Annotated in this window: 59 protein-coding genes (2 of these 59 only partly in view); 31 read left to right on the top strand and 28 right to left on the bottom strand. The window is 59.1% G+C overall.

Features of this window, described 5'->3' with window-relative positions:
- From GS620_RS18215 to GS620_RS18205, 3 genes are all read right to left on the bottom strand, one after another.
- A protein-coding gene (locus GS620_RS18215) for a U32 family peptidase (protein WP_171617339.1) crosses the window boundary here: on the bottom strand, positions 1-1,423 show its 5' portion. Its footprint begins 239 nt before the window's first position; only the first 1,423 of its 1,662 coding nucleotides appear in the window; its start codon is at positions 1,421-1,423; its stop codon lies off the left edge, out of view.
- A 63-nt stretch (positions 1,424-1,486) separates the two neighbouring features.
- Positions 1,487-1,825 (bottom strand): hypothetical protein, encoded by a 339-nt coding sequence (locus tag GS620_RS18210; RefSeq protein ID WP_171617338.1) that lies wholly within the window; start codon positions 1,823-1,825, stop codon positions 1,487-1,489.
- The gene (locus GS620_RS18205) at positions 1,822-2,742 is read right to left on the bottom strand and encodes a DnaJ C-terminal domain-containing protein (RefSeq protein WP_171119959.1); all 921 of its coding nucleotides are present in this window, start codon (positions 2,740-2,742) and stop codon (positions 1,822-1,824) included. Before GS620_RS18205 ends, GS620_RS18210 begins: the two co-directional genes overlap by 4 nt.
- 160 nt (positions 2,743-2,902) lie before the next feature.
- On the opposite strand from GS620_RS18205, the gene GS620_RS18200 reads away from it, so the two are divergent.
- Positions 2,903-3,286: a hypothetical protein gene (locus GS620_RS18200; RefSeq protein ID WP_171617337.1), complete on the top strand. Its 384-nt coding sequence runs from the start codon at positions 2,903-2,905 to the stop codon at positions 3,284-3,286.
- On the opposite strand, the gene GS620_RS18195 is transcribed toward GS620_RS18200, so the two are convergent.
- The gene (locus tag GS620_RS18195; protein WP_171617336.1) at positions 3,287-4,384 is read right to left on the bottom strand and encodes a cystathionine gamma-lyase; all 1,098 of its coding nucleotides are present in this window, start codon (positions 4,382-4,384) and stop codon (positions 3,287-3,289) included.
- A gap of 3 nt (positions 4,385-4,387) precedes the next feature.
- Positions 4,388-5,230: a TIGR00730 family Rossman fold protein gene (locus tag GS620_RS18190; protein ID WP_152459318.1), complete on the bottom strand. Its 843-nt coding sequence runs from the start codon at positions 5,228-5,230 to the stop codon at positions 4,388-4,390.
- A 79-nt stretch (positions 5,231-5,309) separates the two neighbouring features.
- On the opposite strand from GS620_RS18190, the gene GS620_RS18185 reads away from it, so the two are divergent.
- From GS620_RS18185 to dapD, 3 genes are all read left to right on the top strand, one after another.
- On the top strand, positions 5,310-6,221 hold the full coding sequence (locus tag GS620_RS18185) for a threonine/serine dehydratase (protein ID WP_171617335.1): 912 nt from the start codon (positions 5,310-5,312) through the stop codon (positions 6,219-6,221).
- A 44-nt stretch (positions 6,222-6,265) separates the two neighbouring features.
- Entirely contained in the window at positions 6,266-6,865 is a 600-nt protein-coding gene (locus GS620_RS18180) for a GntR family transcriptional regulator (protein WP_171617334.1), read from the top strand.
- 107 nt (positions 6,866-6,972) lie between these two features.
- Positions 6,973-7,800, top strand: a complete 828-nt coding sequence (dapD, locus tag GS620_RS18175) for a 2,3,4,5-tetrahydropyridine-2,6-dicarboxylate N-succinyltransferase (protein ID WP_171617333.1) — start codon at positions 6,973-6,975, stop codon at positions 7,798-7,800.
- Between the two features lie 139 nt (positions 7,801-7,939).
- On the opposite strand, the gene GS620_RS18170 is transcribed toward dapD, so the two are convergent.
- On the bottom strand, positions 7,940-8,497 hold the full coding sequence (locus tag GS620_RS18170; protein ID WP_216597944.1) for an MSCRAMM family adhesin SdrC: 558 nt from the start codon (positions 8,495-8,497) through the stop codon (positions 7,940-7,942).
- A gap of 336 nt (positions 8,498-8,833) precedes the next feature.
- Between GS620_RS18170 and GS620_RS18165 the strand changes: the two genes are divergently transcribed.
- Positions 8,834-9,178, top strand: a complete 345-nt coding sequence (locus GS620_RS18165) for a hypothetical protein (protein ID WP_171119954.1) — start codon at positions 8,834-8,836, stop codon at positions 9,176-9,178.
- Here GS620_RS18165 and GS620_RS18160 read toward each other — a convergent pair.
- Positions 9,175-10,233: a transporter substrate-binding domain-containing protein gene (locus tag GS620_RS18160; protein ID WP_171617332.1), complete on the bottom strand. Its 1,059-nt coding sequence runs from the start codon at positions 10,231-10,233 to the stop codon at positions 9,175-9,177. The genes GS620_RS18165 and GS620_RS18160 overlap by 4 nt on opposite strands.
- A 210-nt stretch (positions 10,234-10,443) precedes the next feature.
- On the opposite strand from GS620_RS18160, the gene dapE reads away from it, so the two are divergent.
- From dapE to rnr, 3 genes are read left to right on the top strand one after another with little or no spacing between them, the layout of a single operon-like run.
- Positions 10,444-11,583 (top strand): succinyl-diaminopimelate desuccinylase, encoded by a 1,140-nt coding sequence (gene dapE / locus GS620_RS18155; protein WP_171617331.1) that lies wholly within the window; start codon positions 10,444-10,446, stop codon positions 11,581-11,583.
- Positions 11,584-11,586: 3 nt separating this feature from the next.
- Positions 11,587-12,162 carry a TIGR04282 family arsenosugar biosynthesis glycosyltransferase gene (locus GS620_RS18150; protein ID WP_171172324.1) on the top strand — a complete coding sequence of 192 codons (576 nt, stop codon included), beginning with the start codon at positions 11,587-11,589 and terminating at the stop codon, positions 12,160-12,162.
- A 47-nt stretch (positions 12,163-12,209) separates the two neighbouring features.
- Positions 12,210-14,468, top strand: a complete 2,259-nt coding sequence (gene rnr / locus GS620_RS18145; protein ID WP_171617330.1) for a ribonuclease R — start codon at positions 12,210-12,212, stop codon at positions 14,466-14,468.
- On the opposite strand, the gene GS620_RS18140 is transcribed toward rnr, so the two are convergent.
- Both GS620_RS18140 and GS620_RS18135 read right to left on the bottom strand, forming a co-directional pair.
- Positions 14,459-14,845 carry a DUF1801 domain-containing protein gene (locus tag GS620_RS18140; RefSeq protein ID WP_152459309.1) on the bottom strand — a complete coding sequence of 129 codons (387 nt, stop codon included), beginning with the start codon at positions 14,843-14,845 and terminating at the stop codon, positions 14,459-14,461. The genes rnr and GS620_RS18140 overlap by 10 nt on opposite strands.
- Complete coding sequence (locus GS620_RS18135; RefSeq protein WP_171617329.1) at positions 14,842-15,540, bottom strand: glutathione S-transferase family protein; 699 nt, start codon at positions 15,538-15,540, stop codon at positions 14,842-14,844. The genes GS620_RS18140 and GS620_RS18135 overlap by 4 nt, the downstream gene beginning before the upstream one ends.
- A gap of 85 nt (positions 15,541-15,625) precedes the next feature.
- Here GS620_RS18135 and GS620_RS18130 point away from each other — a divergent pair, with 85 nt between their 5' ends.
- A complete protein-coding gene (locus GS620_RS18130) occupies positions 15,626-16,339 on the top strand; it encodes a YafY family protein (protein ID WP_171617328.1) in 714 nt (237 codons plus the stop codon).
- 62 nt (positions 16,340-16,401) lie between these two features.
- Positions 16,402-17,718: a lytic murein transglycosylase gene (locus tag GS620_RS18125; protein ID WP_171617325.1), complete on the top strand. Its 1,317-nt coding sequence runs from the start codon at positions 16,402-16,404 to the stop codon at positions 17,716-17,718.
- 54 nt (positions 17,719-17,772) lie between these two features.
- Here GS620_RS18125 and GS620_RS18120 read toward each other — a convergent pair whose 3' ends face one another.
- Entirely contained in the window at positions 17,773-19,170 is a 1,398-nt protein-coding gene (locus GS620_RS18120; protein ID WP_171617323.1) for an aspartate aminotransferase family protein, read from the bottom strand.
- Positions 19,171-19,247: 77 nt separating this feature from the next.
- Entirely contained in the window at positions 19,248-19,931 is a 684-nt protein-coding gene (locus GS620_RS18115) for a GntR family transcriptional regulator (protein WP_171119944.1), read from the bottom strand.
- A gap of 140 nt (positions 19,932-20,071) precedes the next feature.
- On the opposite strand from GS620_RS18115, the gene GS620_RS18110 reads away from it, so the two are divergent.
- From GS620_RS18110 to GS620_RS18090, 5 genes are all read left to right on the top strand, one after another.
- Positions 20,072-21,157 (top strand): polyamine ABC transporter substrate-binding protein, encoded by a 1,086-nt coding sequence (locus GS620_RS18110; protein WP_171617321.1) that lies wholly within the window; start codon positions 20,072-20,074, stop codon positions 21,155-21,157.
- Between the two features lie 75 nt (positions 21,158-21,232).
- Complete coding sequence (locus tag GS620_RS18105) at positions 21,233-22,360, top strand: ABC transporter ATP-binding protein (RefSeq protein ID WP_171172308.1); 1,128 nt, start codon at positions 21,233-21,235, stop codon at positions 22,358-22,360.
- A complete protein-coding gene (locus GS620_RS18100; RefSeq protein ID WP_171617319.1) occupies positions 22,360-23,250 on the top strand; it encodes an ABC transporter permease subunit in 891 nt (296 codons plus the stop codon). Before GS620_RS18105 ends, GS620_RS18100 begins: the two co-directional genes overlap by 1 nt.
- Positions 23,247-24,065 carry an ABC transporter permease gene (locus GS620_RS18095; protein WP_152459300.1) on the top strand — a complete coding sequence of 273 codons (819 nt, stop codon included), beginning with the start codon at positions 23,247-23,249 and terminating at the stop codon, positions 24,063-24,065. Before GS620_RS18100 ends, GS620_RS18095 begins: the two co-directional genes overlap by 4 nt.
- Entirely contained in the window at positions 24,062-25,363 is a 1,302-nt protein-coding gene (locus GS620_RS18090) for an FAD-binding oxidoreductase (RefSeq protein WP_171617317.1), read from the top strand. The genes GS620_RS18095 and GS620_RS18090 overlap by 4 nt, the downstream gene beginning before the upstream one ends.
- Positions 25,364-25,372: 9 nt before the next feature.
- On the opposite strand, the gene GS620_RS18085 is transcribed toward GS620_RS18090, so the two are convergent.
- From GS620_RS18085 to GS620_RS18075, 3 genes are read right to left on the bottom strand one after another with little or no spacing between them, the layout of a single operon-like run.
- Complete coding sequence (locus tag GS620_RS18085; RefSeq protein WP_171617315.1) at positions 25,373-26,239, bottom strand: phosphotransferase; 867 nt, start codon at positions 26,237-26,239, stop codon at positions 25,373-25,375.
- Positions 26,240-26,292: 53 nt separating this feature from the next.
- The gene (locus GS620_RS18080) at positions 26,293-26,955 is read right to left on the bottom strand and encodes a flagellar hook capping FlgD N-terminal domain-containing protein (RefSeq protein WP_171617313.1); all 663 of its coding nucleotides are present in this window, start codon (positions 26,953-26,955) and stop codon (positions 26,293-26,295) included.
- A 3-nt stretch (positions 26,956-26,958) separates the two neighbouring features.
- Positions 26,959-28,182 carry a flagellar hook-length control protein FliK gene (locus tag GS620_RS18075; protein WP_171617312.1) on the bottom strand — a complete coding sequence of 408 codons (1,224 nt, stop codon included), beginning with the start codon at positions 28,180-28,182 and terminating at the stop codon, positions 26,959-26,961.
- Positions 28,183-28,292: 110 nt separating this feature from the next.
- On the opposite strand from GS620_RS18075, the gene GS620_RS18070 reads away from it, so the two are divergent.
- The 6 genes from GS620_RS18070 (at position 28,293) to GS620_RS18045 (ending at position 31,982) form a co-directional block, all read left to right on the top strand.
- Positions 28,293-28,568: a rod-binding protein gene (locus GS620_RS18070; protein WP_171617310.1), complete on the top strand. Its 276-nt coding sequence runs from the start codon at positions 28,293-28,295 to the stop codon at positions 28,566-28,568.
- Positions 28,558-28,917, top strand: coding sequence for a flagellar biosynthesis protein FlgN (locus GS620_RS18065; RefSeq protein WP_171617308.1), 360 nt, complete (start codon positions 28,558-28,560; stop codon positions 28,915-28,917). Before GS620_RS18070 ends, GS620_RS18065 begins: the two co-directional genes overlap by 11 nt.
- Positions 28,918-29,126: 209 nt before the next feature.
- Complete coding sequence (locus tag GS620_RS18060; RefSeq protein WP_171119936.1) at positions 29,127-30,338, top strand: flagellin; 1,212 nt, start codon at positions 29,127-29,129, stop codon at positions 30,336-30,338.
- A gap of 77 nt (positions 30,339-30,415) precedes the next feature.
- A complete protein-coding gene (gene flaF, locus GS620_RS18055; RefSeq protein WP_170345565.1) occupies positions 30,416-30,790 on the top strand; it encodes a flagellar biosynthesis regulator FlaF in 375 nt (124 codons plus the stop codon).
- On the top strand, positions 30,790-31,191 hold the full coding sequence (flbT, locus tag GS620_RS18050; protein WP_152459291.1) for a flagellar biosynthesis repressor FlbT: 402 nt from the start codon (positions 30,790-30,792) through the stop codon (positions 31,189-31,191). Before flaF ends, flbT begins: the two co-directional genes overlap by 1 nt.
- Positions 31,188-31,982, top strand: coding sequence for a DUF1217 domain-containing protein (locus GS620_RS18045; protein WP_171617305.1), 795 nt, complete (start codon positions 31,188-31,190; stop codon positions 31,980-31,982). The genes flbT and GS620_RS18045 overlap by 4 nt, the downstream gene beginning before the upstream one ends.
- Before the next feature lie 102 nt (positions 31,983-32,084).
- On the opposite strand, the gene GS620_RS18040 is transcribed toward GS620_RS18045, so the two are convergent.
- The 3 genes from GS620_RS18040 to GS620_RS18030 form a co-directional block, all read right to left on the bottom strand.
- Positions 32,085-33,659 carry a DUF427 domain-containing protein gene (locus tag GS620_RS18040; RefSeq protein ID WP_171205259.1) on the bottom strand — a complete coding sequence of 525 codons (1,575 nt, stop codon included), beginning with the start codon at positions 33,657-33,659 and terminating at the stop codon, positions 32,085-32,087.
- Positions 33,660-33,765: 106 nt separating this feature from the next.
- A complete protein-coding gene (locus tag GS620_RS18035) occupies positions 33,766-34,467 on the bottom strand; it encodes a helix-turn-helix domain-containing protein (protein WP_152459288.1) in 702 nt (233 codons plus the stop codon).
- A complete protein-coding gene (locus tag GS620_RS18030; protein WP_152459287.1) occupies positions 34,439-34,726 on the bottom strand; it encodes a hypothetical protein in 288 nt (95 codons plus the stop codon). Before GS620_RS18030 ends, GS620_RS18035 begins: the two co-directional genes overlap by 29 nt.
- A 176-nt stretch (positions 34,727-34,902) precedes the next feature.
- On the opposite strand from GS620_RS18030, the gene GS620_RS18025 reads away from it, so the two are divergent.
- From GS620_RS18025 to GS620_RS18010, 4 genes are all read left to right on the top strand, one after another.
- Positions 34,903-35,361: a hypothetical protein gene (locus GS620_RS18025; protein ID WP_152459286.1), complete on the top strand. Its 459-nt coding sequence runs from the start codon at positions 34,903-34,905 to the stop codon at positions 35,359-35,361.
- A 110-nt stretch (positions 35,362-35,471) separates the two neighbouring features.
- The gene (locus tag GS620_RS18020; protein ID WP_171617303.1) at positions 35,472-36,089 is read left to right on the top strand and encodes a ribonuclease HII; all 618 of its coding nucleotides are present in this window, start codon (positions 35,472-35,474) and stop codon (positions 36,087-36,089) included.
- 107 nt (positions 36,090-36,196) lie between these two features.
- The gene (locus tag GS620_RS18015; protein WP_171617301.1) at positions 36,197-37,297 is read left to right on the top strand and encodes a site-specific DNA-methyltransferase; all 1,101 of its coding nucleotides are present in this window, start codon (positions 36,197-36,199) and stop codon (positions 37,295-37,297) included.
- A gap of 140 nt (positions 37,298-37,437) precedes the next feature.
- Positions 37,438-38,820 (top strand): adenylate/guanylate cyclase domain-containing protein, encoded by a 1,383-nt coding sequence (locus GS620_RS18010; RefSeq protein WP_171617299.1) that lies wholly within the window; start codon positions 37,438-37,440, stop codon positions 38,818-38,820.
- Positions 38,821-38,899: 79 nt separating this feature from the next.
- Here the strand turns inward: GS620_RS18010 and GS620_RS18005 are convergent, their stop codons facing one another.
- Both GS620_RS18005 and mutY read right to left on the bottom strand, forming a co-directional pair.
- On the bottom strand, positions 38,900-40,036 hold the full coding sequence (locus GS620_RS18005) for an alkane 1-monooxygenase (protein WP_171617297.1): 1,137 nt from the start codon (positions 40,034-40,036) through the stop codon (positions 38,900-38,902).
- Between the two features lie 61 nt (positions 40,037-40,097).
- Positions 40,098-41,153 carry an A/G-specific adenine glycosylase gene (gene mutY, locus GS620_RS18000; RefSeq protein ID WP_171119928.1) on the bottom strand — a complete coding sequence of 352 codons (1,056 nt, stop codon included), beginning with the start codon at positions 41,151-41,153 and terminating at the stop codon, positions 40,098-40,100.
- A gap of 81 nt (positions 41,154-41,234) precedes the next feature.
- Here mutY and GS620_RS17995 point away from each other — a divergent pair, with 81 nt between their 5' ends.
- Positions 41,235-41,741 (top strand): DUF721 domain-containing protein, encoded by a 507-nt coding sequence (locus tag GS620_RS17995; RefSeq protein WP_152459280.1) that lies wholly within the window; start codon positions 41,235-41,237, stop codon positions 41,739-41,741.
- Between the two features lie 13 nt (positions 41,742-41,754).
- Positions 41,755-42,417 (top strand): DsbA family protein, encoded by a 663-nt coding sequence (locus GS620_RS17990; protein ID WP_171119927.1) that lies wholly within the window; start codon positions 41,755-41,757, stop codon positions 42,415-42,417.
- A gap of 39 nt (positions 42,418-42,456) precedes the next feature.
- Here GS620_RS17990 and lpxK read toward each other — a convergent pair whose 3' ends face one another.
- From lpxK to GS620_RS17965, 5 genes are all read right to left on the bottom strand, one after another.
- Positions 42,457-43,458: a tetraacyldisaccharide 4'-kinase gene (lpxK, locus tag GS620_RS17985; protein WP_171617295.1), complete on the bottom strand. Its 1,002-nt coding sequence runs from the start codon at positions 43,456-43,458 to the stop codon at positions 42,457-42,459.
- Positions 43,445-44,683, bottom strand: coding sequence for a 3-deoxy-D-manno-octulosonic acid transferase (locus GS620_RS17980; protein WP_171617293.1), 1,239 nt, complete (start codon positions 44,681-44,683; stop codon positions 43,445-43,447). Before GS620_RS17980 ends, lpxK begins: the two co-directional genes overlap by 14 nt.
- Positions 44,680-45,480 (bottom strand): 3'(2'),5'-bisphosphate nucleotidase CysQ, encoded by an 801-nt coding sequence (locus GS620_RS17975; RefSeq protein ID WP_171617291.1) that lies wholly within the window; start codon positions 45,478-45,480, stop codon positions 44,680-44,682. The genes GS620_RS17980 and GS620_RS17975 overlap by 4 nt, the downstream gene beginning before the upstream one ends.
- A complete protein-coding gene (locus GS620_RS17970) occupies positions 45,467-46,813 on the bottom strand; it encodes a TldD/PmbA family protein (RefSeq protein ID WP_171617288.1) in 1,347 nt (448 codons plus the stop codon). The genes GS620_RS17975 and GS620_RS17970 overlap by 14 nt, the downstream gene beginning before the upstream one ends.
- A 172-nt stretch (positions 46,814-46,985) precedes the next feature.
- A complete protein-coding gene (locus GS620_RS17965; RefSeq protein ID WP_171617286.1) occupies positions 46,986-48,500 on the bottom strand; it encodes a DUF2125 domain-containing protein in 1,515 nt (504 codons plus the stop codon).
- Positions 48,501-48,640: 140 nt separating this feature from the next.
- On the opposite strand from GS620_RS17965, the gene GS620_RS17960 reads away from it, so the two are divergent.
- The 3 genes from GS620_RS17960 to GS620_RS17950 are packed head-to-tail and all read left to right on the top strand — an operon-like array spanning position 48,641 to position 50,723.
- A complete protein-coding gene (locus tag GS620_RS17960; RefSeq protein WP_171617284.1) occupies positions 48,641-49,384 on the top strand; it encodes an SDR family oxidoreductase in 744 nt (247 codons plus the stop codon).
- A complete protein-coding gene (locus GS620_RS17955; protein WP_171617282.1) occupies positions 49,381-49,989 on the top strand; it encodes an enoyl-CoA hydratase/isomerase family protein in 609 nt (202 codons plus the stop codon). The genes GS620_RS17960 and GS620_RS17955 overlap by 4 nt, the downstream gene beginning before the upstream one ends.
- Positions 49,986-50,723: a VOC family protein gene (locus GS620_RS17950; RefSeq protein ID WP_171617280.1), complete on the top strand. Its 738-nt coding sequence runs from the start codon at positions 49,986-49,988 to the stop codon at positions 50,721-50,723. Before GS620_RS17955 ends, GS620_RS17950 begins: the two co-directional genes overlap by 4 nt.
- On the opposite strand, the gene GS620_RS17945 is transcribed toward GS620_RS17950, so the two are convergent.
- The gene (locus GS620_RS17945; protein ID WP_171617278.1) at positions 50,724-51,020 is read right to left on the bottom strand and encodes an HNH endonuclease; all 297 of its coding nucleotides are present in this window, start codon (positions 51,018-51,020) and stop codon (positions 50,724-50,726) included.
- A 48-nt stretch (positions 51,021-51,068) separates the two neighbouring features.
- On the opposite strand from GS620_RS17945, the gene GS620_RS17940 reads away from it, so the two are divergent.
- The gene (locus GS620_RS17940; RefSeq protein WP_171331747.1) at positions 51,069-52,253 is read left to right on the top strand and encodes a TIGR03862 family flavoprotein; all 1,185 of its coding nucleotides are present in this window, start codon (positions 51,069-51,071) and stop codon (positions 52,251-52,253) included.
- 1 nt (position 52,254) lies between these two features.
- On the opposite strand, the gene holA is transcribed toward GS620_RS17940, so the two are convergent.
- The 3 genes in view from holA to leuS are tightly spaced (each overlapping or abutting the next) and all read right to left on the bottom strand, a layout consistent with a single transcriptional unit that may run on beyond the window.
- On the bottom strand, positions 52,255-53,283 hold the full coding sequence (gene holA / locus GS620_RS17935; RefSeq protein WP_171617276.1) for a DNA polymerase III subunit delta: 1,029 nt from the start codon (positions 53,281-53,283) through the stop codon (positions 52,255-52,257).
- Complete coding sequence (gene lptE / locus GS620_RS17930; protein WP_171331745.1) at positions 53,280-53,771, bottom strand: LPS assembly lipoprotein LptE; 492 nt, start codon at positions 53,769-53,771, stop codon at positions 53,280-53,282. The genes holA and lptE overlap by 4 nt, the downstream gene beginning before the upstream one ends.
- A protein-coding gene (gene leuS / locus GS620_RS17925) for a leucine--tRNA ligase (protein ID WP_171617274.1) crosses the window boundary here: on the bottom strand, positions 53,758-54,409 show its end. Its footprint extends 1,886 nt past the window's final position; only the last 652 of its 2,538 coding nucleotides appear in the window; its start codon lies off the right edge, out of view — the gene reads right to left on this strand; it ends in the stop codon at positions 53,758-53,760. Before leuS ends, lptE begins: the two co-directional genes overlap by 14 nt.

Raw genomic sequence — 54,409 nt, 5'->3', positions numbered from 1 at the left:
CATAGGCGCCAGGGTTGTCACGGCCCGAGGTTTCCAACCCCTGCACCAGCTTGTCAAAGCGGATGCGGCTCCAGTGTTCGTCGGTCAGGGCGCGTTCCTTGCGCAGAACGGAATAGGCGGGGAACCGGGCGCGCAGATCGTCGATATCCTCGTGGTCGAACAGGGTGAAGGGCAGGCGGATCACTGTTTTGGTGCTGCCATGCACCACGTCCATCCGCGCGCCATCGGATGCACGTTCGAAATCATAGACCCGCAGCAGAACCGTCTCGCGCGAGATGGGCGAGACGAAATCCAGCACATCGCCCGGTTCCAGCTTGTTCTTTACCTCGACCAGAAAGGCATCCTCGGTCACTTCGGTGACGATCCCGGCATATTCCCACTGCGCGATGGACGCCGTGTGCTCGTAATCATGGGCGTAGTTGGTCAGCCGCCCCTCGTGGAAGGCCAGCGTATAACCGCGGTTTCCCACGGTCTCCAACTCGCGCATATAGGGTTTCGGGTCCCAGTTCTGGGGGTCGGCATAGTAATCGTCGATGGCCATGCGATAGGCCCGCGCGACGATGGCGGCGTAGTATTCCGACTTGCCGCGCCCCTCGACCTTGAGGCTGTCGACACCGATCTTCAGGTATTCGTCCAGCTTGGGCAAGATGCACAGATCGCGCGAATTGAGGATGTAGGAACCGCGGTCGTCTTCCTCGATCGGCATCAGATCACCGGGGCGGCAGCCTTCTTCCAGCAGGAATTCGAACAGGTCGGCGTTTTCCTTGGTAATGCGCAACTCCTGATGGGTGCCATCCTTCAGGCGCAGTTTCAGCGCATAGTTCCAGCGGCAGGAATTGGCGCAGTTGCCCTGGTTCGCGCCGCGTTCCGCCATGAAGTTCGACAGCAGGCAACGGCCCGAATAGGTCATGCACATGGCACCATGGACGAAGGCCTCGAGCTTGATGTCGGGGCATTTTTCACGGATCTCCACCAGTTCGGGGTAGGAAACCTCGCGCGCCAGAACCACCAGTTCCGCGCCCTGATCCTGCCAGAACTTCACCGACAGCCACGAACAGATATTGGCCTGGGTCGAGATATGCAGCGGCAGTTCCGGCGCGCGGTCCCGCACGTACTGAAACACGCCGGGGTCGGCGATGATCAACCCGTCCGGCTGCACTTTGCGGACCGTGTCGATATATTCGTCCAGCTTCGGGATGTCCTTGTTGTGCGAGAACAGGTTCAGCGTCAGATAGGCGCGCCGGCCATGGCTGTGGCAGAACTCGACCCCTTCGATCACCTCTTCCAGCGAGAACTCGGATTTTGTGCGCAGCGACATATCGGGCGTGCCCAGATACACCGCATCCGCCCCGTAAAGGACAGCGAGTTTCAGCTTGCGCAGATTGCCCGCAGGCATCAGCAATTCGGATCTGGACTGGGTCATGGCGCCACCTGTCAAAGGATCAAGCCGGCCTTCTAATCCAAATGTTTCGAGTCCAAAACCCCGTTATCTGCGACGGAATCGCGCTTTACCGATGACCTTGACCAGTTGCTGCCGCACAGGTTCGGGTTGCGCCTCGATCGCGTTCAGAACTTCGCGCAGTTCGGCCCGCAGCCCATGCAACTGGTCGATCAGTGAGATCATCATCGACAGTGCATCGGCCTCCATGTCGTACTGTTCGTGCAACTCACAGGCCAGTTCCAGACGGGCGACGTCGATATTTTGATAAACCAGCCCTTGATCCGACTGTTCTGGAATCACGATTTCCGCCGCCAGGTATTCGGTCAGGCGGTCCGAGGTCAGGCGGGTGACCGTTTCGATCAGTTCCTTTTCGGTCAGGGTCATGACGGCATTCCTTTCCGCGGATCGTAGCTGTGTGTTTTGCGCCAGGTCTCCATGAACTGTTTCAGATCGTCATCGATTTTGTTGGGCATCGAGACGGTCAGTTCGATCAACTGATCCCCACGCTCGGACGAGCCGCGTTTTTTGACACCCTTGCCCCGCAATCGCAGGGTTTTACCACTGCTGGTGCCCGCCGGTACGCTGACATTCACGCCGCCATCAATCGTAGGGGCGGGGACTTTGCCGCCCAGAATCGCCTCATCAATGCTGATGGGCAGCGTGATGTGGATGTCGTCGCCCTGACGATCAAACACCGGATGACTGGCGACCGAAACAGTTACCAGAGCGTCGCCAGGAGGGCCTTCGCCATATCCCGGGGCCCCTTTGCCCCGCAGGCGGATGGTTTGGCCGTCGGTAATACCTGCAGGGATTTTGACTTCGATCCGGTCGCCGTCTGGCAAGGTCAGTTTCTGGCTGGCACCGAACACGGCATCCAGAAAGCTGATCTGCAGCGAATAGTTCAGGTTGTGCCCCGGCGCGTGAAACTCATGGCCGCGCTGGCCGCCAAAACCGCCACGGCCCCTCATGAACTCGGCGAAGATGTCGGACATGTCGTCCGGGTCTGCCTGACGTCCGCGATAGGGGTTTCCAGCGGCTTCAGCATATTCACGGTAGTACTGTTGTTGCGGACGTTCCTGCCCCGAGGCGTCGATCTCACCATTGTCATACCGGGCACGGGTTTCCGGGTCTTTCAGCAGATCGTATGCGGCGGCGGCGGCTTTGAACTTTGCCTCAGCCTCGGCATCGCCGGGCTTCAGGTCCGGATGGCATTCCTTGGCGATGCGCCGATAGGCTTTCTTGATATCGGCGGCGCTGGCGTCTTTGGCCACGCCAAGAACGGAATAGGGATCGTCGCTCATCTCACACTCATGGCTCAGGGACAGGTCTGATCTTGATGAATGTGTTCTACCATGCGATTTCAACGGGTCAAAAGGAAGAGGCGATTGAATTGCCTCGTAAAATCCTGCAGGTCTGTTAACATTTGCATGTTTCTAATTGTTGATTGACGGAGATCGCCGCATGACGCGCAGAATAAAATCCGCTCTGGCTTTGCTGGCCGGGAATGCCATTGGGTTGTTGCTTGCCTCTCTGATCTTGTCTGGATTTGCGATCAAGCCGATCTCGTTCATCGTAGTGGTGATTGTCTTCACCGTCGTGCAGGTTGTGGCCGAACCCGTGATCCTGAAACTGGGCGAAAAGAAAGCGCCCGCCCTGAAGGGCGGTATCGCCTTGATCGTGACTTTCGTGGGCCTTTTCGTGACCGACCTGATTGCCGCCGGGCTGACCGTTGGCGGGGTTTCGAACCTGCTGGCTGCGACGCTGCTGGTCTGGCTGGGGGCGCTGATCGCCAGCGTGGTACTGCCGATCTACGTGTTCAAAGAACTGCGCGAAGCCAAGAAGTAATCACAGCGCGTTCAGGCTGGCCTCGATGGCTTGCCACAGTTCCTCTACAGGTTCGCATCCGACGGACAGGCGGATGAAGGCGGGATCGACATCGTCGCCCCATCGCGCGCGCCGCTCGGCCGAGCTGTGGACGCCCCCGAATGACGTGGCCGGGCGCAGAAGCGGGCAATTGTTGATGAAGGCTTCGGCCTGTTCTTCGCTGTTCAGCGTCAGGGACAGAAGAAAGCCGAAACGTGTGGTCTGTTCTTGCGCCAGTTTATGCGACGGGTCGTTGGCCAGCCCGGGATAGCGCACCTGTTTCACTGCGGGATGTGCCGCCAGGCGTTCGGCCAATACTTCGGCCGAGCTGCACATCCGGTCGAACCGAACGTCCAGCGTTTCAAGGCCGCGATGCAGCAGCCATGCTTCATGTGGCCCCGGTATCGAGCCAGAGACTTTCCGCCATTCCCCGACCCGTTCCATGATGTCGCCGTTGCGGCTGGCCACATGACCCATCAGCATGTCGGAATGCCCGCCCATCGCCTTGGTATCGGACGAGACGACCACGTCGATGCCCAGATCAAGAGGACGCTGACCCAGCGGAGTCATCGTCGTATTGTCGGCAATGGTTATGCCCCCGGCAGCGCGCACCCGATCCGCCACCTCGGTCAGATCGATCATGTCCAACCCCGGATTCGAAGGGCTTTCGGCAAAGACCACATCGAACCCGTCAAAACCGCCTTCGGCAAAGGCGATGGTGGGGCGTTCTTCAACGATCACACCCAGCCGCGACAGGAAACGATCGGCCAAAAGGCGCGTCACGTAATAGCCGTCGGAGGGGATCAGCAGGCGTGATCCGGCCTTTACGGTGGCAAACAGTGCCGCGGAAATCGCCGCCATGCCCGAGGGAAAGCTGAGGCAGGGCGCGTCTTCCAAATGCGACAGAACATGCTCCAGATGCACCCAGGTCGGGTTGTCCACCCGACCGTAACTCGCCTGCCCGTCCGGGGTGCCCGGCAGGTGGTACATGCTGCTTTGGGTCAGTGGCAGCGCTACGGGTTCGCCCTTGCTCAGGGCATTTCCACGCAGATGCAGCATCTCTCCGGTCTTGGGCGCCATGGTTCAGCGCCCCGGAATTTCGTCGCGGGGCGGGGCGGGCTCCCAGTTTTCGATGATCTCGACCGCCTCCTGCGCCGTGTCCACAAAGCGGAACAGATCAAGATCCTCGTCCGAGATGGTTCCGGCATCGGCCAGCGCTTTCCAGTTGATGACCTTTTCCCAGAATTCGCGCCCAAACAGCAGGAAGGGCACGCGGTCCATCCGGCCGGTCTGAATCAGGGTCAGGGATTCGAACAGCTCGTCCATGGTTCCGAAACCGCCGGGGAAAATCGTGATGGCGCGGGCGCGCATCAGGAAGTGCATCTTGCGGATGGCGAAATAGTGGAAGTTGAAGCTGAGATCCGGCGTCACATAAAGGTTCGGGGCCTGTTCGTGCGGCAGAACGATATTCAACCCGATAGAACATCCGCCCGCATCCTGTGCCCCACGGTTGCCTGCCTCCATCACACCGGGACCGCCGCCCGTGACAATCACGTTTTCACGGCAGCCGGTCTCGTTCGATTTCACGGTCATCAGCCGCGCAAACTCGCGCGCCTCGTCATAATAGGCCGACAGACCAGCCAGCGTTTCCGTTCGTGCGGTGTGTTTCTGCGATGGTTCAGGGATGCGCGCGCCGCCGAACATCACGATGGTCGAGGTGATCTCGCGCTCGCTCATGATCATCTCGGGTTTCAACAATTCCAGTTGCAGACGTACCGGGCGCAGCTCGTCCCGGCACAGGAATTCGTCATCGGCAAAGGCAAGGCGATAGGCGGACGATCGCGTTTGCGGCGTGTCCGGCACTTCGCTCGCGGTCGAGCGATCTGTCTGCGCATCGCGAAACGGATTGTGGCGGTCTTCTCTCATGGGTGATCGATCCCTGCTTGCGTGTTTTCCAAACAGCTATAGGGTTCGCGGGCAGAGTGCCAGTCACGGAAAGACAAGAATGAATTGGAAGAGCGAAATATCAGCGGCGCGTGATCGTATCGCCGGACATACGCAGGTGACGCCGGTCATCGAGAGCCGAATTCCGGGCCATCCCATTGAGCTGAAGCTGGAGCACATGCAGCACACGGGCAGTTTCAAGGCGCGCGGTGCGTTCAATACGTTGTTGAGCCTCGACGTGCCCGATGCAGGTGTCGTGGCTGCATCCGGTGGCAATCATGGTGCAGCGGCGGCCTTTGCGGCGCAGGCGCTTGGTTATACGGCCAAGATTTTCGTGCCCGAACTGGCAGGGCCATCCAAGATTGCATTGATCCGGCAAACCGGAGCGGATCTGAGCGTTGTGTCCGGCGAATACGCCAATGCGCTGACACAGGCGCAGGCGCATGAAGCTGAAACCGGAGCGATGCAGATACACGCCTATGATGCGCCGGCTACCGTGGCGGGGCAGGGGACCTGCTTTGCGGAATGGGATGCGCAGGGTCTACAAGCAGACACGGTGCTGGTCGCTGTGGGCGGCGGTGGGCTGATCGCCGGGGCGTTGGCGTGGTTCGACGGTGCGCGCAAGGTCGTCGCGGTGGAGCCCGAAACCTCGTGCGCGCTAAATGCGGCGTTGCAGGCCGGTGAACCGGTGGATGTCTCGGTATCCGGGATTGCAGCGAACGCCTTGGGCGCGCGCCGGATCGGGCGGATCTGTTTTGATCTCGCGCAGGGGATGACTTCGGTCCTTGTGTCGGATGACGCTATCGCGGCAGCTCAGAAGATGTTGTGGCAGGCGCATCGTATTCTGGTGGAACCGGCGGGCGCTACGGCGTTGGCAGCCTTGACCTCGGGCGTGTATCGGCCCGAACCAGGCGAACGCGTGGCCGTTCTGGTGTGTGGTGCGAATGTCGCGCCGGACCCGCTTGCGGGGTGAATTATCTGGTTGAGGATAGCTGTCGCAAATTTTATCTATAATTTATGACCGCTACGATCTCGGACACGATTTACCAGAACCTCAGCCAGCAAATCATCACCGGAGAGCTGAGCGCCGGGGAAAAGCTGCGGCAGGATCATATTGCCCGCACCTTCGACACCAGCCATGTTCCGGTGCGGGAAGCTCTGTTGCGGCTTGAGGCGCATGGATTGGCCCGGCACGAGCCGCGCCGGGGCATGCGGGTTACGGCGCTGGACCCGGCAGAGGTGCGAGAGGTCATCGAAATGCGCGTGGCGCTGGAAACACTGGCGTTGCAGCAATCGGTGCAGAACATGTCTCCGGTCGCATTGGACAAGATCGATCGCGCACGCATCGCCTGTGACGAGGCGCAGGCGATGCCCCAATGGGAAGCGTTGAACAGAGCATTCCATCGCGCCATCCTGACACCTTGCGGGCTGCCCCGTCTGTTGCACACCATCGACGATCTGCATATCGCAAGCGCACGCCACTTGTTTGCGCATTGGCGGTCGAAATGGGTGCAGCAAACTGACAAGGATCACGCCGCACTTGTTCAGGCGCTCAGGCGGAAGGACCTGAGCACGGCAAAAGGTATTCTGACCCGACATATACGCCGCGCCAGCTAAATAGCGCCTTTCAGACGCAAAACGGCCCGTGTTCGTCGCATTGCGCCATTGGCCCGGCTTGCGTATAGGCCAAACCAACATGAACAGATTCTGTAGGGAGACGCCCCATGTCCAACGCGCAACTGGAAGCCGCCATCGAAGCCGCCTGGGAGGCACGCGACACGATCACACCCGCCACGGCAGGTGAACAACGCGAAGCGATCGAAGACACGCTGGACGCGCTGGACAGTGGGTCGCTGCGTGTTGCCGAAAAGCTGGAAAACGGCGACTGGCACGTGAACCAGTGGGCCAAAAAGGCGGTTCTGCTGGGCTTTCGCATCAAGGACATGGAAATTCAGACTGGCGGTCCGCAGGACGGCGGTTGGTGGGACAAGGTGGACAGCAAGTTCGCAGGTTGGGGTGAAGATCAATGGCGCTCGGCCGGGTTCCGCGCGGTTCCCAACTGCGTTGTGCGCAAGTCGGCCTATATCGCGCCGGGCGTGGTGCTGATGCCATCCTTCGTCAACCTTGGCGCCTATGTGGATGAAGGCACCATGGTCGACACCTGGGCGACCGTCGGCTCATGCGCGCAGATCGGCAAAAACGTCCACCTGTCGGGCGGTGTAGGCATCGGCGGCGTGCTGGAGCCGATGCAGGCCGGCCCGACCATCATCGAGGACAACTGCTTTATCGGCGCGCGCTCCGAGGTGGTCGAGGGCTGCATCGTCCGCGAAGGCTCGGTTCTGGGTATGGGCGTGTTCATCGGCAAATCTACCAAGATCGTGGATCGGGAAACCGGCGAAGTGACATATGGCGAAGTCCCGCCCTATTCCGTGGTCGTTGCGGGTTCGATGCCGTCAAAGAACAACACCAGCCTGTATTGCGCGGTGATTGTGAAGCGGGTGGATGAAAAGACCCGGTCGAAAACCGGCATCAACGAATTGCTGCGGGACTGATCGCCCCGGTTGTACAGAAAGGCCGGAGCTGACCCGCTCCGGCCTTTCCAGTTTTTGGGGTGTTACGCGTATGTGACCGAACCTTGGTCAGAGCCGGTCCTGAGATTGTGTCCAGGCTCGGACGAACGCTCTGTGTGGGTCAGCGATTTTCACCCTGCATAGCGTCGACTTCTGAGTTTCCTGCGTTGGTTTCCGTGCCTTCGCTTTCGCTGTCGCCGCCGCTTTCGTTATCGCCGCCGCCTTCGTTATCACCGCCGCCTTCGTTGTCGCCGCCGCTTTCGTTATCGCCGCCGCCTTCGTTGTCGCCGCCGCTTTCGTTGTCGCCGCCGCCTTCGTTGTCGCCGCCGCTTTCGTTGTCGCCGCCGCTTTCGTTGTCGCCGCCGCTTTCGTTATCGCCGCCGCTTTCGTTATCGCCGCCGCTTTCGTTGTCGCCGCCGCTTTCGTTGTCGCCGCCGCTTTCGTTGTCGCCGCCGCTTTCGTTATCGCTGCCGCTTTCGCTGTCGCCGCCGCCTTCGTTATCGCCGCCGCTTTCGTTGTCGCCGCCGCTCTCGCTATCGCCAGCGCCTTCGCTTTCACCGCCGCCGTCTTGGGCGTAAGCTGCACTTGGCGTCACAAAAGACAGCACGGCGACAGCAGGTACTCCGGAAAGCACAATCACACTTGCAGTTGTCATCATTAACTTGGACAGAACACTCATTTTAATTCTCCTGTAAAAAATGACTTACGCAGTGGCACCATCCTAGAGTTGGCTTCTCTTCACCGTTGTGAAAGGCAGGAAACGCGTCGAACTCAGCAGGAAATGGCTAAAATTGAGGCCAAAATGTGGCAAAAATGTGCCCGTTTCAACTCAGGGATTGGAATTGAAACGCTGCTCAATTTTTGGGCGAAAACGGGAATAGGGCTTTGCTGAGTCGCATTTCTGCAAGTCCTCACTGCCTATGGGCGGGGCAAGGGGCTGTGTAAGATCCCATACTTAAGCCAGGATCGATGGAAGCAGTTGACCCTTCAAAACGCCGCGCGTAATGCAGGGCCCATGGAAAAGCGAAAGAAGCCCTCACGTCAGCAAGTCTATACCCTTCTGGTCCAGATCGGCCGTAAGGATGGCGACGGGCTGCCGGACGGTGCGACCGGGGCGGCACTGATCTGCTATGCCAGTGGCGTGGACGAAGCCGAGGCCGTGCGCGAGACGGTGGCTATTCTGAAGCAGGCCGACACCGCGCCTTTGGATGTCACCGGGTACGGGACCTTGGCCGAGCGTGAGGCACAGGGACATGAAATCGAACCTGACGAACGTGCCCTGATGCAGCGTGCTCTGGATGAAAACGCCGTGATCGTCGCGCAGATGACACCGTTCTTCGGAGACGAGGCGCAGGCCTAGTTCCGCATACCGAACCACTTGCGATAGATTTCGTCATAGGTTCCGTCTTCGCGCAATGACAGCAGGGCCTGGTTGACATCCTCGACCAGAGGCGACCCGGTCGGGAAAGCAATGCCATAGTTCTCGCGCAGGAAGACGCCGCCTGTCATCGACGCCGTTCGCCGGCCTTCATGGGCCGCATAGTAGGAAAGGATCGGCGCGTCGAATACAACGGCATCCAGTTGTTTGGACTGGAACGCATCCAGCATCTGCTCCAGCCCGGGATAGCCGGTGAATTCAATATCACGCCGGTTCAGAAAACTTGCCGCGGTCGAGTCCGTGATTGTCCCGACACTTTTGCCATACAGGTCATTCACCGAATTCACGCTGCCTGTGATCGCATCCACGGTCATGACCGAGGTGATGCGGGCCGTGAAAACGGACACGATGAACAGTGACGAAACAACCAGAACGACACCCAGAAGCCGGCCGAACGGCGTGCGCGGCATCCTCTCTTCGAACCCGCCGTTCACGACAAGGTTCAGCGCCCACCAGAACGAGGGAAACCAAGCCTCATTCAGCTTGCGATCGAAATAGGGTTGAGCACTACGCTCAAAGCTCCACATCAGCATGCCGCCGCCCAACAGAATGGCGAAGGCCAGGCCGATGGCGATAAACAGCTCTTTTGAGAGCAGCGCATGCAGCAGCGAAGGCTGGCGCGCGGCTTCCGATGGCACCATGATCTGTAGGCCCGCCTCAAAGATCGGCTGGCTGAAGTCCATTTGCGTTTCCCGCAGCGCGGTTATCGAGATATTGGCGACCGCAAGATCGGCGGACCCGTTCTGAACCGCCTCCAGCATATCTGAGAATGAATCGACCCGATTGATGGAATAGTCCCAGTTCAGCGCCTCTGCCAGCGCGGAGAGAAGATCCATTGAAAAGCCGGTTTCCGCACCGTCTTCGACATAAGAAAACGGGGGGCGGGTCACCGTCGTAACCGTTAGAGACTGTGCCATGCTCTGCTGCGCTAGGACGGCGAAAGTCAGGCAGATCAGTGCGTAGAATGCGCGCTTCATTTTCATTCACCTGTTTCGCGGCCCTGTAACGCGATTGTGCGGCGGGCGGCAAGATGGTCGCCGGGTAAACCGCCATGATTTGTTGGGGTGTCGCTTTGATATCTGAGCAGTCGGGTGAAATGATATTTTTGCGAATTGGGGTTGGAAAACCGGCCAATTCGTTGAATCTGTGCGCGAACCCGCGAAAGATACAGTTCCAGAGGCCATTGCATGACCGACCCCGTCCAATTGACAGCCGATCTGATCCGTTGCCCATCGGTCACACCTGCCGAGGGTGGCGCGCTGGTTCTGCTGGGATCGGTGCTGGCGGATGCGGGGTTTGAATGCACGCGTGTCGACCGTGGTGGCGTCAGCAACCTGTTCGCACGATGGGGTCAAAAAGGCCATCCGCGCAGTTTCGGGTTCAACGGCCATACTGATGTTGTGCCGGTCGGCGACGAGGCCGCGTGGACGATGCCGCCTTTCGGGGCCGAAATACGCGATGGTGTGATGTATGGGCGTGGGGCAACGGATATGAAATCCGGCGTTGCGGCGTTTGCGGCGGCGGCAATCGATTTCGTGCGCGACACCCCACCGGACGGAGCCATCATCCTGACGATCACCGGCGACGAGGAAGGCGACGCGCTGGATGGCACGACCGCCTTGCTGGATTACATGGACGGCGCGAATGAACATATGTCTGTCTGTCTGGTGGGTGAGCCCACCTGCCCGAACAAGATGGGCGAAATGATGAAGATCGGCCGTCGCGGGTCGATGACCGCATGGTTTACGATCACTGGTGTTCAGGGGCATTCGGCTTATCCGCATCGTGCCAAAAACCCTTTGCCAGCCATGGCGCGGCTGATGGATCGGCTGGCGGGGCACGAACTGGATCAGGGCACGGACCACTTCGATGCGTCGACATTGGCAGTGGTGACAATCGACACCGGGAATGCGGCCACCAACGTAATCCCGGCGCAGTGCAAGGGAACGGTGAATATTCGTTTCAATGATCTGCATTCCGGGGCCAGCCTGAGTAACTGGCTGAAGACGGAAGCAGATGAGGTGGCCGCTCAGTTCGGCGTTGAAATAGATGTCACAATCAAGATTTCAGGCGAAAGCTTTCTGACCCCGCCGGGGCCCTTGTCGGATCTGGTGGCCAAAGCGGTAGAGGCGGAAACAGGCGCATCGCCCGAGCTTTCGACGACCGGTGGTACGTCGGATGCGCGTTTCATCAAGAACCATTGCCCGGTTGTAGAGTTCGGTCTGGTCGGTCGCACGATGCATCAGGTCGACGAATGCGTCGAGGTGGCCCAGATCCAGCAACTCAAATCGATTTATACTCGTATCCTGACCGACTATTTCGCCTGATCCATGCAGCGCACATTGGTGATCATGGTGAAGGAACCTCAACCGGGCCGCGTCAAAACACGGCTTGGACGAGAAATCGGCATGGTCGCGGCGGCGTGGTGGTTTCGACACCAGACCCGGTCCTTGATCCGGCGGCTGCGTGATCCCCGTTGGCGAATCGTTTTGGCCGTCTCACCCGATCAGCAGGGTCTGAACAGCCGGGTTTGGCCCGCTGACCTGCCGCGCGCCGCGCAGGGGCGTGGGGACCTGGGGGATCGCATGGGGCGGATGCTGCGCGGGATGCCCAAGGGGCCGGTTTGCCTGATCGGTGCGGATATTCCGGGCATTTCGCGCCGCCATATTGCCCGTGCCTTCGACGCATTGGGGCGTTCTGAGATGGTGTTTGGGCCAGCCCCGGATGGTGGCTATTGGCTGGTCGGCGCACAACGATATGCAGCCTTGCCGGCAAGGCTGTTCCAAAACGTGCGCTGGTCGACGGAACACGCATTGGCTGACACGCTGGCCTCGATTTCTGGCGGTCGGGTGTCATTGCTTGATCAGCTGCGCGATGTGGATACGGTTGCCGATCTTGAACCCTGAGGCTTTTTGGTCATGACGCGGTCGCAAACGCGTGCTAGGCCGGACGTATGACTCGCATCCCTACCAAGCAGGAGGTCCTGGACTGGATCTCGGCGAACCCCACCCTGACCTCAAAACGCGATATCGCCAAAGCCTTTGGCATCAAGGGCGCGGATCGGATTGATCTGAAACGTATCCTCAAAGAGCTTGAGGCCGAAGGCCATCTTGAGAAGCGCAAGCGCAGTTACCGCGACCCGGATCGCCTGCCGCCGGTCAGCGTGTTGCAGGTAAAGGCGCCGAATGCCGATGGCGACCTGTTCGCGCGGCCGCTGGAATGGCATGGCGAGGGGGTCGAGCCCATCGTTCTGATCATTGCTCGCGCCAGCGACCCGGCGCTGGGCGAAGGTGATCGCATTCTGGCTCGTCTGACCGTGGTGCATGAGGAAGATCACAATTACGAAGCCCGCCTGATCCGCCGTATCGGGACGAACCCTCGGAAAATCGTGGGTATCTTCCGCAAAGGGGCTGAAGGCGGGCGGATCGTGCCGATCGACAAGGCCGGATCGACCGAATGGCTGGTGGCCGAAGGCGCTGCGCTGAGCGCCAGGGATGGCGAACTGGTCGAGGCTGAACAAGCCGGGTCGAAAAACCGCATGGGGCTGCCACGCGCGCGTATCGTAGAACGGCTGGGCGACCCGACTGCGCCCAAGGCCGTTTCGTTGATCGCGATCCATCAGCACGGCATCCCGGATGATTTCCCCGACAAGGTGATTGCCGAGGCCGACAAGGCCAAGCCTGTCGGCCTGAAAGGCCGCGAGGATCTGCGGGATATGCCTTTGCTGACGATCGATCCCTCGGACGCGCGCGATCATGACGACGCCTGTTATGCCCATGCAGACGATGATCCCAAGAACCCCGGAGGGCACGTCATCTGGGTCGCCATTGCTGATGTCGCCGCCTATGTGCGGCCCGGCACCGCGCTGGACGGCGAGGCGCGCAAGCGCGGCAATTCCAGCTATTTCCCCGACCGCGTCGTGCCGATGCTGCCCGACCGTCTGTCGGGTGATCTGTGTTCGCTGCACGAAGGCGTGCCGCGCGCCTGTATCGCGGTGCGGATGCGGATCGATGCAAACGGCAACAAGATCGACCACCGGTTCGTGCGCGGTCTGATGCGCTCGGCCGCGTCCCTGAACTATGCCGAGGTGCAAGAGGCCATTGACGGCACCCCCAATGACCGGACCGGCCCGCTGCTGGAGAGCGTTCTGAAGCCGCTTTATGCCGCCTATGGCGCGCTGAAAAAGGCCCGTGCTGATCGCCAGCCGCTGGAGTTGGACCTGCCGGAGCGCAAGATCGTTCTGAACGACAAGGGCGAGGTCGAAAGCGTGGCCTTCCGCGAGCGGCTGGACGCGCACCGGCTGATCGAGGAATTCATGATCCTGGCCAACGTGGCCGCCGCCGAGACGCTGATCGCCAAGCGCAGCCCGCTGCTGTTCCGGGTGCACGAAGAACCCGCGCCTGAAAAACTGGAAAGCCTGCGCGAGACGGCGCAGGCCGCCGGGCTGAATCTGGCCAAGGGGCAGGTGCTCCAGACCCGTCACCTGAACGCGCTGCTGAATGCCGCCGCCGGCACCGAGGATGCCGAGCTGATCAATCTCAGCACCTTGCGGTCGATGGCGCAGGCCTATTACAGCCCGGAAAACTTCGGCCATTTCGGGCTGGCGCTGCGCAACTACGCGCATTTCACCTCGCCCATCCGGCGCTATGCCGACCTGATCGTGCACCGGGCGCTGATCTCGGCCCATGGCTGGGGCAAGGACGGGCTGACCGAGGACGAAATTGCCCGGCTCGAAGAAACGGCCACGCATATTTCAGATACCGAACGCCGCTCGATGATGGCCGAGCGCGATACGACCGACCGCTATCTGGCGGCTTATCTCAGCGAACGTGTGGGCAACGAATTCACCGGTCGGATCAGTGGCATTGCCCGGTTCGGGGCCTTCGTGAAAATGGACGAAACGGGCGCGGATGGCCTGGTGCCGGTGCGGTCTTTGGGGCGCGAATTCTTTCATTTTGATCGAGAGGCCGGAACGCTGATGGGCTCGGATTCCGGGCTGATCATCGCCATCGGCCAGCGGGTCACGGTGCGGCTGACCGAGGCGACACCTGTGACCGGCGGGTTGGAGCTGGAGCTGCTGTCCATCGACGATCAGGCGCTGCCGCGCGGGCGCGGGCCCGCCAAGCGGTCGACGCGACGCAAGGCCGCCAGCACCAAGCGCAAGAAGGACAAGATCAAGCGCAAGGTCGAACGCAAGCGCCGTCAAAGGTGATAGGTCAGCGCCCGGGCAATCAGCCAGCCATGGCGGGTTTCATCGATCTGGCGCGGGTCATCGAACAGGATGGCCCGGTTTCCGTCAATCCGGTCCTCGCCCGGAAAGGCCGTGGTGAAATCACCGATCAATCGGCTTTGGCAGTGCACGAACAGTGCGAAATCCGCAGATTTGTGAGCCCCCAGCCGGATCGTTGATCCTTTGGGGGCAAGATAGGCGGGCTGGCCCCAGCGCAGCTCTTCTCGCAATGGATTGGCGGCGGGCAGAGACTCTGCTGTGTTCAGTATCAGGTCGCGAAGCGCCAGAGCCCCCGCGCGTGCTTGCGGGGGCATGGCTTCAAAGGCCGAGGCGACCGAAGGGTCATCAAAAGGTTTCATGCAATCGGTATCGCCTGTTCCATCCGGTCTACGTAACTGTTCAACAGATTATCCAGTTTGATCCTGCGGGTCAGTGGGGTATCGGCAGGCGTTGCGCGCATGGCGGCGAGCATCGGGCCGACGCTCATATCTGCTGAAGTCGGTTGATCCGCCAGCAGGAAGCGGGATTGCCACAGATGGGCCGAGATCGCCTCGAGATCGCGTTCGACCCGGTCCATGCGCTCGGGCAACGAGAACCGGCCGATCCCTTGTGACGTGATCCCTTTCAGAACGGATTTTCGGATCGCATTGGACGCCGGCTTTCGGATCAGAGCCGGAATTCCAGTGAAAAAGGTTTCGCGAAGGATCGGCCAGACCTCGTCATTGCCCCAGCGGTCCAGAACGATGTGGAAATACAGATGCTCTTCGGCCATTCGTACCAGCGCGCGGGATTGCGCTTTTTCCACATCCGAAAGCCCCTGATCGAACTCCGCCCCCTTCTGTTCCAGCCAATCGCGGATCAGATCGCTGTCTGGTATCAACCGCTCTGGCGTGCGCAGCACTGGCAGTTTTTGATGCGGCATCCTGCGCGGGTCAAGCATGTCCGAACGCTGCCAGACCTGACCGGAGTGCTGAAGCATCAAGGCTGTCTTGACGCAGAACGGGCTGGCGCTGAACAGTCCGAAGGCGGAAGGATAGGTGAGAAGGGTCAGCATCGCATGGCTCCGTGTTTTTGATGTGCCGGATGAGTAAACCGGCCTGATGACAGTTTTTGTCATTAGGGATAGGCTAGGGTTCATCATGTCCCGCACCGCCCGATTGTTCCAACTGATGCAAGCTCTGCGTTCTGGCCCATCGCCCAGAACGTCTGAACAACTGGCGCAGGATCTGGGTGTTTCTGCCAGGACGATACACAGGGATATTGATGCGCTGCGTGGTCTGGGGGCCGTTATTGACGGTGAGGCAGGGTTTGGGTTCACCCTGATCGAAGATGCCACATTGCCGCCATTGGGTTTCACCGATGACGAGCTTGAGGCCCTGGTTCTTGGCCTGCGCGAAGTTCAGGTGATTGGTGACCCGGCCTTGTCAGATGCAGCCAGCGCCGCCCTGCGGAAATTGCAGGGGCGATTGCCACAGCGACAGTCCCATCGGCTGAGCCACGCGGTTCTGGCGGCAACGCGGTTCAATCGCCCGCCCGCGCCGACCATCGACGTGGCCATTTTGCGGCAGGCGACGTGGGACGAACGCGCGGTCGAGTTCTCGTACACGGACGCAAAAGGCGATGCCACACAAAGACGGGTCAACCCGCTTAGCATCGTCTATATGGATCGATCAAATGTGTTGCTCGGCTGGTGCCACCTGAGACAGGATTTTCGCGTTTTCCGGTTGGATCGCATGCAGGACATGTCCGTGACAGATCAAAGCTTTAGACCGAACCGGGTGCCCATGCTGCGCGAAGTTTTGGCGCAAATCCGCGCAGCGCACTACGCGCAAGAACGCGATGAGTGTGCCTGAGACTTTGTGATTCGCCGATTTTGCGCTACTCTGAGGTCGAGCAGTAATCAGGAAAAATCGGAATGCAAAAATGCGTAGGCGGCGTCATGACCGTCGCATTGTGGGCATCCATGGTGCAGGCGGACATATCAGAAAAAACGACTTGGCCAGACAGTGCAGTGTCAGGCGAAAAGATACAGCTGGCCTCGGCGGATGTGGCGGTTTCGATCCGTCCGGTCCCGCGCCCGGCGGTTGAGGCTTTGCGGGTGTCCGCGGCCGTGACCGCACGGTTTCAGGCCTGGCTCGGCGCGTTTCAGGAGCGCGCGAAGCAGCAGGGTATATCGGAAAGAACATTGAACAGGGTGTTCTCGGACATGATCTTTGACGAGGACATCCTGAAAAAAGACCGCAATCAGGCTGAATTTTCGAAACCGATCTGGGAGTATCTGGATTCCGCCGTCTCGGACATGCGCGTTTCCAATGGTCGTGCCGCGATGCAACGATATCGGCAGGTGTTGCAGCAAATCGAGGCGGAATATGGCGTTGAAAAAGAAGTGGTCACGGCGATCTGGGGGCTGGAAACATCATTCGGCTCTTATCGTGGCAGCAACCGGACGCTGAGTTCCTTGGCGACACTGGCCTTTGATGCACGGCGGGCGCAGTTCTTTGAAACGCAGTTAATCGCCGCCCTGAGGATCGTGCAGGCAGGTGATGTCAGCGCCAAAAATATGCTGGGCAGCTGGGCAGGTGCGATGGGGCACACGCAGTTCATGCCAACCTCGTATCTGGATCACGCAGTTGATTTCGATGGCGATGGTCGGCGTGACATCTGGTCGGATGATCCGACGGATGCGCTGGCCTCGGCCGCGTCCTATCTGGCGCGGCACGGTTGGAAAAAGGGGCAGCCCTGGGGCGTCGAGGTGCGCTTGCCCGAAGGGTTCGACTATGCCATCGCCAAACGGGACTACACTCTGCTGCCGTCAGATTGGGCGGCGCGTGGCGTGGTGGGGCGTGACGGCAAACCGGTACCGGATCACGGGCAAGCCGCAATCCTTTTGCCCGCCGGGGGGCAGGGCGTGGCGCTGATGATTTTCGACAATTTCAGCGTGATCGAGGCCTATAACGGCGCCGACGCTTATGTGATCGGTATCGGGCACCTTTCCGACCGGCTTGCGGGTGGCACACCGTTTCAGTCCGACTGGCCCCGAGGTGAGCGGGCGCTGAGCTTCACCGAGAAGAAAGAGCTGCAAACCCGCCTGACTGATGCAGGGTTCGATACAAAGGGTATCGATGGGCGCACCGGGCCGAACACCATCAATGCGGTTCGCGCCTACCAACTGGCGCAGGGTTTGGTGCCGGACGGCTATCCAACTGCGACACTTTTGGAGCGGCTGAGGTGAACGATAAGAGGCGACCCAGACGGGCCGCCCCTTTATAGAAGCCTTTTTCTGAACTCAGGATGCGGCTTTCATCAGCCCCTGAGCGATGATCTCGGCCTGCGCTTCGTCCAGCGATTTGTAAATCCGCACGAACATCTCGTCGATATCCGCCGGGGTCAGGATCAGCGGCGGCGAGATGATCATGCGGTCGCCCACATGGCGCATGATCAGATTGTTGGCAAAGCAACGGTCACGGCAGATATAACCGACCGTGCCGGGCTCGGACGCGAACTTGGCGCGGCTGGCTTTGTCGGGTGTCAGAGCGATGGAGGCCATCATTCCGACAATCTTCGCCTCACCCACCAGCGGGTGATCGGCCAGCGCCTCCCATTTCTCTTTCAGATAGGGGGCGGCAACATCGCGCACATGCTCGACGATCTTCTCTTCTTCCAAAATGCGCAGGTTCTCAAGCGCCACGGCGGCGGCGACGGGGTGGCCGGAATAGGTGTACCCGTGGTTGAATTCCGTCCCGCCAATCACTTCGGCGATCTCGTCATTCACTATGGACCCGCCGATCGGCGCATAGCCCGAGCTGAGCCCCTTGGCGATGGTCATGATATGCGGTTTGATGCCCACGGTTTGCGATCCGAACCAGTTGCCGGTTCGGCCGAACCCACAGATCACCTCGTCTGCAATCAACAGGATATCGTATTTGTCGCAGATGCGCTGAATTTCCGGCCAGTAGGTATCGGGCGCCACGATCACGCCGCCTGCACCCTGAACCGGCTCGGCGATGAAGGCCGCGACACGGTCCTCGCCCAGCTCCTGTATGGCCTCTTCCAGCTCGCGCGCGCGGGCCAGGCCGAATTCCTCGGGCGACATGTCGCCGCCTTCGGCCCACCAGTTGGGTTGGTTGATGTGGTGAATGTTCGGGATCGGAATGCCGCCCTGCGCGTGCATGCCTGCCATACCGCCCAGCGAAGCCGACCCGACGGAAGACCCGTGATACGCGTTTTTCCTGCTGATGATGGTATTTTTGTCCGGCTGCCCCTTCTCGGCCCAGTATGTGCGCACGAGGCGGATATTGGTGTCGTTTGCCTCGGACCCGCCAGCTGCGAAAAAGACATGGTTCAGATCACCTGGTGCCAGTTCGGCGATTTTGGCCGCCAGTGCGATTGCCGGCACATGGGTCGTCTTGAAGAAGGTGTTGTAGTAGGGCAGTTCGCGCATCTGACGCGCCGCGACATCGGCCAGCTCATCGCGGCCATAACCGATATTGACGCACCAAAGACCTGCCATTGCGTCCAGGATTTCCTCACCTTCGCTGTCGGTCAGGTAAACCCCGCTGGCGCGTGTAATCACGCGGGCCCCTTCCTGCCCCAGCGCACCATTGGCCGAGAAAGGATGGATGTGATGCGCCGCATCCAGCGCCTGCAATTCGGCGGTCGGCATATGGTTGGTTATGGTGGACATCGGAGAATCTCCTACAAGAACGCAGTTGCGGATCACAATATGATCAAATTCATCGCTGTCAATCGAATCAGACTGAGTTAAGCGGAAGTCAGGGCGTCCGACATCAATTCCATGCCTTGCTCAATGTCCTGAGCCGTTGCCTTTGCCGCTTTTTCGGCGTCTCCTTCGCGCAAAGCGGAAATGATATCCTTGTGTCGATCCGGCAGGCTTTGAGTCCCGAATCGACCACACACGACACGCAGCGAAGGGCCGAACCGCAACCAAAGCCTTTCGGCGAGATCACTGAGAATCGGTGCGTTTGCATGAGAGTACAGCGTTTCGTGAAACGCCTGGTTCAGACGCAGATATCCGCCTACGTCCCCGTCGGCGATCATACGGTCCAAATGCGTATCGAGTCGCTCGAGATGATCGATGTCCTCGGCCTGCAAATTCGACGTCGCGCGCCTTGAAAGCTCTGATTCTATTGAGGTTCTGGCAAAGATCATTTCCTGGATATCGCCCGGGGACAGCAGCGGCACGCTTACGCGCCGATTGCCCTGGAACACCAATGCCCCGTCCGAGATCAACCGGCGGATGGCTTCGCGCACCGGTGTCATGCCAACACCCAGCGAATCAGTCAGGCCCTGGATCGTGACAGGTTGGCCCGGAACCAATTCGCCGAACAGGATCTGTGATCTGAGCGTTTGATAAACCTGCTCATGCGCGGGCTGTTTCCCTTTGTCGTTTGTCGACGCAGATGCCTTATTTTTGATCAAATCCAATTGGTTCTTCCCATTTCGACTAACCCTGACTTGTCAGGTGACAGACCTCGTGAAACCATACGCTGGATCGAGGAAAAACGCAAAACTTGATCAAATCCAAAAAAACGGGAAAATAGCCGTACACTTGCAGGGAGAAGAATATGACAATCAAAACGCTGACCATGACAGCGGTCATCGCATTGGGGACTTCGGCGGCATTCGCCGAAGAGGTGCGTGTTTACAACTGGTCCGACTATATCGACGAAGATTTGCTGAGCAAATTCGAGGAAGAAACCGGTCTGACCCTGATTTACGATGTGTTCGACAGCAATGAGGTTCTGGAAACCAAGATGCTGGCCGGTGGTTCGGGATACGATGTGGTGGTGCCGTCGGGCACATTCCTGCAACGCCAGATTCAGGCGGGCGCATTTCAGGAACTGGACATGGCCAAGATGCCGAATTCGGTAAATCTGTGGGACGTGATTCAGGAGCGTACCGCAGGGTATGATCCGAACAATGCCTACTCGATCAACTACATGTGGGGAACGACGGGCATCGGCGTGAACGTCGACAAGGTCAGGGAAGTCTTGGGTGGCGATGTGGCCCTGAACAGCATGGATTTGGTTCTGAAGCCGGAGAATATGGAAAAGCTGGCCTCGTGTGGCGTTCACTTCCTTGATGCGCCAGCCGAAATGATACCGATGACCTTGCAGTACATCGGTGAAGACCCCGACAGCCATGACCCGGAAGTGATCAAGAAGGTCGAAGACGTTCTGACAAGCGTTCGCCCCTACATCCAGAAGTTTCACAGTTCGGAATACATCAACGCGCTGGCCAATGGCGATATTTGCGTAGCCGTGGGTTGGTCCGGTGATATTTTGCAGGCGCGGGACCGCGCGGCCGAAGCCGACAACGGTGTGAACATCGAATACCACCCGTTCGCAGAAGGGTCGTTGATGTGGTTCGACCAGATGGCAATTCCCGCCGACGCGCCGAATCCGGAAGGTGCGCACAAATTCTTGAATTTCATTCTGGATGCCAACAACATGGCTGCTGCGTCCAACTACGTGTACTACGCCAACGGCAACAAGGCGTCTCAGGAATTTCTTGAGGAAGACGTGATCGGCGATCCGGCAATTTATCCGGATGAAGCCACGATGCAGAACCTGTACATCACGACTCCGTACCCCGCGAAGACACAGCGGGTCGTGACCCGTCTTTGGACCAAGATCAAGTCAGGCACCTGATCCGGTCAAAAGCGCGGGGCGGTCTGGCGATCGCCCCGCCGCACTATTGTCCAAACTGACCATGCGGGGGCTGCTTTGAGTTCTGACGTTTTTGCGCCGTGGAATGACCCACAGGCGAAACCCTTGATCCAGTTCCAGAACGTGACCAAGCGCTTTGGCGAGTTCACGGCGATCGACAACCTGTCTCTGGATATTTTCGAACGTGAGTTTTTTGCCCTGCTAGGCCCTTCAGGGTGCGGCAAAACAACGATGATGCGGATGCTGGCCGGGTTCGAGACTCCGACCGAAGGCCATATCCTGCTGGGCGGGCAGGATATCGACCCCATCCCGCCGAACAAGCGGGCCGTGAACATGATGTTCCAGTCCTATGCCTTGTTCCCGCATCTGAGTGTCTGGGAAAACATCGCTTTCGGTCTGCGCCGAGACAACATGCCCAAGCACGATCTGGAAGACCGGGTCGAGGAGATGCTGCGCCTGACCCGGCTGGAACAGTTCGCCCGTCGCAAACCGCATCAGATCTCGGGCGGTCAGAGGCAGCGCGTCGCACTGGCGCGTTCGTTGGCCAAAGCGCCCAAGCTTCTGCTGCTGGATGAACCGCTGGGGGCGTTGGACAAGAAGCTGCGTCAGGATACCCAGTTCGAATTGATGGATATCCAGGAAAAGACCGGCACCACCTTTGTCATCGTCACCCATGATCAGGAAGAGGCGATGACAGTTGCCACCCGCGTCGCGGTGATGGATCAGGGCCAGTTAAAGCAAGTGGCCACCCCGGATCGGATCTATGAAAACCCTGAATCTGTTTATGTCGCTGACTTCATCGGAGATGTGAACATCATCGAAGGCCGCGCGACGCCATCCGGAGAGGACGCCTATCAGATCGATTGGGCCGAAGGTCAGGCCCCGTTTTCGGCGTCTTCGCCTGCTGTTTTCTCAGACGGTCAGTCCTGCCATCTGGCGATCCGCCCCGAGAAAGTGACGATCTCTGCCGAACGGCCCGTCGATGCGGTCAACGCCGTGCAGGGCAAGGTTCACGACATTGCCTATCTGGGCAATCTGTCCACCTATCACGTTGAATTGGCAAACGGCACGATCATCAAGGCGCAGACGGCCAATACCCGCCGCATCTCGCGCCGTTCGTTTACCTGGGAAGACCCGGTCTGGCTGTCCTGGACAGCCACGGCTGCGGTTCTGCTGGCCAACTGATGCGCCGCGCCGTTCTGATCGCCATTCCTTACGTCTGGCTGTTGGCCCTGTTTCTGGTGCCGTTCTTCATCGTTCTGAAGATTTCGCTGTCGGATACCGCACTTGCCATCCCGCCTTATACGCCAACTTTGGACCTGTCAGCCGGTTGGGCGGGGATAAAGAAGTTTTTCAGCCAGCTTGATCTTGAGAATTATGTCTGGCTGACCGAGGACGATCTGTATTGGAAAGCCTACCTGTCCAGCGTCAAGATCGCTTTGATTTCGACCTTCCTGACCCTGCTGGTGGGCTATCCCATTGCCTACGGCATGGCCCGGGCACCTCAGGAATGGCGTCCGACACTGATGATGCTGGTCATCCTGCCCTTCTGGACCTCGTTCCTGATCCGGGTTTACGCGTGGATGGGTATTCTGTCGAACGAAGGGTACCTCAACCAGATCTTGCTGTGGACCGGTATCATCTCGACCCCGCTGACGATCCTGAACACGTCAACTGCCGTCTATATCGGCATCGTCTACACTTATCTGCCTTTCATGATCCTGCCGATCTATTCTGCGTTGGAACGGTTGGACGGATCATTGATCGAAGCGGCCGAGGATCTGGGGTGTTCCCGTTTGCAGGCCTTCTGGCTGGTGACCATCCCGCTGTCCAAACCCGGCATCATTGCAGGGTGTTTCCTGGTGATGATCCCCGTGATCGGTGAATTCGTGATCCCATCCCTTCTGGGTGGTTCCGGTACGCTGATGATCGGCAAGGTTCTGTGGGAAGAGTTCTTTTCGAACCGCGACTGGCCGGTGGCAAGTGCGGTGGCCATCGTGCTGCTGCTGATCCTCGTCATTCCCATCGTGCTGTTCCAGCGCAACCAGCAGAAACAGGCGGAGGCCGAGGGATGAACAGATTGAGCTGGTTCAACACGGTTTCGCTGACGCTGGGTTTTGCGTTTCTGTACATCCCGATGATCATCCTGATCGTCTTCAGCTTCAACGAAAGCAAGCTGGTCACGGTCTGGGCCGGGTTTTCGACGAAATGGTACGGAGAGCTGCTTCGGAACGAAGCGTTCCTTGATGCTGCCTGGGTCACGATCCGGGTCGCGGTCTTTTCGTCGACGCTGGCGACTATTCTGGGAACGGCCGCCGCTTATGTACTGGTCCGCAGCGGGCGCTTTTTTGGCCGGACACTGTTTTCCGGCATGATTTATGCGCCGCTGGTCATGCCCGAAGTGATCACCGGCCTGTCGCTGCTTTTGTTGTTTATCGGCATCGGCCTGGATCGGGGTATTCTGACCATCGTTCTGGCACACACGACTTTCTCGATGTGTTTCGTTTCGGTTGTCGTATCCTCGCGCCTCATAACTTTTGATCGCTCGCTGGAAGAGGCTGCGCTGGACCTTGGGTGTTCGCCCGCGCAAGCCTTCCGTCTTGTCACCCTGCCGATCATTGCGCCTGCGGTAATCTCGGGCTGGTTGCTGGCCTTCACCTTGTCACTTGATGATCTGGTGATTGCATCCTTCACTTCGGGGCCGTCGGCAACGACATTGCCGATCAAGATATTCTCGGCCGTGCGCCTTGGCGTCAGCCCGGAAATCAACGCGTTGTCGACGATCATGATCGCTGTGGTGACGGTCGGGGTAATCACGGCCTCGCTTGTGACCAAACGCGCGATGGTACGTCAGCAGCAGGATGAAATGGCCGCAGCGCGCACCGAATGAAGCGGATTTTTCCAGACTACGCCTATGGCAGCGAACCTCGCGACGGCTGTTGGTGGGACGAAACTGTTGCCAGCCCGGATTGGCCAGAGTTCCAGGGTGACATGCATGTGGATGTGGCCATCATTGGCGGCGGATTTACAGGCGTTTCGGCTGCTCTGCATTTGGCTGAAAAAGCTTCGGTTGCGGTGTTCGATGCCGGCGCACCGGGGTGGGGAGCCTCGGGCCGAAATGGCGGGTTTTGCTGTCTTGGCGGCTCAAAACTTGGCCACGCATCCATGCAGCGCCGATTTGGCTGCGATGCCGCTTTGGACTATGCGGCAGCGGAACAGGAAGCGGTCCGACTGGTCGCCGATCTGTTGGCACAACATCAGATCGATGCGGATACCCACTCCAGCGGGGAAACCCAGCTGGCGCATTCCAGGCGGGCGATGGACATGCTACGCCGCAATGCCGGCGAGGCGGGAACCCTGCACGAAGCCAGAGACCTGCCCGGGAAGGGCATGGGTGGCGCGTTTTATGGTGGATACACTTCGCCGGTTGGTTTCGGGTTGAATCCCCGCAAATACCTGTTCGGGATTGCCAGAGCCGCCGAAGCAATGGGCGCGCATCTGTTCCAGAATTCCGCGGTTCTGAGCGTTGAAAAAACGGCGTCCGGCTTTGTGTTGCAAACGCAGAGCGGGCCAGTCAAAGCGCAGGCGGTGTTGGTGTGTACCAACGGCTATTCCAGCGAGGATATCCCGGCCTGGATGTCCGGACGATACATGCCTGCTCAGTCGACCGTCATGGTAACGCGACCCCTTGGTCGAACCGAGCAGATGGCACAGGGATGGACATCGGATCAGATGTGCTATGATACGCGCAATCTGTTGCACTATTTCCGCCTGATGCCGGACGGGCGCTTTCTGTTTGGTATGAGGGGCGGCCTGCGGTCATCGGCCGAGGCTGAAGCAGCCATTCAGCGAAAGGTTCAGCAGGATTTCAAACATATGTTTCCTGCTTGGTCGACGGTCGAGGTCACTCATATCTGGTCCGGTTTGGTGTGCCTGTCGCGGGCCCTGACACCTTTTGTCGGCCCCGTTCCGGATCAACCGGGGATGTTTGCCGGTTTTGCATATCACGGCAATGGCGTCGCCATGGGCACGTATTGCGGTCGAGCATTGGCGCGGTTGGTTCTGGGGCAGGACGCCAGGCTGCCGGTCGTGATGACGCAAACACCGGGTCGGTTTCCTTTGGGTCGCTGGCGCCGTGTGCTCATGCCGCCAGCCTACGCCATGCTGGCGCTGGCCGACCTGCGATGAGGCGGGGCGTTACAGAATTGCTGTTTCCAAGTTCAACCCTGTCGCGTAATCGGGCGCACCATTTTCAGCGCGCCAGAGGCAATACGTCGCCATGCGCCACGCATACCATGGCCTGAGCTGTTCATAGCGCGCGACGATTTCGGGCCTGCCGTAGGCCGAAAGAAACTGGTCTTCCTCTTTGTTCGACAGCGGTGAGCCTCGGTAAAGCTGCTGCATAGCAGGCGACAAAAACAGCGCAAGGTCTTCGCAGGGATCGCCCAGGGCCGGGCATTGCCAGTCGATCAAGGTCAGACCACCGGTCGCCACCAGGATATTGCCTGCCACGGGGTCGCCATGGATCAGGCACGTCTGTTGCGTGGGTGCGACCGAATTTGATGGTTGCAAATCAGCGAGTTTGTCGCGCCCGTTTGACGTACAGCCTTGCAGAATTCTTTTTCCATGAGCGCGCAAGTCTGCGCTGCCATTGCATCCGGCTGGCGCCTGGACGGCAATGGGCAGGGTATGAAGCTTGCGCAGCAAGGCGCCAACCTGTGCTGAATCCTGCCGCCAGGGGGCTCCGGGGGCGTGGTCGTAAAACACCCAACGGGCTTCTTTGTATTGCCCTGTGGCCCGCAGCCTTGGCACGAAGCCCGTGGTGCCAAGCGCCTTCAGGCATAGGGCCTCCAACTCTGCATCATTGCGAAACAAAGGATTGCGCAATGCCGTGCTGTAGAGTTTCAGGACTTTGTCACTGTCGCGGCCCTTGACCTTCCACACCTTGTTGGTGCGCCCGCCATACAAGGTCTCGAACCGAGGATGCGCGTTGACCAATCTTTTCGCGTGAAGATGGTCAACCAGATCACGAGGGGGGGCAGGCAGGTCGGGCAGAGGTTCCATCACTTCTTATGGCGAGTCGATTTGCCAAGGTTTGGCCCGTCCCGCCCGACAGATCAAGCACCTGTTCGGACTGCGGTGACCTGAGTTGCGGGAATCACCTGACCGCCCTGCAAGGTCAGCAAAACAGCATCGTCGCCTACCTGTGCTTCGACAACGCGATTGTAGGCGGCGACAGGTTTTTCAGAGAGCAACTTGTCGCCATTGTAGCTTTCCAGGGTTGCGCTGTAGTTGCCTGATGCCAATGGATTGCCTGAGGAACCCACTCCGGCCCAAACAAACTCCTCGGTTGTCGTGGGCACGGTGACATTATCGATTACCGTGCCATCACTGTCGCGGATCACCAATTTCGTCGCGTCCGCATCAGGGTCGGCCTGGGCGAACAATGTCACGGGCTGGCCGTCAAAGTGAAAGGCTGATGTCGAGCGGACGTCCATGCCCACCCAGCTTGCAAGCTCGTTCAGTTTCGTGCCGCCCAATGCGTTGGCCAGGTTGGACAAGAGGTCATTGGTCTGGACTTGTTGCTCGACCATCGAGAACTGCGCCAGCTGAGACGCATATTCGGTCGAATCCATCGGCTCCAACGGATCCTGATTCTTTGCCTGCGCCGTTAGCATCAGCAAGAATGTCTCAAAGTCCGACGTAATCGCGGATTTCTGAGATGCCCCGGCCTTTTGTTGATCCGCAACGGTCTGTGTGGTGTTGACGGGCGTAATCATTGGTCAAAACCTCATGTCGATGCCCCGGCCCGAGGCCGGATACTGTGGATGGGAAGTTGTGTGATCGATCCGTTCGTGCGGCGCAGCTTCTGAATGTGAAAGGGATTGTGTGTCAGCGTCGTTTGCGTCCTTTTGATGTGCGCCAGAACCCCAAGAGGTTCCCAGATCAAAGCTCAGATCCCCATAACCCAGCTTCTGAAACTCTTCTGTCAGAACGGACAAATGACGCCGCATTAAATCGAGGGTTTCCGGGCGCTCGGTCGCAATGGTGATTTGCAGGCCGTCCTCCCGCCCGTTCAGAACAATGGACACACGCCCAAGCTCTTCCGGATTCAGCGCTATTTCCGTTGCTCCTGATCCGGTGCGGGTCTGGACAGCCGCCGACAGCTGACCAGCAATCGCCCGGGCGATTTCTGCTCGGGCGGCAGTAGACGGAGCCGTGAGTTGAGGCGCGGAGTCGCGCGAGGTCAGCGGCAAAGGTTCCTCTCTGGCGGCCGGCGGGGCCTCAGCTTCGACAACGGGTGCCACGGGTTCGGCTTCAACGGCAGTTGCCATCAGCTGAAGCTGCGCCACCGAGGGCGCCCGGTCAGGCGCTGACGATTTGGGCGTCAGAATGCTCACTTCGGGCAACGGCTTCTTTTCAGGGTCCAGCGGGAGGGGGACGGCCCCCGTTTGTTCGACCGTGCCTTTGGGCTTTGCAAGCTGATCAAACATCTGGCCGAGTTCGGTCATGGCTGTCACGTGCACAGGTTGGGGCGTCGGACCCTGCACCTTCTGCGAGAGCGCCGGAACCGGGGAAGGTGTGTCGCTTTGTGTGGGCAAACCTTTTGGTACCGATGCCGGTGGTTGATTCGATATTTCCGAGGGTGCTTGTTTTACCTCCGCCAACTGAACCGGCACCACCTTTACCTCGTCCAAGTCCGGGGTTTCCAGGAATGCAGAAGGGGGTTGCTGTTCGCCGATGTGTTCTGAAATCGGGGTGGGATGGGCCGTTGCAGATGCCTCGGCCGATGTCTCCGGCACAGGTTCGGGCTCTGCTTTGACACTTTTCAGCTCGGCATTGATGGCAGCGTTTTCGCCTTCTGGGTGGCCGGTGGCACCAACCTCCTGCCGGAGGACATCCTGAAAGCTCTCCGAGCCAGTGTTTTGGCCCGGAGCCTTACGCGATGTGACGGCTTTCTCGGGTGTGGTCGGCGTTGCGTTCGCCAGCGTTAGGGGGTTGGGCATTTTGCTCCGGCTCCGTGTGACTGGTCGGAACACTGCCTGTAGGAAGTTACGGTTATTTTAACCGCTTTCACCTTTGATCGAGAAAGTTCGAAGCAAATTCGGAGAATGCCATGAAGGTTTCCACCCTTCCTCATGCATCTCAATCACAGTCACCCCAGACCCGGCTGAAAAACGCCGCCATAGAGCTGGAGGCGGCGTTTCTGGCGGAAATGCTGAAATCTGCCGGGTTGGGAAAAACCCGCCAGTCCTTTGGCGGTGGCGCCGGTGAGGATCAGTTTTCTTCGATGCTTGTTCAACATCAGGCGCAGCAACTGGCCCGGTCCGGTGGCGTGGGCCTTTCCGAAATTCTGTTCAAGTCACTGATGGAGAAAACCGATGACGTATAAGGCCGATAAAGCGTTGATCAAGTCTTTGGAAGAAGTCCTGGATTTGGAACGTGCCGCACTTGTACAGGGAGATCTGGACCGTTTGTCCAGCATGGTGCCTGAAAAAGAAAAGCTGATCGGGGCAATCAATGATCTTCAGGTGCTGGAAAGTGAGGCACTGATTCGCGTTCAACAGAAAGCCGAGCGCAATCAGGCGCTGCTGAACAGCGCGGCTGAAGGCATCCGGGCGGTCGCCAGCCGAATGGCTGAATTGCGGCGCGTTCGGCAGGAATTCAGCACCTATGGTGCAGACGGACAGCGAAGTGAATTCGCGGTGCGCAGCACGGCAAAGCTGGAAAAGCGGGCATAGGCAGAAGTTTGATTCAAATCCGAAATTTCTGGGCCGGGCGCTTTAGCACTCCGTTAGGGGATCGGGTTCAAAAGTGGTGCTGCACCTGAGATCAACAGGTGGCGCGAACAGCCACGCGGCGCGTCGCACAGGTCAGAAAGACACCAATGCCCGCAAATAGTGCGGGGTGAACATGGGCAAAATGGCCCGAACGGAAAAGGATGAAAGCTATGTCCAGCATTCTGACAAACAATGGCGCGATGGTTGCGCTGCAAACTCTCAAGTCGGTCAACAAAAACCTGGCGATGACCCAGAACGCAATCTCGACCGGCAAGGATGTCGCGACGGCCAAGGACAACTCGGCAGTATGGGCGATTTCCAAAGTGATGGAGTCGGACGTCAAAGGTTTCAACGCCATCAAGGACAGTCTTGCGCTTGGCGAATCGACCGTCGCCGTTGCGCGGAATGCCGCAGAAACCGTCACTGATCTGCTGACCCAGATGAAAGGCAAGATCGTCGCGGCGCAGGAAGACAACGTTGACCGCGGCAAAATCAATGATGATGTGACTGCACTGAAAGATCAGATCGCGTCCGTTGTCAGTGCGGCGCAGTTCAATGGTCTGAACCTGGTTGACGGCTCTGCCGGTTCCGCTTCGATCCTTGCATCGCTGGATCGTGACAACACAGGTGCTGTGACTTCGTCGTCCATCACCGTTGCAGGGCAAAACCTGTCGACCGGTGGTTATGTCACCAAGCAAGTTTTTGACGGTTCGACCGGCGCATCGACAGGCAACGATCGCGTTGGCGCAACCATTGACAACGGCGCAACCGCCGCAACCGCTCTGGTCACCGACGAATCCAGCGGTGTTTTTGCCGCCGGGGACAAGGTCGTCGTCGCGATCAACGATCAGGTCGTATCCTATACCGTGTCTGCCGAAGACGCTGCCGCGACAACAACCGGTGATCTGGTTGCTGTTGGGTTGAAATCGAAGATTGAAGAGCTTGGGATTACCGGTCTGACCGTCGATTATGACTCGGGTACAGCCGGAACCTTGTCTGTCACCAACGGTACGGGCTCGGACATTTCGTTTTCGGCTCAATTCGTGAACGCCGGTGCAGGTGGTCTGGGCGCGCTGGCCGGCATTGATGTTTCGACCGGTGCGGGTGCGACCGCTGCCCTGGCCGCCGTTGAGTCGCTGATTGATACTTCGATCGACGCGTCGGCTGCTTTTGGTTCCTCTCAAAGCCGGATCGAAACTCAGAAAGAGTTCATCTCGAACCTGTCCGACTCGTTCAAGTCAGGCATCGGGTCGCTGGTCGATGCGGACATGGAAGAGACTTCGGCGCGGTTGCAGGCGCTTCAGGTTCAGCAACAGTTGGCGACGCAGTCGCTTTCGATCGCCAATCAGGCACCGCAGTCGATTCTGTCGCTGTTCCGCTAATTCGCGAAATCGGTTGGGGCGCGGATTTCGCGCCCCATCAATGACTGCCTGATGACGGCCCTTTGGAAGGATTTCAAGTGACACCGCAAACCCTAGCCCATCAAACCTATGCGCAAACCGCCGCGCCGACTCGGACGCCTCGAGACACGGAATACGAAGCGATTTCAAGGATCACACGGCGTCTGAAGGCAGCAACAGCGCAAAAGGCAACGGATTTTTCGGGCTTTGTACAGGCCGTGCACGAAAACCGGCGGCTATGGGGGGTGCTCGCCACCGGCGTTGCCGATTCCGAGAATGCCCTGCCCAACGACCTGAGAGCCAGGATCTTCTACCTTGCCGAATTCACCGAACAACACAGCAGCCGCGTTCTGGGAGACGGCGCAACCGTTGAACCGTTGGTGGAAATCAACACGGCCGTATTGCGCGGATTGCGCCAGATGAGGGCAACTTGATGAGTGGTCTGGTCCTGAAGCTTGCCCCGAAAGAAAGGGTTCTGATCAACGGGGTCGTGATTGAGAACGGCGATCGCCGCGGCCGGTTTTCGATCATGACGCCACAGGCAAATGTACTTCGACTGCGGGATGCGATTCATCCGGATGAGGTGAATACGCCGGTGCGCCGCGTCTGTTATGCCGCGCAGCTTGTATTGTCGGGGGACATCGAACCTGGCCAAGCACGTCAGCAATTGTTGCGCCGCGTGGAAGAGCTGAGCCAGGTTTTTACGGATGCAGATAGCCGCCGGGTCTTGGCCGAAGCCACGGATGCCCTGGTTGCTGAGCATTATTACAAGTGCCTCAAATCGCTTCGCTCGCTTCTGCCGCGCGAAGAGCGGCTGATGGCTTACCAGCAATGACATTCCAACCGGTCATCCCAAGCGGCGGAATCGTGGGCTGGCGGTTTCTGCAACGTACCTATGAAGGTCAGCTCCAGAGTTTTTCGTCGTCAGCTGCGAATGAAAGAGAGACAAAGTATTTTCTGGACAACATTGGGAAAATCCAATCGGCCGAAGAGCTGGTTTCGGATCGCAGGTTGTTGCAGGTCGCTTTGGGTGCGTTCGGCTTGGAAGGAGATTTGGACAACCGGTTTTTCATACGCAAAATCCTCGAGGATGGGACACAGGCGGATGACGCGTTGTCCAATCGATTGGCCGACAAACGATACCGGGAATTTTCTGACGCCTTTGGGTTTGGTCCCGGTGCTGTCCGAAAAACCGCGCTGACGTCCGACATGGAGCAAATCGCCCAGGCCAATTTGACGGCCCGGTTTGAAATTGCCGTTGGCGAGTCGGATGAAACGATGCGTATTTCGCTCTATGCACAACGAGAGCTTTCGGATCTTGCCAACAGGACCTCAAGCGCAGACACAAAGTGGTTCGATCTGATGGGGTTGCCGCCCTTGCGCAGCATGATGGAAACGGCACTTGGACTGCCGTCATCCTTTGCGCAGCTGGACATTGACAAACAACGGGTCGAGTTCAAGGCAAGGTTGCTCAAACTGACCGGCTCGTATGACCTGGCACAGTTTTCGAACCCAAAGTCGATCGAGAAACTGACCGACACCTATTTGGCCAGAAGTCAGATTTCGCAACTTCAGAACACGATCTCGCCGGCGCAGACCGCATTGATCTTGTTGAGAGCCGGTTGAGTAGAGCGCCCCCCGGATCGAAGTGGTCGGTGAAGCATGATCGCAAGGGTGTCACGTTGATCAAGGCAATGCGGTTTTCTTCAGAACTGCAAACGACAGGCCTCAACCGTTCAGAATCTCATCGGCTGCGGTTCGTAAAGCATATGATCTGACGGGTCGGGACACGTTGTGCAGATTGACGTCTCCCAGCGGTACAGCATTGGAACAGGCCGGTTCGATGTCTTCTGAAACGACAATGCGGTGCCCTTGCGACTTGCCGAACTCGCCCAATCGCGCGGCGATGTTTGCGGCCTGACCGATAACTGTGAAATCAAGCCGTTCGCGAGATCCCACATTGCCGTAGGTGACACGCCCATACGCGACGCCGATCGAACAGTCGCAATGCCTGTCCGTACCTTCTTTGCGCAGCTCTCCCAAAGTTTCGACGATTTTGATCGCCGAGCGCTGGGCATTGGTGCGGGCCGTACTGGCATCCTCGTCCGTTGCCGGGAAAACGGCCAGAACAGCGTCACCAATGAACTTCAGGACTTCTCCGTTGTTGTCATGAACAATGCCCGAGACCGTTTCAAAGAACTCGTTCAGGAGATTGATATACTCGCCCCGGCCCAGCTTCTCTTCCAGGCTCGTTGAATTGCGGAGGTCGCAGAACATGATGGCGGCGTCGATCTCATCCCCGTCACCCCGCCTGATTTCGCCGCCCAATACGCGCGCGCCGGTGCGTTTGCCGACATAGGTTTCCAGCAGGACCTGCGCGTTTTCGCGCTGCATGAACACTTCGTAGAAACGGGCGATTACCGAAGAACATTCAAAGACAAGGCCCAGATTTTCGGTGGTAAACCCGTCCGGGTGATCGCAGGTCAGCGTCAGAACATTGGTGCGCCCGTCGGAAAACGGCAAGGGCATGGCCACGTAATCTGTTGCGCCCTTGGCCCGCAGATCCTCCATGATCGGGAAGCTGTTTTGCGGGTTTTCATCATTCAACCTTTGCCGCACGCCACCCAGGCCGTTCGAGACATGCCGCAAGGGGCTGTTGATGAAAGCTGGGTGATCATAGATTTCGTATGTCGGAGCCCTAGTCAGAATCTCTTCTTCATCTTTTTCCCAGATATAGTGCTTTCCCGCGATCAGGGGGTGAAGGGACCAGGCCAGAATGCTCAGCCTTTGTATTGCGATGCCGTGCTCCAGCATCTTTTCGGCCAGCGCTTTGGTAAAGCTTTCGGGTGTTGCCGCGGTCGAAGCACCACGCATCAACCAATCAATCAGGGGCCCGCTGATGTTGCCGTCTTCAGGTTCACGAAGGCGGTTGTCGCCCAGATCGATTTTCGTATAGGCGCCGGGCACAAAGCCGATACAGCCTTGAATGGCCGCGCTTTCGGGCAGGGCTTCTTCATAGGCCCAGACAGAATTGGCCAGGTTTTCGGACCCCAGATTGATGTCGTGATACGTGGCAGTGCCTTTGAACGGGCAGAATGTTTGCAGGTCTGTTTCTTCGCTCAGATCAACACAGACATCCGCGCGGGGAACATAGATCGTGGGCGGCAGGCGCGTTTCATACATCACCTTGGCATCTGTGCTTTCAGCCAAAAGCACATCATTGCGATAAATGGCAATTCTGCCATTCAGCGATTCAACCGAGATTCCATACCCATTGATTTTTGGTGCGGCGTGGACGTTCATATGCGACCTCCCTTGCCTGGGTTTTTTCTAGAATGGGGCTTTGCATCCCACATTCCAAGAGGCGCAGAAGGGAAAAGTGCCAACGCATACGGTCATGCAGCAAGGCTCAGACCATTTGTATCACGTCTTTTTCGATGGACAGCATATACCCTTTTTTGGCGATGTTCTTGACCAGAAGTTCACTGACCATCTGGTTGCCAAGCGCATCCCGCAACCGTTTGATCCGCGTCGCGCCTGCGGCTTCGTCGCAATCGGCCTCATTGCGGCCGGAAATCATCGCCTCGATCTGGGCGCCGGACAAAACCTCATCATCCAGCCGGGATTCAGCCAGAACAGACAGGGTTTCCATGGCGGCGGGCGTGAGTTTGAAATCCATGTTGTTGAGGTAGACGGTGTTTTCCTCGCGGCTGATCAGCAACGAGGTCACCTGAATGCCGGTGCGTTCGATCTGCGCCATGCGTCGGTTCAGCAGTACCAGCATCACCAGAAAGACCAACGCCGAGGCCATCATGGCGCAGGCAAAAACCAGCAGCACATAGATCACCATCCGATAACTGGACAGGGTGTCGGCGAAGGCGGTGCCGGACTGGGCCAGAATTTCAAGCAACCGGATTTCGGTTTGCGAGGTCAGATCGGTCTCGATGAACAATCGCTCGACCCGGGCGTTGAATGCGTTGGCGTCCGGCAGGGTCCAGAACAGGAAAACGGCGGCGGTGATCAGAATGGCGACAATGGCTGCGACGCCCAGCACGACCAGACGGACCCCCGACCGGCGTGCGTCAGAAACGGAGATAGAATTTTCCGGCATTGCCTTTCCTCTGATCCAACCCTTCCGGCCCGAAAACGGACTGCACTTCAAGCAAGGTCCAGCCTGACGCGCTCAGGCGCTGGGCGATTTCTGCCTGGGCCTGGCCCTTGTCACAGTTCGAGACCTGAATGACCCCATAGTGCAGACGCAACGGGTTGTCTTTCTTGGCCTTGTAATCCGCATAGCAATCCGCCGCAGACGCAGCAGAGCCAAGCGATATCAGGGCCGCAAAGGTCAGAGAAGAGAGGATCTGTTTCATAGGCCGCATCCTGCGCATGAGTTGCCGCGATATTCAATAACCCAAGGGGTTTGCGGGCTCTGATATCCGATAACACCGGGCCGTTATTGCTTGTCTGGACCGGTCGCACCCAGTGTCAGGGCAATCATTACGCGCTCCGTCACACGGTCGCCCAAACACTATGAAGGACACGCATCATGCACAGGAAATTCATCGCTTTCATCGTTGCGACCGCGGTTGCAATAACCGGGGTTTCTGCGTCTCAGGCACGGGCTGCGGACGCAAAGGACATTCTTGGCGGGCTGGCGGCCATCGCGCTCATCGGGGCCGGGGTTCACTATTACAACAAGGAAAAGAAAAAGGATCGGGCGACTCGCCATCAGACCTATACCCCGGCACCTTACACGCCGCAGCCGGTGCGCCCTCTGCCGCCGCGCGTGGCGCGTTATGATCTGCCCCAGCGCTGCCTGCGCACATTCAACGGGTATTCACAGGATCATCCGCTGCTTGGGCCGAAATGCCTCAAGAAGCACTACAAACATGCCAATAGCCTGCCGCAAGAGTGCAAAGTCGGTTTCTGGAATGGCCAAAAGGTCAAGCGGGCATACGAACCCGCGTGCTTGCGCCAGAAAGGATACCGTGTCGTTTACCAGTAACACCGGTTGAGCAGGAGCGGCGCCAAAGACGCGCCGCGTGAGAGAGGGCGGTGTGAGCTGCCCTCTCTTTTTTTCTTGCGGCGCTGTGTGAAACACGGTTTTCCAAAAGGATGACAAAACCAGATTTCGAACTTGAACAGGCGCTGCTGGAGCGGGGCCATTGCCGTATCGCGGGTGTGGATGAGGTCGGGCGCGGCCCTTTGGCTGGCCCGGTCGTCGCGGCAGCGGTGATCCTGAACCCACAGACCATCCCCGAAGGGTTGAATGATTCCAAGAAGCTGACGGCCAGACGTCGGGTCGCGCTGGATACCGAGATCCGGCACAGCGCCGAGTTTGCCGTGGCCGAAGCCTCGGTCGCCGAGATTGACGAGATCAACATCCTCAGGGCATCGCATCTGGCGATGCTGCGCGCGGTCGAGGCTCTGTCGCCGGCCCCTGATTTCCTGCTGATCGACGGGAACATGATTCCACGCGGCCTGAAAATCCCGTCGCAGGCCGTCGTGAAGGGGGATGCCCGATCGGTGTCGATTGCAGCCGCCTCGATCCTTGCAAAAAACTGGCGCGATCAGGTGATGGTGGATTTGGCGCAACAGCATCCGGGATATGGATGGGAAACCAACGCCGGTTATCCGTCAAAACAACACAAGGATGCACTGCAAAATCTTGGCGTGACCCCACACCATAGACGTTCGTTCAAGCCGGTGCACAATATCTTGTATCAAGAGTAAATCGTAAGTTGCTGATTCAAAAAAGAAATTGACGCCGATTCGTCTTTGACTCATCCTTGTCTCAACCAAATGAGCGCAAAAGCGCCGTGGACACTTGAGGCAGTGATATGACGACAACCACCAAAAAGGGCGCAAAAGCGCCCCCTTTAAACACGATTCTATCCGGGGACTGCATCGAAGTGATGAACAGTCTTCCCGAGGCATCCGTTGACCTGATTTTTGCGGATCCGCCCTATAATTTGCAGTTGAAAGGCCAGCTGCATCGCCCGGACAATTCTCAGGTGGATGCGGTGGATGATCACTGGGATCAGTTTTCCAGCTTTGGGGCCTATGACCAATTCACCCGCGCGTGGTTGAAGGCGGCGCGCCGTCTGCTCAAGCCAAATGGTGCGATCTGGGTGATCGGCTCTTACCACAACATTTTCCGCGTTGGTTCGGCGTTGCAGGACGAGGGCTATTGGATTTTGAACGATGTGGTCTGGCGCAAGTCAAACCCGATGCCCAACTTCCGCGGCAAACGTTTTACCAACGCGCATGAGACGATGATCTGGGCTTCCAAGCGCGAAGGTGCCAAGTACACCTTCAACTATGAGGCGCTGAAGGCCCTGAACGAAGGCGTGCAGATGCGCAGCGACTGGGTGCTGCCGATCTGCACCGGGCATGAACGTCTGAAGGATGAAAACGGTGACAAGGCACACCCGACGCAAAAGCCGGAATCACTGCTGCACCGTGTTCTGATCGGCTCGACCAACCCGGGGGACGTGGTGCTGGATCCGTTCTTCGGCACCGGAACGACCGGAGCCGTCGCCAAGATGCTGGGCCGCGAATTCATTGGTATCGAACGCGAGGAAAGCTATCGCAAGGTGGCCGAGAAGCGCATTGCCAAGGTCCGCAAGTTCGATCGTGAGGCTCTGGAAGTCAGCGCCAGCAAGCGCGCCGAACCCCGCGTTCCCTTCGGCCAGCTGGTCGAACGTGGGATGCTGCGCCCGGGCGAAGAACTTTATTCCATGAACCGGCGTCACAAGGCCAAAGTCCGGGCCGATGGCACATTGGTCGGTGACAACGTCAAAGGCTCGATCCATCAGGTGGGCGCCCATCTGGAAAATGCTCCGTCCTGCAATGGCTGGACCTATTGGTGCTTCAAGCGTGACGGCAAAACGGTTCCGATCGACGTTCTGCGCCAGCAGATCCGGGCCGAGATGAACTGATACAAAGAACACCGCCGGTGCCTGTGGCCTGACACAAGGCACTACGCCTTGCCCCGCCGATCCTACGGCGGGGTCTTTTGTTTTCGGATCAACAGTGATTGCATGTTGTTGACCCTGACACTGCAAGAAAGATCACGGCCATGACCGAGACAACCGCGCAGCCCCGCCGCAGTCTGTTTTTCACGGAACTTGACACGTTCGATCTGGACAACAAATACACCGAGGCCGCGTTGGAGCGGCACAAGCGTGAAGGGTTGGAACTGGCCGTTCGCGCGCGCTGGGTGGCGATGGCACTGACCGGGGTTCTTCTGGTTTTCCTGAACCCGCAATGGGAGGTGCTTTGGTATCACTTCATTCTGCTGCTGATCTGCGCCAACGGTTGGCTGATCCGCCGTTCCGGTCGGGTGGGGCAATCGCGGGTCGAGCTTCTTTTGATCTTCGTGGATTTGCTGATCATGACCCTTGGAATGATTGTGCCCAACCCGTTCAGCGACGATGTCCGCCCTCTGGCCATGCAATACCGGTTTGACAACTTTCAGTACTTTTTCGTCATCCTGGCGGCTGGAACCCTAGCCTATTCCTGGCGCACGGTCATTGCCATCGGTCCGTGGACGGCATTGATGTGGACGATCGGTTGGATCGTTGCCTCGTGGGTGGCAACGCCGATTCCGGGGATCAGCGAAAAGGTTGCAGAGGCTTTGCAGGGCTATCCGGATGTTGCCGAGCTGTTGGATCCAAACAGTTTCATGATCCCTCAACGTATCCAGCAAGTGATCGTATTCATAATGGTCGCGGTAACGCTGGGCATTTCGATGCGGCGTCTCAATCAATTGTTGATGAACAACGCGGGATTGGAACGGGAACGGGCCAACCTGTCGCGGTATTTCTCGCCCAATGTGGTGGATGAGCTGAGCCAGAACGATGAGCCGCTGAAACAGGTCCGCAAAGAAGATGTGGCCGTTCTGTTCATCGATATCGTCGGGTTCACCAAATACGCCGCCGGGCGGGATCCATATGAAGTGATCGAGGTTCTGCGCGGGTTTCATGCCCGTATGGAAACCGAGGTATTCCGGCACCACGGGACCTTGGACAAGTATCTGGGCGACGGTTTGATGGCGACCTTCGGCACTCCGGTGCCAACGCCCCTGGACGCGAGCAATGCCCTAGACTGCGCGCGTGCGATGGTGGGTGTGATCGACCGTTGGAATCTGGAACGCCGCCGGGCGGGTGAGCCTGAAATCCATGTCGGCGTTGGGGTGCATCACGGCTCGGTCGTGCTTGGGGATATCGGTGCCAACCGGTTGGAATTCGCGGTGATTGGCGATGCGGTCAATGTGGCGGCCAAGCTTGAGGCACTGACGCGTGAGTTCAAGGCGCGTATCGTTGTCAGCGATGCCGTACGCCTGCGGGTTGAGGAAGAAAACCCGCAGGCGCCGGAGGTCATGGCCGGTTTTGTTGCCTGCCGCGGCCAACCCGTGCGAGGGGTCGAGGCGCCGATGGATGTCTGGGTGATGAAAAGCTGAGGGCCTCCCGCCCGTCAGAACAGCATCGCAGATGCCGTGCTGACAGTTGGGCCAAGCAGCGCGCCTGTGCGCGCTGCGGTCACGATTTTGGCATGGAGTTCAAGGATTTGTTGTAGGGGTGCCAGTCGGTGATCTCGGGATAATAGTGGCGTCGCCACGCGCGAACGCGCGGGTTCATGACCCGCCGCCAAAGCGGCGGTATCATCGCGGCCACAGTCATGACGGGATAGCCATAGGGCAATTGCGGTGCTGCGTCCGACGCGTGATGTTGCAGCAGCGGAAACCGGCGATTGGGTTTGTAATGGTGGTCCGAATGGCGCTGAAGATTGATCAGCAACCAGTTCGAAGCTTTCTGCGAGGCATTCCAAGAATGGCGTGGCAGGACATGCTCGTACCGTCCCTCGCCCAGGTGTTTTCGGGTCAGGCCGTAATGCTCGACATAATTGACCAGCTCGAGCTGCCAGATCGCGACACCAGCCTGAAGCAGAAACAGCGCCACGCCGGACCATCCTCCGATCAGGCCGGCAAGTGCCAGCATCCCACCTTGCAGCGCCCAGTACCGCCAGAACGGGTTTGAACGATCTGTCCACGGTCTGTCGATACGGGCCAGCTTGTTGCGCTCGGCGCTGAAGGCCGAAACCCAGCATTGCCACAGAACGCGGGGATAGAAGCGATGGAAACCTTCGTTGTAGCGCGCCGTTACCGGATCGCGCGGGGTGCCAACATGGCGGTGGTGGACCAAGAGGTGCTCGGACCGAAAATGAGAATACAGCACCATGGCAAGAAGGATGTCCCCCAGCCAGCGTTCCAAGCGGCTTTTCTGGTGCATCAACTCGTGGCTGTAATTGATCCCAATCGTGCCCGAAATGACGCCCATGCCAAAGAAGAGGCCGATTTTCTCAAGCGTTGAAAGATGGGTGTTGTGGGTTGCGTACCAGATCAGACCAAAAAGGGTGACGAACTGGATCGGGGCCCAGAGTTTTGTCAGCAATATGTACCATTGCAGCGCCGTGTCCGGCGTCTCGGGGTCGGCGTTTTGAGTGTTGAGCCCGGTGATCCGGTCCAGCACTGCAAAAGCCCACCAGGTTGCGGCAGGAACCAGCAGCAGTGACCATCCACCGGTAGCAGCTGAAAACCAGACCAGCGGAATCAGCAACAACGACACCCAGAAAGGGGATGCAGATTGCCAGCGGGACAATGTGCCTGTTGCGATCATCTTTTCTGCTCCGACTTTATGGAGATATCCTAGCCATGGCCCGAAGACTTACACAACGGACTTATTGTCCTCGCCAAAGATCATAGGCCTTGCGCATCACGGTTGGTAGGTCGCCGGGCCTGAAGCTGTGCTTGTCTACAACTGTCAGATGTTCGGGTATGTCGTGATCGGCGGCATCCGTGGTCCAGATCCGCAAAATCAGGTGGAAATGCGTAAATGTATGGCGCACTTCGCCCGACAACATCTTCCAATTCGCGGGGAACGGAGGCCGTTCGGCCGGGGCATCGTTCCACTCTGATCCGGGCCAGCCCAGCATTCCGCCCAACAAACCTTTGTCAGGCCGGCGTTCCAGCACCATGGCCCCGTCTGCGCTTTGCGCAACATACACGTGCCCATACCGCGTGGGTTTGGGCTTTTTGGGTGTTTTTCGTGGCAGGTCGGCCTGGGTGCCTGCGACGCGGCTCTGACAGGGGTGACGCAGGGGGCAAATGCCACATGTCGGCGACTTCGGCGTGCAGATGGTTGCCCCCAAATCCATGACCGCCTGCGCGTAATCGCCGGGACGTATGGCCGGGGTCAGGGCCGACGCCTTTTCCTTCAGCAGGGGTTTGGACCCGGGTAGCGGATCGTGAATGTCATGGAGCCGGGCCATGACCCGCTCGACGTTTCCGTCCAACACGGTTTCAGGCTGATCAAACGCGATGGCCGAGATCGCAGCGGCGGTATAGGGGCCTATGCCGGGTAGGTTCAGCAGCGCTTCAAAGCTGTCGGGAAACCGGCCATCGTAGTTCTGCGTGACGGCACGGGCGCATTTCAAAAGATTGCGGGCGCGGGCGTAATAGCCAAGCCCGGCCCATTCCCCCATGACCTGCTCGTCCGGTGCGGCGGCCAGAGCCTGAACCGTAGGCCAGCGGGTGGTGAAGCGCAGGAAATAGTCGCGAACGGCGGCAACTGTTGTTTGCTGCAACATCACTTCGGACAGCCAGACCCGATAGGGATCGGGGCGCATCCCGGCGGCGCGATCTGCCGGACCGATGCGCCATGGCATTTCGCGGGCGTGGCGGTCGTACCACTCCAGCAACGCATCACTGACGGTGAATTCAGCAGAGTCACGCAAGTTTTATTCAACTCCCGGTCGGGTTTCGCTGGCACATGGTGGCCTGCCCAGTACAATAGAGGTGTAGGAGCAGGAAACCAGATGCAACGCAGACGTTCTTCGACCCGCGGGTTCAAACGCACCGCATCCTTGCTGAACGATCAGATCCGGCGCGCCGGGGAAAGCCGGGGGTTTGCCGTGTCGCGGCTTTTGACCCACTGGGCCGAGATTGTCGGCCAGGAAACCGCCGCCATCGCGCGCCCGGTCAAAGTGGGTTATGGCAAGGGCGGATTTGGTGCCACCCTGACCGTGTTGACGACCGGGCCACAGGCTCCGATGCTGGAAATGCAGAAGGAACAGCTGCGCGGCAAGGTAAACGCGGTCTATGGCTATAACGCCATCAGCCGTGTCCGCATCACCCAGACCGCTCCGACCGGATTTGCCGAGGGGCAGGCCAGTTTCGACCACAAGCCGAAGCAAGCCAAACCCCAGATTGCGCCTGACATTGCCACCGAGGCCGACAAAATGTCACGCGATGTACATGATGAAGATTTGCGCGCGGCTCTTGAACGTCTCGGGCGCAACGTTTTATCCAAACAGAAACGCTGAGAAAGGGCTGAAAATGAGCCGTATTGCAACCGTAATCTGTGCGGCCGTCGCCGTGGCCGCTGGCGGCTATTGGCTGACAGGGTCGAACACCAATGTCACCATTCCACTGGTCAGTGCCGCCGAAGCGCAGGAGGCGGACCTGGATACTTCGACGATCGTCGAGATGGTGTTGGGCGCCGAGGATGCACCTGTCGAAATCATCGAATATGCGTCCTATACCTGCCCGCATTGCGCGAGTTTCCATCAGGGCGCCTTCAAACAACTCAAGAAAGACTTCATCGACACCGGCAAGGTCAAGTTTACCTATCGTGAGGTGTATTTTGACCGCTACGGCCTTTGGGCATCGATGGTTGCACGCTGCGCTGGCCCCGAAAAGTTCTTCGGTATCACAGACCTGATCTATGAAGGGCAGGCAGAATGGACACGCGCAGGTGGTCCGGCCGAGATCGTGGACGAGCTGCGCAAGATCGGTCGTTTGGCCGGCATCGATGGCGATCAGCTCGAGGCTTGCCTGCAAGACGGTACCAAGGCGCGGACATTGGCTGCGTGGTATCAGGAAAACGCCGAACGCGATGGTATCCAGGCGACGCCATCATTTGTGGTGAACGGCAAGAAGGTCGACAACCAGTCCTACGCTGACTTCAAAAAGCTGATCGAAGACGAACTGGGTGGCTAAACACCCTTTTCCGGTTGGCCCTGTCTGGGCCGACCGGGCCTATTGGGGTGCAGGTGCTGCCTTCAGCAGCATGTCGCGGACCTTGTCAGTTTCGCCGACTCGCAGACGCACCGGCAGAGTGATCACTTTGCTCCGAAAAGCCGGGGGCAGACGTACGGCATCTTTCTCGGTCGTTATCATCTGAGCACCCAGTTGGCGCGCCTCGTTTTCCAGACGGGCCATCAGTGCTTGAGTCAGAGGCTGGTGATCGTCCAGGGCTTCGGCGCGGACCAGGTCTACGCCCAGCTGCCGCAGGGTTTTGAAGAACTTCTCGGGGTGGCCGATACCAGCAAATGCCAAAGCGCGTGTGCCGGTCCAGTCCATGCCGGTTTGCAGGGGCTCGATTGCTCCGGTGACATGGGGAACGGACAACTTGTCGCCCCACTGAGCGGTGAAAGCCATTTGCGCGGCCTCATCGCCCAGAGACAACACAAGGTCGGCCCGTTTCAACCCGATGTCGACCGGTTCCCGCAGTGGCCCGGCAGGCAGGCACAAACCGTTTCCGAACCCGCGTTGAGCATCGACAACAATGATCGAGAAATCCTTGGCCACCGAGGGGTTTTGAAACCCGTCATCCAGCACGATTACCGTGGCGCCCGCCGCTGCGGCGGCCCGTGCGCCCGCCGCTCTGTGCTTTGCAACCCAGACTTCGGCAAACATCGCCAGAAGCAGCGGCTCGTCTCCTACTTCGGCAGCCGTGTGCCGGGCCGGATCAACCTGCACCGGCCCGTCCAAAGAGCCTCCGTGCCCCCGCGTGACGACATGTGGTTCGTGCCAGGCGCCTCGAAGCTGTTCAAGGGTCCAGATCACCGTTGGTGTTTTACCGGTTCCACCAGCATTGAGGTTGCCGATACAGATCACGGGCACACCCGGCTTTTCGCCGGATTCCGAGGCGATCCTACGGGCGGTTGCCGCTGCATATAGGCGCCCCAACGGTGCCAGCATACGCGCCCTCAGATCCGGTTGATCCGGAGTCGTGTTCCAGAATTCAGGTGCCCGCATGATCCGCACCCCGCTGATCCAGAATATCCTGCACCATTTCGATCAGGGCGTCAGCCTGCGGTGCGCCTTCGGTCAACAACTGCCATCCAGCCAACGCCATGCCGGCAGCTTGATCCGGTGCCAGAAGCTGCACAACGGCGTCGCCCAGTTCGGTTGCCGTCTTAACCTCTTTGGCGGCGTTCACCTGTTGCAGGCTGGAATAGAATTCCTGATGGCGGTGCACATATGGTCCGAACATGATCGCAGACCCCAGCGCGATTGCTTCGGACGGGTCCTGACCGCCCGCGCCGCGTTCCAGTGAACTGCCCATGAAGGTCACTGGTGCCATGCGATGCCATAGGCCCAGGTTTTCGGGGTCCGATGTCAGGACGACCTGAGTGGTGTCTTCAATCATGTCCCCTTCATCCCAGTTGATGCAGCGCAGGTCCATCGATTCCAGCCGCCGTCTCAGCGGCGAGACTTCCGGCTCGTTTGCCACGTGCAACACCAGAACCAGCCGATGCAGCATCCGCAGCGCCTGACGGTGGGCTGTCAGAACCGAGATGAACTCCTTGTCCTGAACCCATGCCGCCAACCAAACCGGGCGCCCGGCAAGTGTATGTGTGGTCTCGATAAGCTCGTCTTCAGGCCAGGGCCGGGGATTGGGGCTGATCCGCAAAGGCGGTGATTCCGCAACTTTTCCGGATTGGATCCCGAGGCGGCGGATCTGTCGAGCCGTCTCGGGGGATGGCGTGAGAATCTTGCGGAAACAGTCAAAGGTCACCCGTGTGATGTCTGGCAGCCAACGGGCGTTCCGGGACAGTGTGACGCTGAATTGGGCGTCGAACAGGACCAGCGGGATCGCCTGTTCGTCAGCGCGCGTGACAATGTTGGGCATCAGATCGCCACCGACCCACAACCCCATGTTCGGACGCCAGTATTCGATAAACTCGCGGGCGGCGCCACTCTGTTCCTGTGGCAGGTTGATCAAAGGGAACCTGCTGTCCGGCCAGTAGGACAGATCCTCATCCGGGGGTGCGGTCAGAAGGAAATTCAGCTTGGCCCTGACCTGCGACAGCCGACGGCAGAAGTCGGTCACAGCCCGCAGCCGATCCGGGGTGGCAACATGGATCCATAGCAACTCACCTTCGGGGCGCGGCAGGTTGGATTGCGGCGCAACCCCGTTGCGCAACCCCCATGACAACACCCTGTAGGCGGCCAGGCTGAGTGAGCGCGGTTTGCTCATGTTCTGATTCCCGGCCCGGCCGGATCCAGCAGTGCCGACAGTTGCTGATGAATCGAGGCGCTGGCGGCGATCACGCCGTTCAACCTGGGATGCATATTGTTGAAGATCAGCCGTTGACCCGTACGGTCGGAACACACGCCGCCGGCCTCTCGGATGATCAGGTCACCGGCGGCAATATCCCATTCCCAACTGGGGCGCAGGGTCAACATGCCATCGAACCGCCCCTGCGCGACCAAAGCCATGCGATAGGCAAGTGACGGACGATAGGCGCGTTCGAATTCTGGCGCCTGCGCGTCGCGCCAATGCCGTGCGTCAAGATTTGGCTTGGCGGCCAGAATTTCTGAATGCAAAAGCTCTGCGGTATCCGAAGTCGTGATCGTCTTACCATTGAGAGTCGCGCCCTGACCCTGTGCCGCCGCGTACAGCAAATCCCGCATCGGCAGGTAAATGACCGCCGCCGTCACCATGCCGTTATCGGCGGCGGCTATGGAATGTGCCCAGGTGCGCGCGCCTTCTGCAAAGCTTCGGGTGCCGTCGATCGGGTCGATGATGAAAGTGCTGTTGCGGTCCAGCCGGTCGGTGGAATCCTCGGATTCCTCACTGAGCCAGCCATAGCCCGGTCGCGCCGAACACAACCGCTCCTCCAGCATCGTGTTCACGGCAAGATCCGCCTCGGTCACTGGGCCGGCGCCATCGGGTTTGTCCCAGCGCTGTGCTTGCGTGCCGGAATAGCGCGTGGCGATCTTGCCGGCCTCCAGCGCCGCCTCGATCAGCAGGGGCAGGTCAGTTGCCGGCAAGTGTCATTCCTTCGATCAGAAGCGACGGAACCACGCGCGACAGGTATGGGCGGGCATCGTTCGCCGGGATGATCCGGCGCAGCATGTCCCGCAGATTGCCCGCGATGGTGCATTCATTGACCGGATGCGTGATCTCGCCATTCTCGACCCAGAAGCCCGATGCACCCCTTGAATAGTCACCGGTATTGGGGTTGATCGTTGAACCGATCATGGACGTGACCAGCAACCCGGTTCCCATATCGCGCAGCAGGTCGGCGCGGCTTTGGTCACCTTGTGTCAGGCTCAGGTTCCAGTTGCTGGGCGATGGTGGGCCCGAGACCCCACGAGCGGCATTTCCCGTGGACGCCATTTCCAGTTTTCGCCCGCTTGACAGGTCCAACGTCCAGCCGGTCAGAACGCCGTTTTCCACGATTGCCCGGCGTTGTGTCGGCAGACCCTCGGCATCAAAGGGACGCGAGCCCGAAATGCGTGGGCGGTGCGGGTCTTCGATCAGAGACAGGTGTGCGGGCAGAACGTCCTGCCCCAGACAATCCTTGAGCCAGGATGCGCCCCGCGCGATTGCTGCACCATTGCTGGCGGCCAGAAGGTGGCCGATGAGCGAAGATGAGATTCGTTCGTCAAAGAGCACGGGAAAGCGACCCGTTTCAGGTTTGCGCGCACCAACCAGTTGCACGGCGCGTTCGCCTGCTGTGCGCCCGATCTCATCTGCGCTGCGCAGGTCGGATTGGAACGTCCGGCTGTCGCCGTCATAGTCTCGCTCCATCCCGGTGCCTTCTCCCGAGATCGCAACACAGGATATCGACCGGCTACTGCGTTCATATCCGCCGGTGAACCCGTTTGTCGCGGCCAGATGCACATGGTGGGTTCCATAGCTTGCGGCCGCATCTGACACCTGGGTAACGCCGGTAACGGCCAGCGCTGCGGCCTCGGCCGTCAGAGCATCCTGCATCAGGGCTTCGGCAGACGGGGCCGGGGCCGGGTCCGACAATTCCAGTGACTCTATGTTCCAGTCTGTAACCAGCTGGTCCTTGTCAGCCAGCCCGGAAAACGGATCTTCGGGGGCCTCTCTGGCCATTGCGACAGCTCGTTCCGCCATGGCGCGCAGGGTTTCAGGGCGGCTGTCGGAACTGGACACAATGGTGGATCGTTTGCCCAGAAACACCCGCAATCCCAGATCAGTCCCTTCCGAGCGTTCGGCATGTTCCAGCGCGCCGCCCCGCACTTCGACGGAAACAGAGGATCCGTCGATAACGATGGCATCCGCCGCGTCCGCGCCTGCCTTGCGGGCCACGTCAAGCAAGTGATGGCTGATTTCTTCTGGTGAGCAGGTCATGAGGCCTCCGGGTTGATTGCCAAGGACCTAGCCTTGGACCGCCCGTCTCGCAAGACCTGTGACCAGATTGTGCGTTGAGGATCGCGGTGAACCCGTGCCGTTTCAGAGGTTTGGGCAGGGATTGGCAGGACAGAGAAAGGGCCGCATGTTGCGCGGCCCTTTCCGTTGATTGTCACTTGATACGTTGACCATTCGCCAGGATCTGGCCATCTTCGGTGAACTCGATCTTCGAGTTCAGTGTGTCAGGTTCTTCGCCCGGAACTGCCATCAGACCCATCATCATGCGGGCACCCAGCGCGTCTTCGTCCGAGATGATTCCCATGCCGATCAGGGTGTCGATCAACTGGTTGGCGCCAACCAGCTGAAGGTTCGCCACGCCGCTTGGGCTGGGCAGGCCATCAAACTCTTCGGTATTGGTGTTGTCGAAAGCAAAATCACCGTCACCGGTCAGTTTGGCGCCAACCAGCGAAACCAGCAGTTCGTTGATCTTCAGCGAGTGCAGTTCCCCCGGCGCTTCGTCGGATTCGACGTCGATTTCAGGATCGAAGATATTCATCAGCACTTTCGCGGTTCCTGTCGCATCCAGCGCAATCGTCGCCGGATCACGCGGCAGCGCGCCCGCAGGATCGAAAATGCCCCACAATATGTCCGACATGGTGAAATCGGTCAGGTTCAGCCCAAAGCCGAAGGGTTGAACCTCGTCCGATTGCTGGATGGGGAATTCGAAGTTCAGGCCCGCCTTGGCCATCGAAAGTTCGATCGGGAACGGCAGGCCCGCCGTGGTAACGGCCATCTTCGTGCTGTTCTGGTCAATGTCATAGACGATACGCTCTGCATCGATGCTGGCTGCAAAACGCCCGCCTTCGGACGTGCTGTTCATCGAGAACGCCTGACCTTCGCTGGTCCCGCTCAGATCCGTGCTGCCCGCAGCATAGGTGAAGGTGCCGTCAAACGAAAAACCAGCCTTGTAAAAGGCTTCTGGGTCCGAAAAGTCAAAATCCGGCGGGACGACGTTGTTGCCCTCAAATGCCAGTTGGTCGAGTTGACCGTTGATCAACCCGTTTTCGCCGCTTTCAGGATCCTGAAAGTTCAGATCATAAGTTAACGTGGCTGCGTTGAACGTCTGGCTGATGTTCCGATTGTCGCCGATCTGCATCCGCGAGCTGCCGGACAGATCGCTTGCTTGGACATCGATGCCAAACACATCATTGGGCAGAGCCTCACCATCGACCTCAATCGAATCCAGTTTCACGCCCAGATTGTGAGCCTTGTAGTCATAGGTCATGTCGTCCGGTGTGCCTGACACGACCATGTTAAGTTGGCTATGGGAATAAGTGACAGTGGCTGCGAAGTTTTCGTCTTCGGCCTGACCGGTGATTTCCATGGGAAAGCTTTCCGGCAGGTCAATGGTAACGGTCCCGTCACCATTTTCGGTCAATGTCATTTCCGGCATGACCATCTGAAACTGTCCGTCCTCTTCGGGAAGGGCCACTGAAAGTGTCATGTTGGAAATCGTGGTGACGTCGCCCGAGGTGCTTTCGTCTCCTGTGACGGTGTAACCCATCGAGGTGAAATAGCTCTGCCAATCGGACCAGACGTCTTCGGCCGACAGATCGGCAAACGCCCCTTGGGTGGCAACGGCATAAGCCAGGGCAGCGCCGCAGCTGCGGCGAAGGAAAACGGACATAAGGTAACCCTTCTTGATCAATTTGTGGCGCATGGTCGGTTTTGTGGCGGGTATCGTCAAGGGGGCAAGGGCTGGACCCTTTCCCCGTTTACGCGCTACGGCTGTAGCCGACAGAGATTACAATGCGTGAGGAAGGGCAAATGCAGGGAAAAACTGTTCTCATAACCGGGGCCAGCCGAGGAATTGGGGCCGAGGCAGGGCGCGTTTTTGCCGCAGCCGGCGCCAATGTCGCATTGGTGGCTCGCAGCAAGGACCAGATTGACGCTCTGGCGGCCGCATTGGGCGATCAGGCCATCGCATTGGCCTGTGACGTCAGCGATTTCGCGCAGGTGGAACAAGCCGTGGCCACATGCGTGGACCGGTTCGGTGGGTTGGATGTTCTGATCGGCAACGCGGGTGTGATCGATCCGATCTTTCATCTCTCGAATGCTGACACCGAGGCGTGGAGCAAGGCCATCGACATCAACCTGAAAGGTGTTTTCTACGGGATGCGCGCTGCGTTGCCGGTGATGCGGGCTGCGGGAGGGGGGAGCATTCTGACGATCTCGTCCGGTGCAGCATCGAACCCGGTCGAAGCCTGGAGCCATTATTGCGCCTCGAAGGCCGGGGCCAAGATGCTCACGGAATGTCTGCATCTGGAAGAAGCCCATAACGGTATTCGCGCCATGGGCCTGTCACCGGGGACGGTGGCCACCGATATGCAGCGGTCGATCAAGGCCAGCGGCATAAATCCAGTCAGTCAGCTGGACTGGGATGTGCATATCCCCGCGGACTGGCCCGCACGGGCGCTGTTGTGGATGTGCTCGGATGATGCCGATGAATTCCTTGGCACTGAAATTTCGCTGCGGCTTGAAGACATTCGCAAACGGGCCGGGCTGATATGATCGATTTGACCAAAGAAGGCGGCCTGTGGACCGTCACGATCAACAATCCCGGCAAGGCGAACGCCCTGACCGGGGCCATGCTGGCGGAACTGGCCGAGATCGCCGAATCCGCGACAGAGGCCAAGGCGTTGATCCTGACCGGCGCGGGCAAAGTGTTCAGCGCCGGGGCAGATCTGGACGAAGCGCGCGCCGGTTTGGCCAAATCGGATGTCTGGGAAAGGCTGTCCGGCGCCATTGCCGCGTTGCCTTGTCTGACCGTTGCCGCACTGAACGGCACTTTGGCAGGCGGGGCCAACGGTATGGCGCTGGCCTGTGATCTGCGCATTGCCGTGCCGTCGGCCAAGTTCTTCTATCCGGTGATGAAGCTGGGGTTTCTGCCACAACCGTCCGACCCCGCGCGGCTGGCGGCTCTGGTCGGACCGGCCAGGGCCAAGTTGATCCTTATGGCGGGTCAGAAAATCACCGCGCAGGAGGCGTATGAATTTGGCCTGGTGGACCGGATTGTCGATCCCGATCACCTGATGCAAACCGCACGCGATCTGGTGGCCGACAGCGTGAACGCCGACCCCGAGATCGCGGCGGGAATCGCAAGGTTGTGCTCATGAGGCTGTCTGCACTGCGCCTGCGGGTCGCTGACCCGGATCGGCTGGCCGCGTTTTATCGCGACATTATGGGCATGTCCGTTGGCCGAACAGAAACCGGCCACCGTGTCGGCTATGACGGTGCAGACGCAGATATTTTGTTGCTGCCGGGTGGAGGAGGGTACACCCATGACAAGGGGCAGCGGTACTGGAAGATAGGAATCACCGTTCCAGATGTCGATCTTGCTGCGGCTCATCTGCGCAGGTTCGACGTACCAGTGAGCACGCCGAACCAGTTTCTGGACATCGGCTACATGTGCCATCTTGCGGATCCCGAAGGGTTCGTCATCGAACTGCTGCAACATGATTTCGAAGGCAACCGGCCGCCGTATGCAGCGGACCCCGACGCGCCTTTTGCGCAGGCTCGGATCGGTCAGATTACCCTTCGAACCGGCGATATTGCCGCCGAAGACGCGTTCTGGCGCGCCCGGGGCATGTCGTTGCTGTCAATGCAGGAGGTCGCCCCTTTCGGCTTCGACCTGCATTTCTATGCCTTTACCGACGAAACCCCGCCCAATCCTGACCTTTGGGCTGTTGAAAACCGCGAATGGCTGTGGAAACGCGCCTATACGACGTTGGAATTCCAACATGTTGCGGGCGCACAATTCGCCCATGTACCAGACTTTCAGGGTATCGAGCTCGAAGGTCTTTCCGAACCACTGACGGATATTGTCGGCGACCAGATCCTGCCAGGTTGATCAGCGCCCGCGCCGCTTGCCCGGAACTTTCGAACGAAATCCGGGTGGGCGTTTGCGAACCCAAGTCAGAAATTTCTCGAGCCTAGGATGCGCACGCAGGGCCTCGACCGTGTTGAAACTGCGTGCCAGTTCGGCTTCGGTCAGGGTGGCGTGCACCTCTTTGTGGCAGATCTGATGCAGCAGAACGGTAGGTCCGCCCTTGCCTCCTTTGAGTTTTGGGATCAGATGATGCAGGCTGCCACCCCCGTCGGGGATCGGGCGGCCGCAAAGCGGGCAGATCGGATCGCTGTTCGTCATGATGATGTGAAACTTGCGCCTGTGACGGGCGAAGGCAAGAGGGTGCGAATGGCGCAGGCAGTGGTGATCGGAGCAGGCCCCGCCGGGTTGATGGCGGCCGAACAGTTGGCCGCAGCCGGGCATTCCGTGTTGGTGGCCGAGGCCAAACCGTCGGTCGCGCGCAAGTTCCTGATGGCCGGGAAATCGGGGCTGAACCTGACCAAGGACGAGCCGCTTGACGACCTGATCCGCGCCTATGGTGAAGCGGCAGACTGGTTGCGTCCGATCATGTCTGACTTTGATGCCGAAGCTGTTCAGCACTGGGCGCGCGGGTTGGGGCAGACGCTGTTTGTCGGCTCGACGGGGCGCGTGTTTCCCGAAGCAATGAAGGCCTCGCCCTTGTTGCGGGCCTGGTTGGCACGATTGGACAAGGCCGGGGTCGAGATCAGGACCCGCTGGCGTTGGACTGGCTGGGAAAGTGATGCGCCGGTGTTTGACACTCCGGACGGGCGGCGCAGTGTTTCGACGGATGTCACCGTGCTGGCACTGGGCGGTGCAAGCTGGGCCCGCCTTGGCTCGGATGGTCACTGGGCGCAGATATTGGCCGGAAAAGACGTGGCTTTGGCACCCTTTGAACCCGCAAACTCAGCCATTTCCGTTGATTGGAGCCCACATATGCAGCCCCATTTCGGGGCCGCATTGAAATCGATCCGATGGATGGCAGGCGAATTGGAGAGCCGAGGAGAGGCTGCGATTTCCAGAACCGGTCTGGAAGGCGGCGGGCTGTATTCGCTGACACCGGCCTTGCGCGCGGGGCAGCCATTGTTTGCTGATCTGACGCCTGATCTGGACCAACAGGCTCTGCTGGCGCGGTTGTCCGCGAAACGGTCGAAAACAACACTGTCCCAGTGGATGAGAAAATCGCTGAACCTGTCTGCTCAGAAAATCGCTCTGTTTCATGAAATGGCAAAACGCGGCGGCCACTCTCAATCCGTGCAAGTGAGCATGTTGAAAAAGCTGCCTGTCCGGCATGCCGGCCTTCGCCCGATGGACGAAGCCATTTCGACCGCAGGTGGTGTCAAACGGACAGCGCTGGATGGCGGGCTGATGCTGACAGCCCTGCCGGGTGTGTTCTGCGCCGGGGAAATGCTGGATTGGGAAGCCCCGACCGGGGGCTATCTGCTTACGGCTTGCCTGGCGACCGGGCGCTGGGCCGGTCGGTCTGCCGCGGACTGGCTGGAAAAGGCTGAATGACCTAGCGGGATCGCGCCAACATCGCCAAACGGATCATCGCGCGTTCCACCAGCGCCATTGCGGGGGCTGTCTGCCCCGCAGACCGCAGCGCCAAATCCGTATCGGTCAGAACCGTCAGCGCGGTTTGCAGCTTGGCCGCACCCCAGCCTTGTGCCTGCCGCAGGATACGGTCACGCCGTTTGCCGTAAACCGGCGGACGCAGCTTGCCGATGCCCTGCGCAGCACCACCGGGATCGGACGCGCAGGCATAGAGTGTCCGAAAATGCCGCATCGCTCCGATGCACAGAGTCACGCCGTTGGTGCCCTGCGCCTGCAACCTCCGGATCAGCGGCCCGATCTCACCGGCGCGGCCTTCGGCAACGACGTTGAGAACATCATCCAGCGCCGCCTCGGTCGAGCGCGGAGCGCAGGCCTCAATATCTTCGATTGTCAAATCAGAGCTGTCACCGCGTTTGTAAAGAGACAGTTTTTCAATCGTTTGGGCGAAATCACCGGGGCTGAGGCTTACTGCCAATTCGCTGATTGCAGACATGACATCACGGGGCACGTTTTTCATACCCGACTCGGCAAGAACCCGTTCCACTTCGGCGCGTGAGGGAGGGTCGTCATAAATGCCGACGGCATAGGCGGCAGGGTGGCCTTCGAACGCCTTGCGGATCTTCGAGCTGGGTTTCAATTGCCCCGCGGTCACGATGATCTGGGCGTCTCCGGGGGCCCAATCTTCGAGCGCGGCCAGAATTGCCGACGCCGCGGTTTCGGTTGCGTCTTCCACGAAAACGGCACGTGGACCGGGAAAGAAGCCGACCGCCTTGACCGCGTCCAGCAGCAGGGCGGGATCACCACGCAGATCGCCACCGGGCATGCGGGTCAGGCGCATTTCTTCTTCGGCTTGGGGGCCAAGCAGAGCGGCCAGCACCTGTTGCCGCTTGAGCGCAACCCGCATCGCATCCGCGCCATAGATAAGCAGCCCGGTCTTGTCCGCGTCCGGCTTGGCAAAATACCCCTCAGCCTCGCGCGGGCTCAGCTTCATGCGGCCAGATCCGGTGTGGCGTAAAGACGGTTCATGATCTGACCCGACAGAATCATCATCAACCGTCTCTTGGCATCGCGCTCATCCGCCAAGGTAGAAACGGTCGATCCTGCGGCAGAATATGACACGAAATCCGCCACCGAGCCCGAGGCGATGATCTGACCGGTTGCGTTGGACCGCAGGTTGTATTGCGCGCGTCCGTCGATCGTGTAGCGTTGCGTTTCGTTTGTGGTGGTGATTGCTGCGCCACGCGTCACGGTCGAAACTTGAACATCCAGCTTGTAATCGTTCACCGACCCGGCGCTTCGCCCCAGTTGCTGTTCCAGATTTTGGACCAACAAATAGCTTTCCACGGTGTTGGGCGCCGACACCTCGACGCGGCCATACAAGGCCGAACCCGATCCGCCAGGTGCATAGACGGGCTCAAAGCCGCAGGCGGCCAGCGCCAGCGGCATCAGCAAAAACGTTCTGCGATCAAACGACAACATTCACAATCCGGCCCGGAACGACGATCACTTTCTTCGGCGCATTCCCTTCCAGCGCCTTTTGAACAGCTTCGGTGCTGAGCGCAATTTTTTCAACCTCGGCTTTGTCCAGATCCTTGGCCACGCTGATTTCCGCGCGACGCTTGCCGTTGATCTGAATCGGCAAGGTGACGGTGTCATCAACCAGCATCGCCTCGTCGGCGACGGGCCATGGCGCAACGGCAACAAGGCCTTCGCCGCCCTGATGGGCCCAAATATCTTCCGCCAGATGCGGTGTCATCGGCGACATCAGCTGTGCCAGCGTTTTGATGGCCTGCTTTTGGGCCGCAGCACCTGCCTTGGATTTCGCCAGCGTGTTGGTGAAGGCATAAAGCTTGGCGATGGCCGCGTTGAAGCCAAAGCTTTCAACACCCAATGTCACATCGCGGATGGTTTTGTGCATCTCGCGCAGCAGTTCCTCATCGCCTTCACCCGTTGCGTTCGGGTCCATGGCGCCGATCTTGTCGCAGAGATTCCAGACACGGTTGAGATGCTTGTACGCGGCCTCGGCCCCCGCAGCCGTCCATTCCACGTCCCGTTCGGGCGGCGAATCGGACAGCACGAACCAGCGCGCGGTATCGGCGCCGAAGGCCGAGATGATG

The sequence above is a fragment of the Ruegeria sp. HKCCD6428 genome, from assembly GCF_013110595.1.
GTDB lineage: Bacteria > Pseudomonadota > Alphaproteobacteria > Rhodobacterales > Rhodobacteraceae > Ruegeria.
The sequence above is the reverse complement of the archived record's forward strand: the minus strand, read 5'-3'. Positions and strand labels throughout refer to the sequence as shown.

What these genes read in the sequence shown, in the direction of transcription:
- GS620_RS18010 (WP_171617299.1), top strand. Translation starts at nt 37,438, where the DNA reads ATGACCGAGACAACCGCGCAGCCCCGCCGCAGTCTGTTTTTCACGGAA.
- GS620_RS18140 (WP_152459309.1), bottom strand. Translation starts at nt 14,845, where the DNA reads ATGAAACCTTTTGATGACCCTTCGGTCGCCTCGGCCTTTGAAGCCATG.
- GS620_RS18160 (WP_171617332.1), bottom strand. Translation starts at nt 10,233, where the DNA reads ATGAAGCGCGCATTCTACGCACTGATCTGCCTGACTTTCGCCGTCCTA.
- GS620_RS17945 (WP_171617278.1), bottom strand. Translation starts at nt 51,020, where the DNA reads ATGACGAACAGCGATCCGATCTGCCCGCTTTGCGGCCGCCCGATCCCC.
- GS620_RS18210 (WP_171617338.1), bottom strand. Translation starts at nt 1,825, where the DNA reads ATGACCCTGACCGAAAAGGAACTGATCGAAACGGTCACCCGCCTGACC.
- GS620_RS18180 (WP_171617334.1), top strand. Translation starts at nt 6,266, where the DNA reads ATGACCGCTACGATCTCGGACACGATTTACCAGAACCTCAGCCAGCAA.
- rnr (WP_171617330.1), top strand. Translation starts at nt 12,210, where the DNA reads ATGACTCGCATCCCTACCAAGCAGGAGGTCCTGGACTGGATCTCGGCG.
- GS620_RS18005 (WP_171617297.1), bottom strand. Translation starts at nt 40,036, where the DNA reads ATGATCGCAACAGGCACATTGTCCCGCTGGCAATCTGCATCCCCTTTC.
- GS620_RS18120 (WP_171617323.1), bottom strand. Translation starts at nt 19,170, where the DNA reads ATGTCCACCATAACCAACCATATGCCGACCGCCGAATTGCAGGCGCTG.
- GS620_RS18150 (WP_171172324.1), top strand. Translation starts at nt 11,587, where the DNA reads ATGCAGCGCACATTGGTGATCATGGTGAAGGAACCTCAACCGGGCCGC.
- holA (WP_171617276.1), bottom strand. Translation starts at nt 53,283, where the DNA reads ATGAAGCTGAGCCCGCGCGAGGCTGAGGGGTATTTTGCCAAGCCGGAC.
- GS620_RS17955 (WP_171617282.1), top strand. Translation starts at nt 49,381, where the DNA reads ATGATCGATTTGACCAAAGAAGGCGGCCTGTGGACCGTCACGATCAAC.
- lpxK (WP_171617295.1), bottom strand. Translation starts at nt 43,458, where the DNA reads ATGCGGGCACCTGAATTCTGGAACACGACTCCGGATCAACCGGATCTG.
- GS620_RS18125 (WP_171617325.1), top strand. Translation starts at nt 16,402, where the DNA reads ATGCAAAAATGCGTAGGCGGCGTCATGACCGTCGCATTGTGGGCATCC.
- GS620_RS18065 (WP_171617308.1), top strand. Translation starts at nt 28,558, where the DNA reads ATGACGTATAAGGCCGATAAAGCGTTGATCAAGTCTTTGGAAGAAGTC.
- lptE (WP_171331745.1), bottom strand. Translation starts at nt 53,771, where the DNA reads ATGTTGTCGTTTGATCGCAGAACGTTTTTGCTGATGCCGCTGGCGCTG.
- GS620_RS17990 (WP_171119927.1), top strand. Translation starts at nt 41,755, where the DNA reads ATGAGCCGTATTGCAACCGTAATCTGTGCGGCCGTCGCCGTGGCCGCT.
- GS620_RS18060 (WP_171119936.1), top strand. Translation starts at nt 29,127, where the DNA reads ATGTCCAGCATTCTGACAAACAATGGCGCGATGGTTGCGCTGCAAACT.
- GS620_RS17960 (WP_171617284.1), top strand. Translation starts at nt 48,641, where the DNA reads ATGCAGGGAAAAACTGTTCTCATAACCGGGGCCAGCCGAGGAATTGGG.
- GS620_RS18165 (WP_171119954.1), top strand. Translation starts at nt 8,834, where the DNA reads ATGGAAAAGCGAAAGAAGCCCTCACGTCAGCAAGTCTATACCCTTCTG.
- GS620_RS18035 (WP_152459288.1), bottom strand. Translation starts at nt 34,467, where the DNA reads ATGCCGGAAAATTCTATCTCCGTTTCTGACGCACGCCGGTCGGGGGTC.
- GS620_RS18015 (WP_171617301.1), top strand. Translation starts at nt 36,197, where the DNA reads ATGACGACAACCACCAAAAAGGGCGCAAAAGCGCCCCCTTTAAACACG.
- GS620_RS17980 (WP_171617293.1), bottom strand. Translation starts at nt 44,683, where the DNA reads ATGAGCAAACCGCGCTCACTCAGCCTGGCCGCCTACAGGGTGTTGTCA.
- GS620_RS18135 (WP_171617329.1), bottom strand. Translation starts at nt 15,540, where the DNA reads ATGCTGACCCTTCTCACCTATCCTTCCGCCTTCGGACTGTTCAGCGCC.
- GS620_RS18200 (WP_171617337.1), top strand. Translation starts at nt 2,903, where the DNA reads ATGACGCGCAGAATAAAATCCGCTCTGGCTTTGCTGGCCGGGAATGCC.
- GS620_RS18100 (WP_171617319.1), top strand. Translation starts at nt 22,360, where the DNA reads ATGCGCCGCGCCGTTCTGATCGCCATTCCTTACGTCTGGCTGTTGGCC.
- GS620_RS18020 (WP_171617303.1), top strand. Translation starts at nt 35,472, where the DNA reads ATGACAAAACCAGATTTCGAACTTGAACAGGCGCTGCTGGAGCGGGGC.
- GS620_RS17950 (WP_171617280.1), top strand. Translation starts at nt 49,986, where the DNA reads ATGAGGCTGTCTGCACTGCGCCTGCGGGTCGCTGACCCGGATCGGCTG.
- GS620_RS18205 (WP_171119959.1), bottom strand. Translation starts at nt 2,742, where the DNA reads ATGAGCGACGATCCCTATTCCGTTCTTGGCGTGGCCAAAGACGCCAGC.
- GS620_RS18040 (WP_171205259.1), bottom strand. Translation starts at nt 33,659, where the DNA reads ATGAACGTCCACGCCGCACCAAAAATCAATGGGTATGGAATCTCGGTT.
- GS620_RS18110 (WP_171617321.1), top strand. Translation starts at nt 20,072, where the DNA reads ATGACAATCAAAACGCTGACCATGACAGCGGTCATCGCATTGGGGACT.
- GS620_RS18095 (WP_152459300.1), top strand. Translation starts at nt 23,247, where the DNA reads ATGAACAGATTGAGCTGGTTCAACACGGTTTCGCTGACGCTGGGTTTT.
- GS620_RS18190 (WP_152459318.1), bottom strand. Translation starts at nt 5,230, where the DNA reads ATGAGAGAAGACCGCCACAATCCGTTTCGCGATGCGCAGACAGATCGC.
- GS620_RS18170 (WP_216597944.1), bottom strand. Translation starts at nt 8,497, where the DNA reads ATGAGTGTTCTGTCCAAGTTAATGATGACAACTGCAAGTGTGATTGTG.
- GS620_RS17970 (WP_171617288.1), bottom strand. Translation starts at nt 46,813, where the DNA reads ATGACCTGCTCACCAGAAGAAATCAGCCATCACTTGCTTGACGTGGCC.
- flbT (WP_152459291.1), top strand. Translation starts at nt 30,790, where the DNA reads ATGAGTGGTCTGGTCCTGAAGCTTGCCCCGAAAGAAAGGGTTCTGATC.
- GS620_RS18025 (WP_152459286.1), top strand. Translation starts at nt 34,903, where the DNA reads ATGCACAGGAAATTCATCGCTTTCATCGTTGCGACCGCGGTTGCAATA.
- GS620_RS17940 (WP_171331747.1), top strand. Translation starts at nt 51,069, where the DNA reads ATGGCGCAGGCAGTGGTGATCGGAGCAGGCCCCGCCGGGTTGATGGCG.
- GS620_RS18030 (WP_152459287.1), bottom strand. Translation starts at nt 34,726, where the DNA reads ATGAAACAGATCCTCTCTTCTCTGACCTTTGCGGCCCTGATATCGCTT.
- GS620_RS18070 (WP_171617310.1), top strand. Translation starts at nt 28,293, where the DNA reads ATGAAGGTTTCCACCCTTCCTCATGCATCTCAATCACAGTCACCCCAG.
- GS620_RS18085 (WP_171617315.1), bottom strand. Translation starts at nt 26,239, where the DNA reads ATGGAACCTCTGCCCGACCTGCCTGCCCCCCCTCGTGATCTGGTTGAC.
- GS620_RS18075 (WP_171617312.1), bottom strand. Translation starts at nt 28,182, where the DNA reads ATGCCCAACCCCCTAACGCTGGCGAACGCAACGCCGACCACACCCGAG.
- dapD (WP_171617333.1), top strand. Translation starts at nt 6,973, where the DNA reads ATGTCCAACGCGCAACTGGAAGCCGCCATCGAAGCCGCCTGGGAGGCA.
- GS620_RS18045 (WP_171617305.1), top strand. Translation starts at nt 31,188, where the DNA reads ATGACATTCCAACCGGTCATCCCAAGCGGCGGAATCGTGGGCTGGCGG.
- GS620_RS17965 (WP_171617286.1), bottom strand. Translation starts at nt 48,500, where the DNA reads ATGTCCGTTTTCCTTCGCCGCAGCTGCGGCGCTGCCCTGGCTTATGCC.
- GS620_RS18080 (WP_171617313.1), bottom strand. Translation starts at nt 26,955, where the DNA reads ATGATTACGCCCGTCAACACCACACAGACCGTTGCGGATCAACAAAAG.
- GS620_RS18185 (WP_171617335.1), top strand. Translation starts at nt 5,310, where the DNA reads ATGAATTGGAAGAGCGAAATATCAGCGGCGCGTGATCGTATCGCCGGA.
- GS620_RS18090 (WP_171617317.1), top strand. Translation starts at nt 24,062, where the DNA reads ATGAAGCGGATTTTTCCAGACTACGCCTATGGCAGCGAACCTCGCGAC.
- dapE (WP_171617331.1), top strand. Translation starts at nt 10,444, where the DNA reads ATGACCGACCCCGTCCAATTGACAGCCGATCTGATCCGTTGCCCATCG.
- GS620_RS17995 (WP_152459280.1), top strand. Translation starts at nt 41,235, where the DNA reads ATGCAACGCAGACGTTCTTCGACCCGCGGGTTCAAACGCACCGCATCC.
- GS620_RS18195 (WP_171617336.1), bottom strand. Translation starts at nt 4,384, where the DNA reads ATGGCGCCCAAGACCGGAGAGATGCTGCATCTGCGTGGAAATGCCCTG.
- GS620_RS18130 (WP_171617328.1), top strand. Translation starts at nt 15,626, where the DNA reads ATGTCCCGCACCGCCCGATTGTTCCAACTGATGCAAGCTCTGCGTTCT.